This window comes from Vogesella perlucida, assembly GCF_979366545.1.
The window spans coordinates 1-57,671 of sequence record NZ_CEETRO010000008.1 but is presented as its reverse complement, the minus strand read 5'-3'; the positions used below and the strand labels follow the sequence as shown (position 1 = coordinate 57,671).

Sequence of the window (57,671 nt, the reverse complement as noted above, 5' to 3'; positions counted from 1 at the left end):
GCGGCTGGCCGGCATGTCTACCGCACCGCGCATGTCGAAGCTAAACGAGCGCGCCACGTCTTTGACCAGATCCGGGTTGGCCAGGCTGCCCAGCTCGGCCGGGATAGCTAGGTCGCTGATGCGCAGGCTGCCGTCAAAGTTGTAGCGCGCATCCAGGCTGCTGTGCTGCAGGGTGTAGATGGCAGCATCGTCTGCCGTCTTGTTGGCCAGCGGCGACGTGGCGCAGCCGGCCAGCGCCAGGCTGGCGGCTACGGGCAGGCAGATTCGGGTAACAAAAGGCATGACACTCTCCCGGGCAGCAGTGCGGGTCAGGCCGCGCCACCATGACAAAAGAAAGTGCGCATCATAAAGAAGCCACCGCGCCGGCACAAGGCGCGATGGCGGGCATCCTGTACAATGATGGCCATTTCTATTGCCACCCTGCACTGCCATGAACCTGAAACACATCAAAGCCATCGCCTTCGACCTGGACGGCACTCTGGTCGATTCCATTGCCGACCTGGCCGCCAGCGCCAACGCCATGCGCCAGGCACTGGGCCTGCCAGCGCTGGACGCCGAGCGCATCAAAAGCCATGTGGGCGACGGCGTGGCCAGCCTGGTGCACCGCGCCCTGACCGACGACAAAGACGGCCAGGCCGACGAAGCGCTGTGGGCACAAGGCTTCACGCTGTTTATCCAGCACTACCGCGCCAACCTCACCACCCACACCCGCATGTACCCCGGCGTAGCAGAAAGCCTGAACCTGCTGCGCAGCCTGGAGCTGCCGCTGGTGGTGATTACCAACAAATCGCACCGCTTGGCCGTGCCGCTGCTGGCCGAGCTGGGTATCGACACCGCCTTCAGCATGATTCTGGGCGGCGACAGCCTGGCCGAGAAAAAACCGTCGGCGCTGCCGCTGCTGCATGCCGCCGCCGTACTGAACGTGAAACCGCAAGAGATGATCATGGTCGGCGACTCGGAAAACGACATCCTGTGCGCCAACAAAGCCGGCGCGCTGGCCGTGGCGGTAAGCTACGGCTACCGCGATGCGGCCATGCTCGGTGCCGACCTGGTAGTAGACAGCCTGGTCGACCTGTTTGCCCTGCTGAAAAAGTCGGCCGACCCGCACGCCAACGTGCGCATGTAATGCTGCAGCGCCGCGCCGCCTGTACGGCGGCCGGCTTTTGCGACACAATAGCCCTGCATACCGACAACATTCCCCCGCTGCCGACATCATGAAATTCCTGCCCAATCGTGCCAGCTGGCGATGGCAAAGCCCAGCCCGCCGCCGCTCATCCCACGAAACGAACTGACACCATTGGACACCCGCATGACACCGCAAGCTTTCAACGAGCTGGCCCAGGCCGGCTATAACCGCATTCCTGTTACCCTCGAACTGTTCGCCGACCTGGACACCCCGCTGTCGGTGTACCTGAAGCTGGCCAACCAGCCCTACTCCTACCTGCTGGAGTCGGTGGTGGGGGGCGAGCGCTCTGGCCGCTACTCCTTCATCGGCCTGCCAGCCACCACGCGTATCCGCGTGCAAGGCAACAGCGTGCAGGTGGAATACGGTGACAAAGTCATCGAGCGTTACGAAGGCAACCCGCTGACCTTTATCGAAGAATTCAGCCAGCGCTTCAACACCCCGCCTATCGACGGCCTGCCGCGCTTTACCGGCGGCCTGGTAGGCTACTTTGGCTACGACACCGTGCGCTATGTAGAGCGCCGCCTGGCAGCCACGCAAAAGCCCGACCCGGTAGGCACGCCCGACATTTTGCTGATGCTGTCCGAAGAGCTGGCCGTGGTCGACAACCTGTCCGGCAAGCTGTACCTGGTGGTGTATGCCGACCCGGCCGTGCCCAATGCCCTGCCCAAGGCCAATGCCCGCCTGGCACAGCTGCGCGCCCGCCTGCGCGACAACGTGGCCATCCCGCTATCGCTGCCGTCCACTGCCACCACCGCACAGAGCGAATACGGCGAAGAAGCCTTCAAGCGTGACGTCGCCAACGCCAAAAACTACATTCTGGACGGCGACATCATGCAGGTAGTGCTGGCGCAGCGCATGAGCATGCCGTTCAGTGACTCGCCGCTGTCGCTGTACCGCGCGCTGCGCAGCCTGAACCCGTCGCCGTATATGTTCTTCTACCACTTCGACGACTTCCACGTGGTAGGCGCCTCGCCAGAGATCCTGGTACGCCGCGAGAACGACACCGTCACCGTGCGCCCCATCGCCGGCACCCGCCCGCGTGGCAAGACCCGTGAAGAAGACCAGGCACTGGCAGAAGACCTACTGGCCGACCCGAAAGAAATCGCCGAACACGTGATGCTGATGGACCTGGGCCGCAATGATGTTGGCCGCGTGGCCGACACCGGCAGCGTGAAGATCACCGACAATATGGTGATCGAGCGCTACTCGCACGTAATGCACATCGTCTCCAGCGTGGAAGGCACGGTCAAACCGGACGTGTCCAATATCGACATTCTGAAAGCCACCTTCCCGGCCGGCACCCTGTCCGGTGCACCCAAGGTACGCGCCATGGAAATCATCGACGAGTTCGAGCCTACCAAGCGCGGTGTGTACGGTGGTGCCGTCGGCTACCTGGGCTTTACCGGCGACATGGACCTGGCCATTGCCATCCGTACCGCCGTGATCAAGAACGAGGTGCTGTACGTGCAGTCCGGCGCCGGCGTGGTGGCCGATTCGGTACCGCAGTCGGAATGGGAAGAAACCCAGAACAAGGCCCGCGCCGTGGTGCGCGCCGCCCAGCTGGTACAAAGCGGCCTGGACGCCTGACAGCACCGCGCTGCGGCCAACCTTTTCCCAGCCCGCCATTGGCGGGCTTTTTCATGGTTCAGGCCTCGCCCGTTACCGGCAGCTCGCGCTGCGCCAGCCAGTCCTGCAACTGCGGTGGCGCCATGGGCCGGCCATAGAAATAGCCCTGCACCTCGTCGCAGTGCAGCGCGTGCAGCTGGGCCAGCTGGCTGGCGGTTTCCACGCCCTCCGCAATGGTGACAAAGCCCAGCGAGCGCGACAGACTGACAATAGCCTCCACGATGGCAGCGCCGCGCGGGTCGTTGTCCAGGTCCAGGATAAAGCTGCGGTCGATCTTGAGCCGGTCTATCGGGAAACGGCGCAGATAGTTCAGCGATGAATACCCGGTACCGAAATCGTCTATCGACAAACGCACGCCCAGCGCGTGCAAGCGCTCCATCACCAGCAAGGCATCGTCCGGGTTATCCAGCACCACGCTTTCGGTCAGCTCCAGCTCCAGGCAGGCCGGCGCCACTCCGGCGTCGGCCAGGTACTGCGCCGCCTGCTGCACCAGCCCCGGCTGGCGGAACTGCAGGGCAGACAGGTTCACCGCCACCTGCGGCACCGCCACCCCGGCCGCGTGCCATGCGGCCAACTGGCCGATGGCCTCGCGCATTACCCACGCCCCTAGCGGCACAATCAGGCCGCTCTCCTCGGCCAGCGGGATGAACTCGCCAGGCGACACCATGCCCAGCGTGGGGTGCTGCCAGCGCACCAGCGCCTCCACGCCCACCAGCTGGCCATCCAGTGTGCACTGCGGCTGGTAGTGCAATAGCAGCTGCTGGTTGTCCAGCGCACTGCGCAGGTCCGATTCCAGCTTGAGGCGGCTGACGGTGCGCTGCTGCATATGCTGCGCAAAGAAACGGAAGGTATTGCGCCCTTCGTCTTTGGCGCGGTACATGGCCGCATCGGCACAGCGCAGTAGCACTTCCAGCGTGTCGCCATCGGTGGGGGCCATGGCAATGCCAATGGATGGCGTCACCACCATATCGTAGCCGGCAATGGCATAAGGCAGCCCTAGCGTAGCCAGTACGTGTTCGGCCCAATGCGCCGCCTCGGATGCGCTGGTTTCCGGCATCAGTACGATGAATTCGTCCCCACCCAGCCGCGACAGGGTATCGCGCTCGCGCACGGAGCTGGCCAGCCTGCGGCCAACTTCCTGCAATAGCTGGTCGCCCACGCTATGGCCCAGGGTGTCGTTGATGTTCTTGAAACGGTCCAGGTCGATGAACATCAGCGCCAGGCTGCTGCCATGGCTATGCATGGCAGATAGTGCCAGGCCGGCGTGGTCGCTCAGCAGGGCGCGGTTGGCCAGGCCGGTAAGGCTGTCGTAGTAGGCCAGGCGGCGGATATAGGCTTCCGACTGTTTCTGGCTGCTGATGTCGCTGAATACACTGATGTAGTGGCTGATCTGCCCGTCCTCACCACGCACACTGGATATGGACTGCCACTCGGGAAACACCGTGCCATCCTTGCGCCGGTTCCAGATTTCGCCCTGCCAGTAACCGTGCTCGTCGATGTCTTGCCACATGCGCTGGTAAAACGCCCGGTCCTGGCTGCCGGACGACAACACGCTGGGGCGCTGGCCGCGCACCTCTTCCAGACTGTAACCGGTAATGCGCGTGAAGGCGGCGTTGACTTCTACAATACGCTGCTGGCCGTCTGTGATGAGGATGCCGTTATGCGCGGCAGCCATCACGCGCGCCCATAGCTGCAGCGCGCCCTCGTCGCGGCGGCGCTGGGTCACGTCGCGCGACACCATGATGCAGGTTTCGCTACCGTTGGCCGCGACCTTGCGTGCGGCAGACAGCTCGAACCAGTGCGGGCCGTCTGGCAACACCAGCATGATCTGCTTGCCGCTGGATTCGCCGTGACATAAGGCTTCGACAATCACGCTATGAATAATGGCCGCCTGCTCTGGCGGCATGGCCTCGTGCACGTGTTTGCCCAGCAGGTATTCACGTGGCGAGACCAGCTTGTCGCTGGCAGTATGCGACCACACTTGCAAGTAGCGCCCGTCGGCGCTCATTTCAAACAGCAGGTCGGGAATGGCCTGCAGCAATGCCTCTTGTTCCTTGGCCAGGTTGCTGGCGCTGCGTTCGCGCTCGGCCAGCTCGCCCAGCGTGTGCTGCAGCTGCCGCTGCATGGTGTTGAATGCCTCGCACACGGCACGGGTTTCGCTAATCCCCTGCAAGGGCAACACCGGGGCGTGGCCGTGCTGCGCCAGCTGTAGTGCCGCTGCCTGCAGGTTGGCCAGCGGGCGTGCTACGTACAACCACAGCAGCAAATACAGCACCAATAGCAGGCAGCACAGCATGACGCAGGGCAGCACAAAGCTTTGCTGCAGCTTGCTGCGCTCTAGCGCCAGCTGCGGCCCCAGGTCGTAGGCCAGCACCACCATGCCTTTGCGCACGCCGCGCAGCTCTTGCCCTTCCTGGTCGGGCACGGATACCGCCAGGTACAGGTACTGCTTGTCGTAATCGGGGTGCAGGATGGCCAGGCTATGCTGCCAGGCCTGCTGCAACAGGCCGGCAGGCAAGCCTGGCAAGGTGTCGATGCTGCGGCCAACGTCTTGCTGCTGCATGGCGTGGGCAATCAGCCCACGGCTATTGGCCACCACCGCTTGTGCCAGGCGGGCGTCGGTCGCCAGCAGCATCAGCTCTTCGTTCACGCGCAGCGGGCCGGATAGCGACAGTTCCTGCAGCAGGTGGTAGGCGTCTTTCTGCGCTACCAGGCTGACGTCACGGAACGCTTGCTGCCTGCGGCCCTGCTCGGCCACACCGTAGGCGCCCGCCAGCGTGAGCAGCAGGAAAAACAGCACCACCATGGGCAGCAGGCTTTTCAGGGATAAGCGCATTACCGCCCCCCTTCCACAAAATCCGGCACCGCCAGACGGCCTAGCTGTACCGGTTTGGGCAGCAGGCCGGCACGCGACATCACATTGGCCAGGTTACGGGCTTCTTCGTCCAGCCGCCCGCCTAGCCAGCGCAGGTTTTCCTGCCGCCCCGGCAGGCGCAGGCCGGCAAATATCGGCGGCAGCTCGGCGTGTTTTACCCCCATCTGCGCGGCCATATAGGCATAGGCTTCGCTGCGCTGGCGGCTGAATTTGTCCAGCATGGCAAAGTGGCTATCCACCAGCGCCTGCACGGCCTGGCGAGTGGTGAGCAAGGCATCTTCGCGCACGGCCAGCACATCCACGATACGCCCGGGGATATCGGCGCTACTGAACAAAACGTGCGCGCCACCCGCACGCAGGCGGCTGGCCTGCGGCTCCATGGTGACCACGGCATCGATAGCGCCAAAATCAAACGCGGCTTCGTGCTGATCCAGCAACAGCGGCACGGGGATCACCTGGTCACGGCTCAGGCCCGCACGCTGCAGCATGGCATCCAGCATCACCGCCCCCACTGCGCTGGCTTCCACACCGATACGGCGGCCGGCCAGCTGGCCCAGGCTGGTAATACCGCTGCGCGCCAGCACCACGTCGCCGCCGTGCGAGACATCCAGCACGGCAATCACTTTTAGCGGAATACCTTCGGCCAGCGCGCTGATGACTTCATCCAGCGTCAGGCAAGCACCATCCAGCATGCCGGCACTGAGCGCCCGCAGGCTGCTGGTAGACGAACTGATACGCAGCAGACGCACCTGCTTGTGGTTCAGCACATGGCTATCGGCAGCCCAGGAAATAAACAGATAGCCTGGCCAGCCGTTACTGCCGATACGCAGCAGTGGCTCCGGCGTGGTACAGCCAGCCAGTGCCAGTGCGGCAAGGCCGGCTTGCAGCAGCTGGCGGCGGCTAAGGTGGCAGGATCGGGGCAAGTAAATGTTCATACAGCCAAAACAAGTGGGTATTTAGTGAATCATACTTAATAACCACCATGTTTCTATAGGTATTGCAGGAAATGGTGCGCTATATCACCTGCAGGTCACCCCGAGTGTAGCCACTGGCGCATAACGGGCTGTGCCTGGGCCAGTGCCGGGCCGGATAGCAGGGCAATGCCCTGTGCCTGCGCCCGCGCCGCTTCGCTGTCGGTAGCCGGGTATAGCGTGGCCAGCATGGCGTGGGCGTGCAGGCCACCCAGGCTGGCGGCACTATCGAGCTTGAACAGGTTATCCAGCCCGATACCGCGCTGGTGCAGCGCGGTGGGCGCCGTGGTTTTGCACTCCACCAGATAGAGCTGGTTATTGCACAGGATGGCCACGTCGTATTCGTTGGCCACCCCGTCGTGCACTACTTTCACCCCCACGGCCGCATCGCTGATGGGCAGGGCGGGCTGTAGCGCTGCCACCTGCGACAGCAGCCACACTTCCAGCCAGCCGCCGCCAAGAAAAAAACGCACCGATGCGTCGTGGCAACGCACGTGGCCAGCCTGATCGATCTCCACCAAGCCGCAGCTGGCCAGCCAGTGGCGCAGCGCCCGCTCGCCGCGCGGTAGTGGGTGGCGGCTGTACTGGCGGGTGTCCAGGTCATTGCACAGGCGGTTCAGCAGCGATAGCGCCGCCGGGCGCTGCGCGGCCAGTGCGGCCAGGCCGGCTGCCAGTGCCTCCAGCCGCTGCGGGCGCTGGGCCAGGCGGTAATGGATATGCTCGATACGGCTACCGTACAGCGCAAAGTAAGCCGCCAGCGTCAAGCCATCGGCAATATCGCTGCCGGTGCGCAGGCCGGTGTGCTCGCCACCCAGCAGCCAGATCAGGCGGTCGCTATGCGGGGCAATACTCATCAGCGGCAGCTGGCGCTCGCGCGCCAGGTCGTAGGCCAGCGCAGCCTGCACCGGCGACGCGGCACTGATATTGAACGCCACCGCCCCCTGCGCCAGTGCGGCCAACTGCTGGCGCAGCGCCAGCGGCTGGGTATCGGCCGCCAGCGTCACCACACTGGCCGGCAGGTGCAGGCTACGGCACACCCCGGCGATATCGGTAGCCAGCCCCAGCTCGCTACGGTGGCACAGCAGGCTGACCTGGCTCACGCCAAAGCGGCGGTCCAGCGCGGGAGTGATGATGTCGCTTTCTACACGGTTTACAAAAGCCAGCAGGTGCATGGCAAAGCCTCGGCAAGAGATGGCAGCATCTTAGCCACGCCAGAGGGCTGCGGCCAAGCCTGCACTATGCCGCAGGCGGCAAAACGCCGCGCTCAAGCGGCCTGCTGCGCCGCCCGGATAACCGACAGCAGCGCCGCCAGCTCGGCCAGGCCGGCCTGCCACTGCGTATGGCCGGACGCCACATTGATATGGCCGGCATCGCGCAGCCATACCAGCGGCGCCTGCCACAGCGCGGCCATGCGCGCGCTGCGCAGCGGCAGGCTGTACGGGTCGCTGTCGCTGGCCACTACCCGCGCAGCAAAAGGCAGCGCGGCCTGCGGCAGCGGGGCAAACGGCTGCAGCTGGGCGGGCGCGCTGGCGCGCTCCACATCGGCCGGGGCCACCAATAGTGCACCGGCCAGCTTGTTACCGTAGCGGGCGGCGTAGTGCGCCACCGTAGCGCAGCCCAGGCTGTGGGCGATGACCACCACCGGCTGCGTGGCAGCCTCTACCGCTGCGTCCAGCGCGGCCAGCCAGTCGCCCAGCTGCGGCGCGTGCCATTCGTGGTTGGCTACGCGCTGCGCGCCCAGCAGCTGCTGCCAGTGGCTTTGCCAGTGGTCCGAGCCGGAGTTGTTCCAGCCCGGCTGGATGATAAAGTCGAACCCGGAAAAATCGTATGCCATGCCGCTACTCCTGCCAATGTCATTTGCTGTTACCTTAGCAGCGCTTTTATATTTCCAAAAAGACTGATTTATTGTTTTTTTATTTCTCATGGCAATATAAACGCCCAAGGAAAGCGCGCCTGATCTGGTAAAATCGCCGCTGCCTAGGTGCTTGCCCGGCTCGGCCGGCAAGTTAAACGGGAAACAGCCCCAAGCTGTGCTGCCCCCGCAACGGTGTGTTTCATCTGGCTGCCCCGCGCAGCTGCCCGGCCCCTGCGCCACTGTACCTGCCGGTACGGGAAGGCGGGCCAGTGGCGAAACCAGCCCGGATACCGGCCCAGGCCACGCTGTGTGCCGCCAGACACCCTGGCCGCACGCTTTACCATGCTGCGGAGGGCGGCATGCGGCCAGCCCCCTGCCCGCCCGCCCCCGCTGTACACCGGAAACACCGTGCAGCCCATGTCTTCTCTTTCATCACCGCGCCCGGCCCACACTGCGCTACGCCTGCCCCCGGCCAGCCTGCTGGCCCTGCTGCTGGCCATTAGCGTGACGACCTTGCTGCTGGCCTGCGCCAGTGGCAGCGTGGCACTGGGGCCCGGCCAGTTATGGCAGGTACTGCAGGGCCGGGGCGATGCGCTGGCCACCACCCTGCTGCAGCTGCGGCTGGAACGCGCCCTGACCGCCTGGATAACCGGTGCCGCGCTGGCGCTGGCCGGCCTGCTGATGCAATCGCTGCTGCGTAACCCGCTGGCCGACCCCTACGTGATGGGCGTCTCCGGCGGCGCCTCGGTGGGCGCCCTGCTGGCGCTGTGGCTGGGCCTGGCCGTGTGGCAGGTAGACCTGGCCGCTGTTGCCGGCGCGCTGGTGCTGTCCGGTGTGCTGTTCTGGCTGGCGCGGCGCGACTTTGGCCGCAGCAGCGGCACCGTGCTGCTGCTACTGACCGGTGCGCTGCTGTCTACTGCTTGTGGCGCGGTGATTTCGCTGCTACTGACCATTGCGCAAGACAACCAGCTGCGCGGCATGGTGTTCTGGCTGGTGGGCGATATCTCCGGCACGCCGCTAAGGCCGTGGCCGTGGCTGGTGCTGCTACCGGCCATGCTGCTGGCCTGGTGGCAGGCCCCGGCCATCAACCTGCTGGCGCTGCACGGCGACCACGCCGCCACGCTGGGCGTGCCGCTGGCGCGGCTGCGCCGCCTGCTGCTGCTGCTGGCAGCCAGCCTGACTGCCACCGCCGTCAGCCAGGGGGGCAGCATCGGCTTTGTCGGCCTGATGGTGCCGCACGCCTGCCGCCTGGTGTGCGGGCCCAACCTGCGCCTGCTGATCCCCGCCTCCATCCTGGCCGGCGCCAGCCTGCTGGTACTGGCCGATACCCTGGCGCGCACCGTGGTGGCACCCATGCAGCTGCCGGTGGGCATTCTTACCGCGCTACTGGGCGTGCCGGTGCTGTTCTGGCAGCTGTCGCGCACGCGCCGGAGGCTGGCATGATGCTGCACACAGACAAACTCAGCATTCTGCAAGGCCAGCGCCACCTGCTGCACCAGCTGGGCTGGCAAGTGCAGGCCGGCGAAGTATGGTGGCTGGCCGGGCGTAACGGCTGCGGCAAAAGCACGCTGCTGGCCACGCTGGCCGGGCTGCGCCCCCCCGCACAGGGCAGCATCAGCCTGTGCGGCCAACCTTTAGGCACCACCGCACCGCGCCTGCGCGCCCAGCGCCTGGCGCTGCTGCCGCAAGCCAGCCACGACGCCTTCGACTACGCCGTGATCGACGCGGTAGCCGCCGCGCGCTACCCGTGGCCAGACGACGGCCACAACCCCGGCCGCATTGCCGCCGCGCTGAACGCCTTCGACCTGGCACGCTTGGCCGAGCGCCCGCTGCAGGCGCTATCCGGCGGCGAGCGCCAGCGCGTGGCGCTGGCCAGCGTGATGGCGCAAGAAGCCCCGCTGATCCTGCTGGACGAGCCCACCAATTCGCTGGACCTGGCGCACCAGGCCGCGCTGCAAGTACAGATACGCCGCTGGCAGGCCGAGGGCAAAGCCGTTGTTGTGGTGAGCCACGACCTGCAGTTTGCCCCCGCCATCGCCAGCCATGCCCTGCTGCTGGACGGCGCCGGCGGCCACAGCCAGCACCCCCTGGCCCAGCTCAGCGCCACCCACCTGGCAGAGGTACTGGGCTACCCGCTTACCCGCATCACCCATGCAGGCCACCCCTGCTTTTTACCCGGACACAGCACATGAGCCACACCGACGACCAAGGCCGCACCGAACGCCACAACGCCCGCATGGCACGCAAAAAAGAAATCATGGACGCCCGTATCGCCGCTGCCGACCAGCACCGCGGCGTATTTATCGTGAACGCCGGTAACGGCAAAGGCAAAAGCTCCAGCGGCCTGGGCATGGTGATGCGCGCGCTGGGCCACGACATGCAGGTAGGCGTGGTGCAATTCATCAAAGGCGCCATGGAAACCGGCGAAGAGCGCTTTCTGCGCCGCTTCCCCGAGCAGGTGCAGTTCCACGCCATGGGCGAGGGCTATACCTGGAACACGCAAGACCGCGAACGCGACGTGGCCCGCGCCAGCGAAGCCTGGGCCAAGGCACGCGAGATGCTGCAAAACCCGGCCATTGGCCTGGTGCTGCTGGACGAGCTGAACATCGCGCTGAAGTACAAATACCTGGACGTAGAGCAAGTACTGGACGACATCCTGGCGCGCCCGCTACACCAGCACGTAATCGTGACTGGTCGCGGCGTACCGGACGCGGTAGTGGAAGCCGCCGACACCGTCACCGACATGACGCTGGTCAAACACGCCTTTGCTGCCGGCATCGCCGCCCAGCCCGGCGTGGAGTGGTAGGCAAAGAGAACCTGAACCCCGTTGGCCACGAAAACCACGAACCAACACGAAAATAAGCCGTCATGACATTGATAGATACAGACCAAACAGCGACCAGCCGTCGGTTCTGTTCGTACCTTTCATGGTTTTCGTGGCAAAACGTTTTCCGCTATGCCCGACGGCTTGGCTGGATAAATACCAAGACAAAACCCATTAGCCACGAAAGAACACAAAAGCAAAGCTGCCCATTGCCATAGCACGCAGGCCTGAATGGTACCCAAAATGCCCAAGCCAAACGGCAAGCAACAGCAGTTTTTCGTGCCCTTTCGTGGTTTTCGTGGCCAAAAACCAAATAAAGAAAGCCCCATGAGCTGCAAAGCCCTTCTGCTGTCTGCCATCGCCTCCGGCCAGGGCAAGACCACCGTTACCGCCGCGCTAGCGCGCCGCCTGGTGCGCGACGGCTACCGCGTGCGCGTGTTCAAAACCGGGCCGGACTTCATCGACCCGCTGCTGCTGGCTGCCGCCAGCGGTGGCACGGTAGACGTGCTGGACCTGTGGATGTGCACGCCCGCGCAGTGCCAAAGCCTGCTGGCACAAGCCGCCGCCGAAGCCGACTACGTGCTGATAGAAGGCGTGATGGGCCTGTACGACGGCCAGCCGTCCAGCGCCGACCTGGCCAAACAGTTTGGTGTGCCGGTACTGGCGGTGCTGGACTGCAGCGCCATGGTGGGCACCGCGCTGGCCATTGCCCGTGGCCTGCGCGACCACGGCAAGCTGCCGTGGGCCGGCCTGCTGGCCAACCGCGTCGCCAGTCAGGGCCACGCCGACATGATTCGCGCCTGCGCCACGCCAGACCTGCCGGTAGTAGGCTGCCTGCCGCGCCAAGCCGAATCGCTACCCGAGCGCCATCTGGGCCTGCACTTGCCTAGCGACCTGCCAGACCTGGCCGCGCGGCTGGACGCGCTGGCCGACGCGCTGCAGCTGGACCACGCCGTGCTGGCCGCCCTGCCCGACTTCGCACCACAGGCCCCAGCCCCGGTGGCCCTGCCGCCGCTGCTGGCCGGCAAAACCATCGCCGTGGCGCACGACGCGGCCTTTGCCTTTGTCTATGCGGCCAACCTGCGCACGCTGCAGGGCATGGGCGCGCGCATCGCCACCTTCTCGCCGCTGGCTAACGACCCCATTCCGGCCGATGCCGACGCGCTGTGGCTGCCCGGCGGCTACCCCGAGCTGCACGGTGCCACGCTGGCGGGTAACACGCGCTGGCTGGCCAGCGTGCAAGCCTTTACCGCCGCCGGCAAACCGGTATGGGCCGAATGCGGCGGCATGATGGCGCTGGCCGAACAGCTGCACGACACCCAGGGCCAGCCCCACCGCATGGCGGGCATCCTGCCGGGTAGCGTCAGCATGACCGCCAAGCTGGCCGGGCTGGGCAGCCAGGGTTGGCCGCACGCCGCTGGCGAGCTGCGCGGCCACACCTTTCATTACTCGCAGTTCGACACCCCACTGCCTGCCGCCGCCACCTGCCAGCGCAAGGCCGGTGGCAGCCCGGGCGAGGTGGTGTACCGCCATGGCAGCGTGCAGGCCAGCTACTTTCACGCCTACTTTGCCAGCCAGCCCGCCGCCGCTGCCGCGCTATTCCTGCCGGAGGCCGCATGCTAGGCACCAGCCTGCTACTGGCCGCCGGCCTGCTGGCCGACCGCGTGCTGGGCGAGCCCACGCGCTACCACCCGCTGGTGGGCTTTGGCCGCGCGACCAACTGGCTGGAAAAACGGCTGAACGTTGGCCGCAGCCGCCTGCTGCGCGGCGCTTTTGCCTGGGCGCTGCTGGTGCTGCCGCTGCCGCTACTGCTGGCCTGGGTACTGGCGCAGCTGCCCACGCTGGCCGCCACCGTGCTGAGCGTGGCGGTGCTGTACTTTACGCTGGGCCGCCAGAGCCTGATCGACCACACCCGCCCCATTGCCGACGCGCTGCTGCAGGGCAAGCTGGCCGAGGCGCGGGCGCTGACTGCGCGCATTGTCAGCCGAGACCTGAGCCAGGCCGACGACAGCGCCATCACCCGCGCTGCGACCGAATCGCTACTGGAAAACGGCCACGACGCCGTATTCGGCGCGCTGTTCTGGTTTGCCGTAGGCGGCGCACCGGCGGCGCTAGCCTACCGCCTGGCCAACACGCTGGACGCCATGTGGGGCTACCGTAACGACCGCTTCGAACGCTTTGGCAAAACCGCCGCCCGCGCCGACGACGTGCTGGGCTACGCGCCCTCGCGCCTCACCGCGCTGGCCTACGCCTTGGCCGGCAATACGCGGCTGGCGCTGGCCAGCTGGCGCCGCCAGGCACCGCAGTGGGATAGCCCCAACGCCGGGCCGGTGATGGCCGCCGGCGCTGGCGCGCTGGGCGTGCAGCTGGGCGGCGCCGCCGTCTACCACGGCCAGCTGGAAGCGCGGCCCGCGCTAGGCGCAGGCCCGGCCCCGCGCGCTGGCGACATCCGCCGCGCCGCGCAGCTGATGGACCGCGCCATCGTGCTGTGGCTGCTGTTGGCGCTGCCGCTATGAGTACACCTCTGCGCCCTGTGCACGGCGGCAACCTGCTGCAAGCCGTGGCCCGCTTTGGTGGCACGCCCGAACAATGGCTGGATTTGTCGGCCGCGCTGAACCCGCAGCCCTACCCGGCTGCGGCCACCGACCCCGCGCTGTGGTACACGCTGCCGCAGCCGGACGCCGCCCTGCACGCCGCCGCCTGCGCCTACTACGGCGCGGCCAAGCTGTTGCCGGTAGCGGGTAGCCAGGCCGCCATCCAGGCGCTGCCACGGCTGCGGGCCCCCGGCAGTGTAGCAGTGGCGCACCCCAGCTACGCCGAGCACGGCTGGCGCTGGGCACGCGCCGGGCACCAGGTAGCGCGCCACCCGCACGCCAAGCTAGCCGCGCAAGCGGGCCAGGTGGACGTGCTGATCCTGTGCAACCCCGACAACCCCAGCGGCCAACGTTGGCCGCAACACGCGGTGCTGGCCATGACGGCGGCGCAGGCGGCACGCGGCGGCTGGCTGGTGGTGGACGAGGCATTTGCCGACGTGACGCCCGCGCTGTCCGTAACCGCGCACGCCGCCACGCAGCCCGGCCTGGTGGTGCTGCGTAGCCCCGGCAAGTTCTTTGGCCTGGCCGGTTTGCGGCTGGGCTTTGTCGCTGCCGCGGGCGATATCCTGCAGGCGCTGGACGACGAGCTGGGGCCGTGGACCATCCCCGCGCCGGTGGCGCGCATTGCTAGCGCCGCGCTGGCCGACACTGCATGGCAAGCCAATGCGCAGCAGCAGTTGGCCGCGGGCCACACCCGCCTGGCCGTGCTGCTGCAGGCGCACGGGCTACCAGCTGATGGCTGCCATTTGTTTGCCGGCGGTGCCACCGCGCACGCCGCAGCCCTGCAACAACACCTGGCGCGGCACCACATCTGGTGCCGCCTGTTTACCGACCCGCAGCCCCGCTTCCGCCTGGGGCTGCCCGCCAGCGAGGCGCACTGGCAGCGCCTGGCCGCAGCGCTGGCCCGCTTTGCACCGGATACTTTATGAAACCCATCGCCCTTGCCCTGGCCTGCACCCTGGCGCTGCCCGCCATCACCGCCAGCGCCGCACCGATTACCGTTACCGACGACCAGGGCCAAACACTCACCCTGCCCGCCCCAGCCAAACGCGTGATCAGCCTGGCGCCGCACGTGACCGAGCTGATCTACGCCGCCGGTGGCGGCAGCCGGCTGATTGCCGCCGACGCCAACAGCAACTACCCGCCCGCAGCCCAAAACCTGCCGCAGGTGGGCAGCTTTCGCGGTATCGATATCGAACGCGTGATTGCCGCCAAGCCCGATTTGCTGATTGTGTGGCTGCACGGCCCGGCCGAAAAACAGCTGGCGCAGCTGAAGGCGCTGGGCATCCCCATGTATTACAGCGAGCCCAAGCACCTGGCCGACATCCCCGCCAGCCTGCGCAAGCTGGGTACGCTGCTGGGCAGCAGCACCGCTGCCGAGCAAAGCGCCCGCCAGTTTGATACCGAGCTGGCCGCGCTGCGCCGCCAGTACGCCGGCAAGCCCAAGCTGCGCGTGTTTTACCAGGTGTGGCACAAGCCGCTGTACACGCTAAGCGGCCAGCACATCGTCAACGACGCCATCGAGCTGTGCGGCGGCCAGAACATTTTTGCCCAGCTGCCCATCCCCGCCCCGGTGGTGAGCGAAGAATCGGTCATTGCGGCCAACCCGCAGGTAATGCTGGCCGCCGGCATGAAAAAACAAGACGACCTGCAGGCACGCTGGGCCGGCATCAACGCCGTTGCCGCCGTGCAGTACAAGCAGCAATACCAGATCGACAGTGACATCCTGAACCGCCCCACCCCGCGCTTCCTGCAAGGCACCCGCGCCGTGTGCCGCAGCCTGGACGCCGCACGGGCGGTCTACGCGAAAGTAAAACCATGATCCACACCACACCGCATTACCACCGCATTGCCTGCCTGTGTACCGAGGCGGTAGAAACCCTGTACCTGCTAGGCGCCGAGGACCTGATCGCCGGTATTTCCGGCTTTACCGTCTACCCGCCCGAAGCCCGCCAGCAAAAGCCCAAAATCAGCGGCTTTTCCAGCGGCAAGCTGGAAAAAATCATGGCGGTCACGCCCGACCTGGTGGTGGGCTATTCCAGCCTGCAAAGCGATATGCTGAAAGAAGTGGCCGAAGCTGGCGTGGATATCCTGCACTTCAACCACCACAGCGTAGACGGCGTACTGCGCATGGTGCGCGTGCTGGGCAGCCTTACCGGCCGCCGCCACGCCGCCGAGCTGCTATGCGAGCAGCTGGAAGGCCAGATCAGCGCCGCCCGCCTGGAAACCGCCGCGCGCGACGCCGCCGGCCTGCCGCGCCCGCTGGTGTATTTCGAAGAATGGCACGACCCCATCATCAGCGGCATCGGCTGGGTGGGCGAGCTGATTGCGCTGGCCGGCGGGCGCGACGCCTTTGCCGAGCTGGCCGGCCACGCCCGTGCCAAACAGCGCATCGTGGCCGATCCGCAAACCGTGATAGACCGCCAGCCAGACCTGATGGTAGGCAGCTGGTGCGGCAAGCGCTTCCGCCCCGAAACGGTACTGGAACGCGACGGCTGGCAAGGCGTACCAGCGGTGCGCAACGCCGAGCGCGGCCATATCATCGAGATCAAGTCCGCCGACATCCTGGCCCCCGGCCCCACACTGATCAGCCGCGGCCTGCCGCAGCTGCAGGCGCTGATCCGCCAATGGCACGAAGACCGCGCCGGCTAAGCATCTTTGCAGGCATTTTCAGCCACGAAAGCACACCGAAAGCACAGACAAAACCGCCCCGGCACGCCCACCGCTACCGGCACAAGCAACAGCGGCAAGCTTTCACGCTGTTTTCCGTGCCTTCAGTGTGCGTCAGTGGCAAAACCAAGAGAGACACCATGCCCGCCCAACCCTGGCCCTTCCCCACGCTGATGGTGCAAGGCTGCACCTCGGACGCCGGCAAAAGCACGGTGGTGGCCGCGCTGTGCCGCCTGCTGGCCGATGCCGGCTACCGCGTCGCCCCGTTCAAACCGCAAAACATGGCGCTGAACAGCGCAGTAACCGAAGACGGCGGCGAGATCGGCCGCGCCCAGGCGCTGCAAGCCATCGCCGCCCGCGTGGCACCGCATACCGACATGAACCCGGTGCTGCTCAAACCCAGCAGCGACACCGGCGCCCAGGTCATCATCCACGGCAAGGTGCGCGCCGACATGAACGCGCGCGACTACCACCAGTACAAAACCACCGCCATGGCCGCCGTGCTGCAGTCCTACCAGCGACTGCAGGCGCAGTACGACGTAGTGATGGTGGAAGGCGCCGGCAGCCCGGCCGAGGTCAACCTGCGCGAGCGCGACATCGCCAATATGGGCTTTGCCGAGGCGGTGGATTGCCCGGTGATCCTGGTGGCCGACATCGACAAGGGCGGCGTGTTTGCCCACCTGGTGGGCACGCTGGATTGCCTGAGCGATAGCGAACGCGCCCGCGTGGTGGGCTTTGTCATCAACAAGTTCCGCGGCGACATCAGCCTGCTGCAAGACGGGCTGGACTGGCTGGAAGCCAAAACCGGCAAGCCGGTGCTGGCGGTGCTGCCCATGCTGCACGGCCTGATGCTGGACGCCGAGGACGCCGTGCAAAGCCAACAGCAGCGCGGCGACTTCAACATCGTGGTGCCGGTGCTGCCGCGCATCAGCAACCATACCGACTTCGACGCGCTACGCGCCCACCCCGGCGTGAACCTGCACTTTGTCGGCCCCGACGCCCCCAAGCCGCCGGCCGACCTGGTGATCCTGCCCGGCAGCAAGAACACCCGCGCCGACCTGGCCTTCCTGCAGGCACAAGGTTGGCCGCCCTACCTGCAGCGCCACCTGCGCTACGACGGCCGCCTGCTGGGCATCTGCGGCGGCTACCAGATGCTGGGCCGTCACATCCACGACCCGCTGGGCGTAGAAGGCGCCCCCGGCAGCAGCGCCGGCCTGGGCTACCTCGACATCGACACCACGCTGGCCGCCGACAAAACGCTGACACGGCGCGAAGGCCGCTTTGTCAACGCCGACGCGGCGGTAAGCGGCTACGAAATCCACATGGGCGTCAGCCACGGGCCGGACTGCGAACGGCCGGTGTTCCAGCTGAACGACGGCAGCGTGGATGGCGCCGTCAGCCCCGACGGCGCCGTGATGGGCAGCTACCTGCACGGCCTGTTCGACCACCCGCAAGCCGGCAGCGCCCTGCTGCAGTGGGCTGGCATGCGTCATGCAAAGGGGGTAAATTTATCGCTATTGCGTGAAAACAGCCTGGACAGGCTAGCCGCCAGCAGCCAGCAGCTAATGGACGCGCTACAACGGCTGCCACGCTGGCGCGGGGTGTAGCGCGGCCAACCTTGACGGGTAGACGCGTAGCCCGGATAAGGCATAGCCGCATCCGGGGTTGCCAGCCAGCACCCGTGTAAACCGGCCATGTTTTATCCCCACCCCCGGATGCGCCGTTGGCTTATCCGTGCTACGAGCTGGCATGAATAATGCAAATGGGGTAGATTTATCGATATTGCGTGAAAGCAGCCTGGACAGGCTAGCCGCCAGCAGCCAGCCGCTAATGAACGCGCTGCAACGGCTGCCGCGCTGGCGCGGGGTGTAGCGCGGCCAACCTTGACGGGTAGACGCGTAGCCCGGATAAGGCACAGCCGCATCGGTGGCAAGCCAGCACTCATGCAAGTCGGCCATGTTTTACCCCCATCCCCGGATGCGCCGTTGGCTTATCCGGGCTACGAGTTGTTCACCAGCCTGCTTATCCGCACCCGTAACCCAAACCAAGAGATCACGCCATGAAACACTCACTGCTTGTCGCTCTATCCGCCTCCTTAATATTCACTGGTTGTGCTTCTGTGGAGTTAGCTTCTCCGGTTGAATCGCAAAATGCCAAGGCTTTCAAGGCACCACAAAATGGCAATGCAGGCCTTTACGTATACCGCAATAGCTTTGTCGGGAAAGCGGTTAAAAAAGACATATGGGTAGACGGCAAATGTCTTGGCGAAAGTGCCCCCGACACATTCTTTTACACCGAGGTTCTCGGCAACCAGCGCCACAAGATCGAAACAGAGTCAGAATTCTCTCCTAACGCGATTGAGCTAGATTTTGAAGCTGGACAAAACTATTTTGTACGGCAATTCATCAAAATGGGCGCTTTTGTCGCTGGTGCAGATCTCGAGCAAGTTACCGCACCGCAAGGCCAAGCGGATATTGCTACGCTCTCTCTTGCCAAAGCTGGCAATTGCAGCACGCCACGCTAAAAACATAACAACCCACATCTGGACACGACATAGCAGTATCTGGTGTTGCCATTGCAAACTGGAATAATTATCGCCGCTTTGCCCTGCCCCTGTTCCAGATGCTATGAGCCAATTTTAATTTCAGCATGGATAAGGCACAGCCGCATCCGGGGTTGCCTGTCAGCGCACATATAGGTCGGCCATGTTTACCCCAATCCCCGGATGCGCCGTTGGCTTATCCGGGCTACTGGCTGCTTGCGCGGTAAACGTTGGGCTTCGCAAGCTCAGCCCAACCTTGTATCTTGCCTACTGCGGTGATTAGCTATCACCACACTAATCTGGGGCAGCTTGAGCCCAACCTTAAGGCCAGACCTTGCTTCGTAGATCAAGCCCCCGGATTCACCTCATCGCCAAGCACAACACTGAACGGTAGCCAAGGGGTCAACCCTGTATGCACAAGGCAAGTGGGCGATTTGGCTCTTCTTCTCAGGAGTCTTGCCATGCTTTATCTCGGTATCGATGTCGCCAAGGCCAAACTGGATTGCAGCCTGTTACTCGACCCCGCCCGCGCTACACGCTGCCGGCAGACGATGCGGCCAACGCTAGCGAGGTAAGGCAGCTGAACAGCTTTGGCGCTTTCTTTGCAGATGACGAGCAAACGGTGGTACGCAACTACGCCCGCGCCCGCTACGAGGCGGCCAGTTGGCTGGCCAGCACCGGGCGCCACACGCTGTACCAGCGCCTGGCGCGCATGCAGGCGGGCGAGTCGTTTGCCGAGATCAGTGCGCCGTAACAGCCGGTATGACTGCCGTGCCGGAGGTAGCTGACACCTTGGCCCCAGCGGGTGATAGCGGGATGCAGGCATCACACCGCCCGGCATGACATTTGCTTTTTATGGCCATTCACCACGCCAGGAGAAGGCCATGCAGATCAACCCGTTTGCCAGTATGTACAGCAGCCCGGCTAGCAGCAGCCAGCCCCGGCAACAAGCCGCCGCCGGTGCCGGTTTCAGCATGACGGACCAGATAGTGGACATACCGGGGGCCACGCCGCGCAGCGCCTTGCGCTTGGCCGGCGGAGATACCCTGCTGCTGCCGACGCCGGCCAATGCCGCGCTGATGGCGGAACAGGCCGGCACCCTGCTGCGCGAGAAAATGCAAAAGGCCGGCATACCGCTGTCCCCGGACTTTACCGTGCAGCAAAGCGGCCAGCCGCCGGTGCTGAAAGTTGCCGGTGAGCGGCAAGATATTGCCGCTATCGAAGCGATGCTCAACGATGACCCGGCGCTGTCACGTGCCTTGCACAATGCGGCGGCGGTGGCGTCGATGTTGCCGGAGCTAGCCGCGGCATCGGAGGTGAGCGAGGCATTACAGGCGGCCGGCTCGGATGCCGAACGCCGGGCGATCTGGGACTACCATCAGGCCCGCATGGCCACCTTGCGTAGCGATGTGCGGCTGGAAATGCGCCATGGCCAAATGACGGTATGGGTAAACGGCGAGCAACAAATGAAACACCGCGCGTAGCACAGCTAGGCACGTGGCCGTGTCCGGCATGGCTAGCAAAGACCCGGACAACTGGTGCCTTAGCACGAATAAGGCACCGCGGTATCCGGGATTGCCGCTCAAGACCTGGGCGCGGCTTGGGCTGAATGAAATGAAGCCCAACGTTTGCCACGCCCCTGTTGCCGCACGCTCTGAATGTTGTTCGCCGCGCCACGGTAACCGTTTGGCTTCGCCACGTTCAGGCCAAATGCGCCGCACTTGATCATCCCCCCCAATAACAAGGTTGGCCGCATGCCGTGATGGCGTGCGGCCAACCTTGTGTGGTGTATGGTGCTGCCCGGGCTGCAGCCAAACCTGCCCGCCCGTGGCCTCGCGCTTACTGGTCCTTCTGGTTTTTTTCCTGCAGTGCTTCGTTGATGATGCTTTTCAGGCCGCTAAAGTTGCAGGGCTCGGCGTAGGTGAGCAGTGCTTGCTCTACGTCGTAGTAGCTGCCGGCAAACAGCTCGGGCTTGTCCAGATCGCTTCTGAGCTTGCGCTTTTTGACTTGCACGGCTTTTTGCAGCAGGTAGATATCGGGGGCCAGGGCCAGGGTGGTTTCGTAGGCGCTCATGGCGCTTTGGCCAAACGAGAACGACGACGCGGTGGCGCTGATGACCTTGGCACTGACCCCGGTAACGCCTTGCACTGCCGAGGTGAGCCCGGCCAGCAGCTGGACTTCTTTGCCCCAAAAATCACGCGAGGTTTGCTGGCGGCTGGCGGCGTCAAAGAACCGGGCGCAGCTGAGGTCGGCAAAGTTGATTCCGGATTGCCACATTTCCTGCAATGCCTGGTAGCGGGGCACCGCCAGCAGGCCACCCCCTTGCAGCATGGTGAGGGTTTCCGGTTTTGTTTGCTTCTCCAGCCCCTTCAGAATGGCCAGGTTGCGCTTACTGTCATCCAGCAAGACTTGATGCTGTGGCTTTTGGGCTGCTGCTGCACTATTGACATTCGCAGTCTGCTTTTTTTCCAATGCTTCCCAGTACTGCAGGCTTTGCGCAAGGTTTAACGGCACGACGTCACGGTACTGCAGTGCCTTGCCTACGGCCCAGGCAAAACGATAGCCGGCGTGGGTCAAATTGGTTTCGGCAGAAAGGCGGTCCGGCTGTCTGCCAGCCGGGGTGTCGTCGGTGTAAGTCCAGCTGTATTTGGCGTCCACTGCCGGGTTACGCAGGTAGTCTATGCTGGGGTTCAGGCTACTGCAGGCGGTCAGGCCAAGGGTGATGATCATCGGCAATAAGGCAGGTTTCATGACATTGATCTCCCGTTTGTGGAGATGCTGTTGTATACCCTGTGCTTTACCTCTATAAAAATGCCCCCCGCTACTCTGCCAGGTATTTCTGCCGCAACGTGTGCATCCGGCCATCGGCGCTGATCTGGTTCAGCGCGGCTTGCAGGCGTTTTACCTTCTGCAGCGGGGTGTTGCGGTTGAGGGCAAACCAGTATTGGCTACCACCGTCCAGCAACCAGATGGGGCGGACCAGGCGGGGGTTGAGGTTTTGTTGTTTCAGCTGCCAGGCCATGGCCCAGTCCAGCATGGCTACGGTGTCGGTACGGCCTAGCAGGAGTTTTTTCAGGGTAATTTCGTCGGTAGCGCCCAGGTCTAGCCCTCGGCCTGGCTGCAGCCCCAGGCCGGCCAGCTTTTTGGCAGCGGCAGATTCGAACATGGCACCGTGGGTGTAACGCAGCAGGTCTGCTTCGGTCTGGAGACTGATGTCGCGGCGGGCGTTCAGGCGATACAGCTTGATCTGGCGCGGGCTGATGGGGCCTACCCAGTAAAACAGCGGCTCACGCTCCGGGGTGCGGGTAATACTGAAAATGACACTATCCGGGGCTTCGAGCACGGTGCGATAAGCGCGCGCCCAGGGCTGCAGCTCAATGCTGAGGCTCAGGTCGGCATCGTGCGCGACCATGCGCAACAGGTCGGTGGCAAAACCAGAGATCTGGGCGCCGTCCTGGTAGTTGAGCGGCGGCAGCTGCTCGGTGTAGGCAGCCAGATCAGCCGCCCGGGCTGGCAATGTGGCAAAGCAGGCCAGGCAAAGGGCGATGAGGGCAGATTTCATGCTGATTCCGGCAAAAACTGTATCTATAGAAATGTAGTGCACGCGGGCACATTGTCACGCGCTATGGCAGGCCAAGCGGACCAACACTACCGCACACGTTTTGCGTGATAATGACGACTTAACGAATCACTAGGCGCTATCGTGGATTCCAGCACTAACCCACCCTTGCTGCAGCCAGACTTCGCCAGCTACGAGGGCTATTACAGCCAGCGCCTGCTGCCGGGCGCGGCCCAGCTGTCCCATGCCGGCATGGGGGTCATCGGCCTGTTTTTACTGGCCGACCTGTGGCGTCTGGGCTTGGGTACGCGCTTTGCGGGCATGGCACTGGCCAGCGCGCTAGGCTGCGGGCTTATCGTGTGGATGGCGCGCACCATGCAGCACCCTGGCTACGAGTCACGCCGCATCCACTGGGTATTGTGGCTGGGCAATATGGCGATGGTGGTGATGATGGCCGGCAATATTGTGGTATTGGGCCGCTTGTCCTACCTGCCGATGATCGTGATGTATTTCATGATGGGGGTATTGCTGATTGCCCCCTTGGTGTCGCCCCTGGCTTTCATGTGGCCCCACCTCGCCAGCGTGCTGCTTGCTGGCGCCACACTCTGGCTAGCGGGCTACCAGCTGAGCCACTGGCTGCAGTTATTGCTGTTCAGCATGCCCGCCATGGCTTTCATGCTGATCATTCTGAGCGTACAGCGGCGCACGGCCTTGCAGTCCTACCAGATAGCGCGGCAAAACTGGCTGTACGCCACCACCGACCCGCTCAGCCAGCTGCAGAACCGCCGTACCTGGTACGAGGCAGCCGAGGTGGCATTGAAGCGTGCCCAGCAACAAGTGCAGCCACTGGCGCTGCTGATGCTGGATATTGACCACTTCAAAACCATTAACGACCAGTGGGGCCATGTGGCGGGTGACCGGGTGATCGAGCAGGTTGGCCGCACGCTGCAAGCGCATTGCCCTGCGGGCGCACTGGCAGGCCGCCTGGGGGGCGAGGAGTTTGCCGTGCTGCTACCGGATACGCGACACGGCGATGCGCTGCTGACGGCGGAAGCACTACGCGCCAGCCTAGCCGCACAGCAAGTGATCGAGCACGGCCAGCTGGTGCGCATCACCGCCAGCATTGGCGTGGCCAGCCTGACAGCAGGCAGCCTGGACGAGCTGGTGCGCGAGGCAGACCGCCTGCTGTACCAGGCCAAGGCAGCGGGCCGCAACCGGGTGGCTGGTTAGTCACCCCCTGCCTCTTACCCGCCCGGTTTTTGGTTCATCATGCGGCTATCTATCTGGCCAGCAGGTTGGTAAAACCGGCTTGCGCCAGCCGGTCGATCGGATCTTCTTTGGCGCAGGTGTTAAAGCGCCCTGCCAGCACAATGCTGCGCCCTCGCCGCCTGGCTGGACAGGTAGTCGACTGTGCAGACGCGGGGCGGGTTGCCACGGCGCTGGCCACCAGCCATTTCAAGGTCGCCAGCGCAGGCCTATGGCCTGAAAAAGCAGCGCCGGAACGCTTTTTGTCAAACGAATGTATAAATTAAACTTTCGTTTTTATATAAAACACAAGACTTAGATCAAGTAATTGCACCGTAGACCCTTGTCTAGCCACAGCACGCTGCATAGACTGGCGGCTGCCCTGCATCCACCAGACACACTGCATGATCCGCCTGCCCTCCATTATGCCCACCCGGCTGACCCTGCTACTGCTTGGCAGCTTGCTGGCCAGCACGGCTACAGCACAAACACACCGGGCTTGCACCCAGCTGATTGCGTCGGGCAACCCGGAGTACCCGCCTTTTCTGTGGGTCGCCCCTGACGACGAAAAAACCCTGCAAGGCGCCAATGCAGAGCTGATGCAGCTGTTATCGCGGGAAATCGGCATACCCATCGTGATGCGCAACGCCGGGCCATGGGCACGCGTGCAAGAGGCGGCCAAAGCCGGGCGTGTCGACCTGATCGCCGGGGCGTTTTATACCCTGCCACGCCGCCTGTACATGAGCTATATCCAGACGCCGTTTTACCAGACACGCAGCGCGGTATGGACGCGTGAAAACAAAGCGCCGGCGTACGGCAAATGGGCCGACCTGGTTGGCCGCAACGGCATTACCGTGGTGAATAACAGCTTTGGTGAAGAGTTCGACCGCTTTGCCGAGCAACGCCTGACCATGCAAACGGTAGGCAGCGTAGAAAACGCCATGCGCATGCTCAGCATGGGCCGGGCCGACTACCTGATCTACGAAGAAGCACCCGGCCAGGCCTACGCCAACAAGCTGGGCATACGCAATATCCGCGTAGCCAGCACGCCGGTAAGCCGCGAACCCTTGTACCTGACGCTCACGCACCAGTCGCCCTGCTTCACCCCGCAGCTATACGACAAACTGAACAAAGCGCTGAAGAAACTGGTAGACAACAATGTGATGGAACAGCTGGTAAGCAGCAACAGCGAGCGCTGGCAAATACTGCAGCAGGACCAGCTGGAAATCCGCTAGCCGATGGCTGCCCGGCAACACAAAGCCCCGCAAGTCTCCCTGCGGGGCTTTCTGTTAGGTCAATACGGCGGGCTATAAGCGCCGGCGCAGCGCGTCGGCAGCGCGCAAGGCCAGCGCATACACCGATAGCTGCGGGTTGGCACCGATACTGGTGGGAAACACCGAGCCATCGATTACCGTGACATTGTCCAACTGCCAGTGGCGGCCTGTCTGGTCCACCACCCCGTGGCGCTCGTCGGCAGACATCATGGCGCCGCCCATCACGTGCGCACTCACCACGCGGGTACGCAGAATCTGCATGGGCAGCTGGCGGATCATGTCTTGCGCCTGGCGCCAGCTGGTGGCCAGGCCAGCGTCTTCGTGCACCGGCAACACGGCACGGGCACCGGCAGCGAACTGGATCTCGGCCATGCTCAGCAAAGCCCGCCGCGCTGCCTCCCACTCCACCGCGCCTAGCGGGTAGCTCAGCACCGGCGTGCCGTCGCTACGCAAGCCTACGCTGCCACCCACGCTTTGCGGTTGAAACCCGTCGCGCATCAAGGCCAGGGTCACTTGCCAGTGCGGCAGGTTCTGCATCAGCCGCTGGTGCGCCTGGCCATTGCCAGGCAGCGTGGCTGCCATGATCAGCGGGTGCACCGGCGGCACCTCCAGCTTGTAGCCCAGCGGGCCATCTAGGGGCTGAGCATGCAGGAAGTGGTCGCTAAAGATGCTTTGCGGCGCACCGTTAAAGCCCTCTACCGGCTGACGGAATAGCCCGCCAGACATGACCACCGGGTGCAGGAAGGTGCGTTTACCCAGCAGGCGGTACGGGTCGGGCGCATGGCTGCGCAGCAGTACCGCCGGGGTGCCGATGGCACCGGCAGACAGCACCACTTGGCGCGCCCGTACCACGACACGGCGGCCGCTAGGCTGGATACCATCCGGGCCCAGCGCCTGCCCGACAATACCCTCGGCGTGGCTACGGCCTGGTGATAGCAACAACTGCTGCACGCGCACGCGGGTTAGCAGCTGTGCGCCGCTGGCCAGTGCCGCCGGTATGGTGGTAACCAGCATGCTCTGCTTGGCATTGGTGGCACAGCCAGTGCCACAGTAGCCCAGGTTCCAGCAGCCTTTCACATTGCGGCGAATGGGCGAAAACGGTATGCCCAGCTTGCTGCAGCCTTGCGCCAGCAGGGCGTTATTGGCATTGGGGTCGGTTTGCCAGGGGCCGACATTGAGCCGGGCTTCGGCCTGCTCGAACCAGGGCTGCAGTGCGGCATCCTGCATGGCGTCCAGACCATGACGGCTGCGCCACCAGGCCAGGGTATCGGCCGGCGTACGAAAGCAGCTGGTCCAGTTCACCGTGGTACTGCCCCCCACGGTGCGGCCCTGCAAAATGGTGATGCCTTTATCGGCGGTAAGGCGGTTGGCCGACTCCTGATACAGCTGGGGGTAGGCCTCGGATTCGCGCAGCTTAAAGTGACGCGAGCTATATAAACCGCCCTCTTCCACCAGCACCACGTGCAAGCCGGCGCTGCTGAGCTGCTCGGCTACCATGCCGCCACCGGCGCCACTGCCCACGATGACAACGTCGCACTCCAGCTGCAGGTCTGGCCCGCTCTGGCTGGCGTCGGTCACTTTCCAGCCAGCGGCCAGACCGTCTTGCCACAGGTCGGGTAGCTTACTCATTCAACAGTCCTTTCATGCTGGCAGGCAGCTGGTACGACATGCCGGCCCAGCTGGCGGTGTCGCCATACCAGCCTGCGTACAACAAGCCATGCAGGCCTTGATAGGCACTGCGCAGCAGCGTGAGCCGGCTATAGCGCCAGCCATCCAGCGTGGCACGTACTTGCTCGGCACTGGCGTCTTGCCAGGCGGGGCGCAGGCCCAGTGCCATGCGTGCCAGCGGCTGCTGCAGCAGGTCGAACAGCTGGCGCAGCTCGGCCTGGCTGGCCAATGGCAAGCCGGCAATGGCCGCGAGCGTATTGTCTACTACCGATATGGGTGCCGTGGCCGGCAGGCTACCCAGCATGCCGCGCCCCAGCGCGGCGATCAGCTGGCGGTCTGCGGCATCGGCCGCAAAACCGGGGGCCGGATGCGGTGCGGCCAACCTGGCGGCCACGCCCAGCGCTACGGCACCCAGCAGGCCGGTGCGAATGAACTGACGTCGGTTGAATGTCATTTCATGCGCCCCAGCATCAGGTTCAGCAGCCATTGCACCAGCTTGCCATGCGGTGGCTGGGTCAGTACGGCCCCGGCAAAGCGGGACTGGTAAAACACCGGCTTCATCTTGCTGAAGGTAGTAAAGCCTTCGTAGCCATGGTAGTGCCCCATGCCGGACGGCCCTACCCCGCCAAACGGCAGTTGGTCTTGCACCACGTGCATCAGGGTATCGTTTACCGACACGCCACCGGCCACCGTACCCTGCAGTACTGTGCGGATACGGCGGCGGTTGTCGTCGTACAGGTAAAGTGCCAATGGCCTGTCGCGGCCATTGATATAGGCCAGCGCATTGCCCAGCTTGTCGTAAGTCACAATGGGCAGCAGCGGGCCGAAGATTTCCTCGCGCATTACCGTGCTGTGGGCCGGGGCGTTGTCGATAAGGGTCAGCGGCAGCTTGCGCGCCGCCGCCAGCGCCGCGTCGCTACTGCCTGCGGCCAGCACCTCTACCCGTGCGCCCATCTGGGCTGCCTCGTCGCGCCAGCGCAGCAGGCGGTCGTAATGCGTCTGGTTGATGATAGCGGTGTAGTCGGGGTTGGCCGCCGGGTCCGGATAGGCCAGCGCGGCCTGACTGCGTAGCGCGGCCAATAGCGTGTCGCGGTCATCCTGGTGCACCAGTACGTAGTCGGGCGCCACACAGGTCTGGCCGGCGTTGAGCATTTTGCCGGCGATCAGGCTACCCGCTACGCGGCGCATGTCGAAGCCGGGGGCAATCAGCACGGGTGACTTGCCGCCCAATTCCAGCGTGACCGGGGTAAGGTTGGCCGCAGCCGCCTGCATCACGCTGCGGCCAACCCGCGTGGAGCCGGTAAACAGCAGGTGGTCAAACGGCAGCGCGGCAAAAGCCTGCGCCACGGCCACATCGCCATTGACCACTTGTACCACGTCGTCGCCCAGGTACTGGCGACACAGCTTTTGCAACAGGGCCCCGCTATGCGGCGACAGCTCGGACATCTTCACCATGGCGCGGTTGCCCGCCGCCAGCGCCGAGGTCAGCGGCCCCAGCGCCAGGAACACCGGGTAGTTCCACGGCACAATGATGCCCGCCACGCCCAGTGGCTGCGGCAGCACACGGGCGGTGGCCGGCCAGAACCAGAACGACACCCCGCGCCGCTGCGCCCGCATCCAGCCGCCCAGCTTGCGCTGCGCCAGGCGTATGGCCTCCAGCGAGGGAAACAGCTCGGCCAGCCGGGTTTCCACCGCGCTGCGGCAGCCAAAATCTGCCTGCAGCGCATCTATCCAGTCTTGCTGGTGAGCCGTTACCATACTGGCCAGGCCAGCCAGCCAGCGTTGGCGGGTGGCGTAATCGGGTGGCTGCAGCGCAGCCAGCTGCTGCAGGTGGGCCAGCTGGCTGTGCAGGCTATTACCGATAGGGCTGGCGGTATCCATATGCTATGCTCCTCGAACTTGGGCAAACGACCGTTTAGAGCCCAGACTCTATTACGATTTCCATCGCCTGTCACATATATCTTTATCGCCATGTTGCTCGACTTTTTCTACGCCCTGCGCGCTGCCGGCCTGCCGGTTAGCCTGAAAGAACATCTCACCCTGCTGGAAGCGCTGCAGCAAAAGCTGGCGTTTGCCAGCGTGGACGCGTTTTACCACCTGGCGCGCACCGTGCTGGTGAAAGACGAGAAGTACTACGACCGCTTCGACCGCGTGTTTGCCCAGTACGCGCACGGCATTGAAACCAGCCTGGACGACCTGCACACCGCCATTCCGGAAGACTGGCTGCGCAAGCAAATAGAAAAATACCTGAGCGAAGAAGAAAAACAGCAGCTGCAAGCCCTGGGCTGGGACAAGCTGATGGACACGCTGCGCCAGCGGCTGGAAGAACAGAAAGAGCGTCACCAAGGCGGCAACAAATGGATAGGCACCGGCGGCACCAGCCCGTTTGGCGCCTATGGCTACAACCCGGAAGGCATCCGGATCGGGCAGCAGGAATCACGCCACCGCCGCGCGGTAAAAGTGTGGGATCAGCGCGAGTTCCGCAATCTTGACGACAGCGTGGCGCTGGGCACGCGCAATATCAAGGTCGCCCTGCGCCGCCTGCGCGAGTTCGCCCGCGACGGCGCCCCCGAGGTGCTGGACCTGCCCGGCACGATAGCCGCCACCGCGCGCAATGCCGGTCTGCTGGACCTGCAGATGGTGCCCGAGCTGCACAATGCAGTGAAGGTGCTGGTGCTGTTTGACGTGGGCGGCTCCATGGACGACCACATCCGCGTGTGCGAGGAGCTGTTTTCCGCCGTGCGCAGCGAATTCAAGCACCTGGATTACTACTACTTCCACAACTGTGTATACGAGAGCGTGTGGCAGGACAACGCACGCCGCCATACTGCCAAAACCGCCACCTGGGACCTGATCCACACCTACGGCCAGGACTACAAGCTGATCTTTGTGGGCGACGCCAGCATGAGCCCCTACGAGATCATCCTGAAAGGCGGCAGCGTAGAGCACATGAACCCGGAGCCGGGCGAGGTTTGGCTGCGACGCCTGCTGGAACAGTTCAAGCACGCCGTGTGGCTAAACCCCATGCCGCAGGCAGCATGGGAATACACCCAGTCCATCGGCATGGTGGGCGAGCTGATGCAGAACCGCATGTACCCGCTGACGCTGGAGGGGCTGGAGCAGGCCATGCGCCAGCTCAAGCGCAGCAGCTAGCTGTCACCCTGCCCGTCTGCGGCCAACTGTTTCTCGATACGGCGCGCAAACACCGTCATCTCTTTTACCGCCTGCAGGTCACCGCGCGCCTGCGCTACGGCGATACCGTCACGGTAGGCCGCCAGTGCGGCGGTAGCCTTCCCGCCTGCCGCCAGCGCCTTGCCCAGCAGCTTCCACGCCGCCGAAAAATCCCCTTGTCGCGCCAGCGCCTCGCGTGCCTGCTGCGCGGCGGCCGGCCAGTCTTGCGCCTTGGCGTATTCATTGGCTATGCCAAAACGCAGCAGCGCGTTATCGCGCGGGGTATCGCACAGCTTTAACAGGTTTTGCAGCACGGCAGACATGGCAGGCTCCTACAAGGTTGGCCGCACAGCATTACCGCTGGCACCGCCGCTGGCAACCCCGCCAACGACAGGGTTTAGCGCCGGTTAGCACGATTCTTGCCAAGGCACTGTCGCGAAACGTTTTCCAATACCCGGCGGAGGGCGATGCGCTGGGTGGCGCCCGGCGCATGCCAGAAGCCTGCGCGTCAGGCCAGCGCCTGTAACAGCAGAGCTAGCGCCGCCGGCAATGCCTGTACAAACAGTATCTTGCGGCTAGCCGTGGCCGCACCATACACCCCGGCTACCAGTACGCAAGCCAGGAAGAACACCCCTACGCCGGCCGGCGCCCCCGGCAGCAGGCTCCACACCAGCCCTGCCGCCAGAAAGCCGTTATACAGCCCCTGGTTGGCCGCCAGTACGCGGCTGGCCTGGGCAAACTCCGGCGTTAGCCCAAAGGCGCGGTGGCCTGCCGGTTTGGTCCACAGAAACATCTCCAGCACCAGGATATACACGTGGATCGCCGCCACCAGGGCGGTAACGACAAATGCGGCAAGCTGCATGGCAAGCTCCTTATTTGTGTTCGGGTTGCGGCAGGACTTCGAAGTCGGCGCAGCGCGGCAAATCTGCCAGAATGGCGGCCAGCGCAGGCGGCGGCGGTATCAGCTTGCGCTCGCGCAGGTCCATCCACGCCCCGGCCACCTCGTAAATGGCGGCCAGCTTGCCATCGGGCTTGATGAGCTGCTGGCGGATTTTCCAGCGGCTGTTATCCGGGCTGGCGGCGGCCACCTGCACGTCAACCGTGATACGCTCTCCCAAGTGCACCTCGCGGCGGTATTCGGTACTCTCGCGAAACAGTACCGGGCCAAAGCCGTGCGCCATGAAGGCATCCATGCCAAAGCCGGCTGCGGCCAACCACTCCATGCGGGTGTGGGTGCACAGGTCGGCGTAGGCGTTGTGGCGCATGTGTTGGTTGGCGTCGATATCAGACCAGCGCACTTCTACTACTTTGGTAAACGGGTGCATGTCACTCACTCAAAAAAGAACGATCGTGCTATTTTGCACGTAAACAGCACGCAGGCAAACACCCATGAGTAAAAAAGCCCTTACCCGCGAAGCCATTCTGCAACAGGCGGTGCGCAGCGCCAGCCAGATCGGCATCAGCCGCCTGACCATCGGCAGCCTGGCCGGGCAGAGCGGGCTGTCCAAAAGCGGGCTGTTTGCCCACTTTGGCAGCAAGGAAGCGCTGCAGCTGGCCGTGGTGCAGGCGGCACAAGCGCAGTTTGTGGAAGAGGTGGTCAAGCCGGCCTTTACCCAGCCGCGCGGCATGCCACGCCTGCGCGCGCTGTTTCACGCCTGGGTCATGCGCCTGTACGGCGGCAGCATGCCCGGCGGCTGCCCGCTTCTGGCTGCCGCCTACGAGTTTGACGACCAGCCCGGCGCCATACGCGACGCGCTGGTGGCGGGCCAGCGCTGGCAGCGCGAGACCCTGCAGCGCCTGTTGCAAGACGCACAAGACGCCGGCGAGCTGCCGGCAGGCAGTGATGTGCCCCTGCTGGCTTTCATGCTGTTCGGCCTGATACAAAGCGCCCACCACGACCACCAGCTGCTGGACAACCACCACAGCGCCCAGCTGGCATTGCAGGGTTTTGAACAGCTATGCGGTACGGCGCAGGCCCCCGCCACACCAGCAGCACCGGCAACATAGCGGCAAGAAAATGGCCGGCACGTCATACACACGTACCGGCCATGTGGCTTGCCTTTAGTAGCGCTTACTGGCAGATAGACAGCTCCCGCACCGTGCCGTTTTCATCCACTATTTTGTTGTCCGCCCACGACGCCCAGGCAGGCAACCTGCTCGCCACCGTACTCATGCTCAGAAACGCCCCCCTGGCAAGATTGCCCGAACCCACGCGGCCGAGCCTGTCGGTCTCGGTATAGCGGATGACATGCCGCACGGCGGAGGGCACCAGCGCACCGTATGACGGATTCGACGGTGTCGTCGGCCCCACCACGGGCGGCACCACTGGCGGCGTAACCGGCGGGGTGACCGGGGTGGCCTGCCAGGCCAGGTTCATGCCCGATGGCGTGGCGCTGAGCTGATAGTTGGCCGTGGGCACATTCACACTGGCAAACGCGCCGCTACTGGTTTGGTAACGCATCACCTGCACACTGAAATCACTGGCAGGGGCAAAGCCATTCCAGGTCAGTACGTTGGCCGTACCCGCCAGGTTTGCCTGCCCGTTGACCACGATGCGGTCGTACAAGCCTGCCGTTGTGCCACCCAGCTCGAGATCCAGAATCGTGCTGCTATCCAGCGTGAGGTTGCCATTAATGACCAGCTCGCCCGGCGAATAACCCACGGCAAGACGCCCGCCCTGGCTGCTGACACTGCCATTGATGGTGCCGGCACCGCGCAGGGCGCCACCGTTCAGCACCAGGTTGGCCGCATCCACCACGACCGGGCTGCCACTGCTGCCCAACTGCAGGCTGCCACCCGCCTGGGTCAAGCCACCATCAAAATGCGTTGTACCCAACAGGTTCAGTACGCCGGTATTGGTGAAGGCCTGGGTAAATACCGTGCCGCCGCCGATGTTCATCGTACCGGTATTGTTCAGCGCGGCAGCAATGGTGCCGCCGGCAATATCCAGGGTACCCGTATTGCTCAGCACCCCGGTGTTCAGCCAGCTTACCGTGCTGTCCTGCGGGCGATTCAGCTTGCCTGCCGCCTGCAGGCTGATGGTTCCGACACCTTCGTAACTGCCACCGGTCATCAGTACCTCACCCGCTACCGAGAGGCTGCTGTTGTTGATGAAACGGCCGCCTTCCATCACCAGCGAGGTACCGCCACCCAGCAAAGTGGTACCGCTCAAGGTCAAGCTACCGCTACGCAGTACCAGGCTACCACGGTCAAACAACAGCGGAGAGTTGGCCGTATTGGTAAAGAAGAGATCCAGCCCGTCGATGATGCGCTCGCCATCGCCATTGAAAATGAACTGGCCACCATTCTGGAACGCCAGCCCGCCCGGCGTACTGGTGATCTGCCCGCCCTGCCAGTCAAAACTGCCGGTGTCGGTAATCAGGCTTTCCCCATCGGCAATGGCCAGCGTGCCGAGCTGCTGGCGGGTGTTGGTGGCGCGGGACGTGGCATCCACCTGTACGCCACCTGCGTTGTCCAGCTGGCCGATAACGGCACGGGCAAGACTGGCGCTGCCGGCAGCCCGGTTATCCAGCGTAGCGATGCGGCTATCTGCCACGGCAAGCGTGCCCTCGTTACGCAGCTGCTGCACGTCGCTATTCTGGCCCAGGGTGAGGCTGCCGCTATTGATCACACTGCCCGTCAGCGTGGTCGCGTCCAGCGTGGCGGTACCGCGGTTATCCAGCGTCAGGCCCATGACCCGCTCGTAGGAAGACAGCGTGCCCAGATTCACCAGCTTGCCGGTGCCGCCCAGGCGCAAATCGAACAAGCTGACACTCGCGTCGCTCGCCACGGTCACACCGGCCTGGCTGCCATCGACACTCACCTGGGCAGGCTGCTCGCTGGCAAAGCGGCCACTGCCGGTCAGGCGCAGGCCGTCTCGCAAAGACCAGCCCCCCGACTCGAACGCCAGGCGCCCGCCTACTTCCAGCTCGCCAGCCAGCGTGCCACCACCATTGAGCTGCAGGTCACCACTGTGTACCGACAGCAACCCGCTACTGCTGAGGCTGGCCATACTGCGATCGCCCTCGGTGCGCAAGCGCGCGCCCCTGGCTACGTCGAAACGCCCGCCGCTACCGCCTGCGGCCAACGTCAGCCGGCTCCCCGCGAGCAACGCCACATCACCGGCAAAATCGACATCACCATAGCTAGACAACGTGACATCATCGCCCGTTACCGACACCTCACCCAGCCAGCGCTGGCCTGCACCACCGCTGATATTGCCGGTCAGGGTAAAGCTGCCGCCTTCGTGCTGCAGGGTCGACCCCTCGGCGAGCACCAGCTCGCCATTATCGTTACGCAGCGGGCTATCCAGCGCACCCACGGCTTCTGCCAGCCGCGCGTTGTTCAGGTTATCGCCCTGCAGCGACACCACCGCAGCGCCCAGATTGATGTTGGCAAAATCCACCCGTTGCAGGCCCTGGTAAACGTTGGCCGCATCGGCGGTATAGGCCATCCACATGCTGCCGCTGCCGGGCTGGGTCAGCATATAGAAGCGGCTATCGGCACCGCTATAGGCAAAGCCCAGCTTGTTGCCATCAGCCGCCAGCGTTACCCCCTGGCCAGCACCGCCGGTGACACTGCCGCTGACCACCTGTGGCGTGCCGGCAAACTGCCAGGCCAGATACGGCATGCTGCTGCCTTCAATGATGCGCCATGGGCCGGTCGCACCAAAATCCCAGCCAGTAAAACTGGCCTGCTGTTTGATCTGATTACTATCCAGCCCGGCACCACCCGCACTGCTGGCAGTACCCGCAGTGGCCTGCTGCCAGTAGCTGTTGCCGACCGTGCCCAGGTTCTTGCCCAGCAGCCCACCACTATTGCTCGTGCCGTTCACCGCCACATTGGCGTAAACATTCTGTACCAAGCCACTGTACTGGTAGCCCACAGCGCCGCCCACATGGCTGTTGCCGGTAACCACACCCTGAGCGTAGCTATTAACCAAGCTAGCATTGGCACCGTCCTGATAGCCCACCAGGCCACCTACCTGGCTGCGGCCGGAGACACTGCTGGCAGCCAGGCTACCGGAAATAATGGACGTGCCGTTGCTGTGGCCAACCAGCCCCCCCGCATAGTTGCTACGTGCAGTGACACTGCCACTGGCCTGGCTGTCACGAATAATCGCTTTATGGTTGGTATTGCCAGACGAGTTCATGCCCACCAGGCCGCCGACAGTCCCCTCGGCCAATACATCGCCTGTTGCCGAGCTGGTCTCGATCACGCTGTCCGTACGGGTAGCCACGCTGGACCCGACCAAGCCACCTACTTCAGCACCAGTCCCGGTAACCTTACCGCTGGCCGTACTGGCCACAATACGCCCGCCCAGATTACGCCCCACCAAACCGCCCACACCGACCACACCGTTGACCGCGCCACTGGCATGACCGTCCTCGATAACCGCGACATTATCAATTGTCTCGTTGGCACCGACTAAACCACCCACGTAGGCATAGCCGGCAACGGCAGCCGTAGACACCCCACCCGTCACCAGGCCAGTGTTGTAGCCAACCAGACCGCCGGTCTGGAAATCGCCATTCACCTCGCCCTGGCTGCTCGCCGCTACGATGGTGCCGCTATTGGCCCCCACCAGACCTCCCGTACTGCTATTGCTGTAGCGACGGCCCCCGCTCACGATACCGCTTGCCGACACCTGATCCAGCGTGCCGGCATTGCTGCCCGCCAGCATGCCCACATTGTCGTAGCCACTCACGTTGGCCGCAGCCAGATTCAGGTTGCTGACACGGGCACCCGCCAGCACATTGCCGAACAGGCCCCAGTTGGCGGCAATATCGTTGTTGCTGATCGTCAGGTTGCTCAGGGTATGGCCACGGCCATCCAGATCACCGGCAAACCACGCCAGCGAATAACCGGCATCGCCAGACAGATCCAGGTTGGTGTTGAGGTCGAAACGGTATTTGCCATCCGCCCAGGCCAGCAGATTGCGCCAGTCGGCCAGGGTATGAATCTGGTAACGGCCACCGTCATTGCCGAATTCGCTATCGATATCCAGCTGGCGCCCTGCCGCCTGCCAGCGCGCAAACTGCTCGCCATACATCGCACCGCGGGTAAACACTTTCTGCCCGTTTAGCGTGACTGTATCCACGTTGTAAAAGCTGTTGCTGACACTGCCGGCCTCAAGCTTGCCCACCACGCCACCAGCCAATGCCATCACGCCAGCGCGCGTGGTATCTACCGTCACCTGGCCAGTAAAGGCGCTATTGGCCAGGCGGGCATTCTCACCCGCCTGATAACCCACCAAGCCGCCAGCCACATTACCGGCTGCTACCGCACTGCTACTCTGGCTGTCTTCAATCACTGCCCAGAGGGTGTTGAATGCACTATCGTTGCCACCTGCGATACCACCGGCGTTGCTACCTGTCGCCCTCACCGCACCACTGGCACTACTTTGGCTGACCACGGCATCGGCACTGGCCGCATGGTTGATGCCCACCAAGCCACCGGCATAATCCAGTGCCTGAACGCTGCCGCTGGCAGTACTGCCTTCAATGCGCGCCTCGCTGACATTGCCGTGGTTGTACCCCACTAGGCCGCCTGCATACGCCAGCGTGGCAAGCACATTGCCACTGGCCTCACTAGCCAGTACCGCACCACCATTATTCAGGCCAACCAGGCCACCCACATTCGACACGCCGTTCACAGCAGCATCCGACTGGCTGGCCTGTACGGTACCTGCCTCGTTCAGGCCTACCAAGCCACCGGTATTACGATCGTTGGCAGTGACTGTACCGCCTGCGCGGCTGGCATCAATGAAGCCCGAGTTCTCACCCGCCAAGCCAGCGGTATTTACGCTACCGCGCACATCCCCCATGCTGGTCGAGGCATTGATACTGCCGCTATTGGCACCAACCAGGCCACCTGTCGCTTCGGTGCCGAAAACCCGCCCCAGATTGGCAGACGAATCGATGGTGCCGGCATTGGAACCCACCAAACCACCCACCGCCCGAGTACCGCTCACCGCTGCATGGTTGGCCGCATCGAGAATACTGCCGGTGTTGTAACCCACCAGGCCACCCGCAGCCACATCACCACTCACCGTGCCATGGCTTGTCGCAGTGGAAATCGTGCCTTCGTTCATACCCACCAGGCCGCCGACAATATTACCGTCGACAGTCGTCGCCACCTGCCCGCTAGTACCGACCTGGCTCACCGTGCCTTTGTTTACCCCCGCCAGCAGACCAACGGTGCCCACGGCTTCTACACGCGCCCCCTGCAACTGCAGATTGCTCACAGCACCCGCGCTATCAATCACACCAAACAGCCCCCAGGCCTGGTTCAGACTGTGATTCAGGATGGTAAGGTTGCTGATGACGTGACCACCGCCGTCCAGGCTGGCAGTAAACCACGGCAAGGAATAACCCGCATCGCCAGACAGGTCGATGTCGCTGGTCAGCACAAACTGCTTGTCGCTATCGGCCCAGGCCAGCATGTGACGCCAGTCGGCCAGACTCTGCAACTGGTAGCGGCCGGATGCATCACGGGAAAACTCGCTATCGATATCCAGCTGGTGGCCCGCAGCCTGCCAGCGCTCAAACTGCTCGCCATACATGGCGCCACGGGTAAAGACTCGTTCACCGTTAAGAAGGGTACTGTCTACGTTATAAAAGCTATTGCTTATTAAACCACCGGGCTCACTAAAAGCTACCAGACCACCCAACTTTACATCAACATTCGACCCTACAACGACACCGGAAAAGCTAGAGTCGGAAACACTGCCCGTAGCAGTATTTAAACCCACCAATCCTGCAACTTGGGAGTCACCTTGAACCTGAGCAAATGCATCAGATGCAACAATACGACCCATATTAATTCCCACAAGCCCACCTACAGAGCTTGAAGAATTTTCATCTACACCAGAAACAATACCACCCATAAATCTGACATTAATCAGATCACCATAATTTTCATCAACAAAGCCACCAACAGCCTGCAAACCAGCGACACGCCCCGCCACAACCGAAAGGTTTGATATTACTCCCGCATTAGACCCAAAAAAACCACCACCGCGCTGATTGTAAAAGTCTGAACTATTATAAACATAGCCACCAATCGCATGACCAGCACCATCAAGCCGACCAGTAAAATAGTTTATATTAAACCCACTCAATCCAGACACGTCAATATTTGAAGTCAATACAAAATTGCCAGTCGCACTCCCCCACAGATATTTCAAATCATCAGGACTTTCAATGATATAATTACCAACTCCATCAACCCGAAGAAACTGGGAAAGGTCTTTCACACCCCCAAAATCGTCAAGCAAGGCAGAATAGACACCGCCTCGAACTTTCTTGCCATTAACCGTGACTTTATCAGCCGCATAGTAATCCCCTAGACTGTATTCAGCTGGAAAATCAGCGGTCAATAGAATATTCCCAGAAAAGTTACCTGCTATTTTCCCGCCTTCGGCAACATAACCTGCCACACCACCCACATAGTTCCTGCCAATTACCTGGCTGCTCGAACTACCATAATTGCCATAATCTCGCCCACCCCAACCATTCGACAAGTCATAGGGCCCTACATAGCCTGCCACGCCACCAATATAATCACCCGTACCACTGACAAGACCAGAAGATGAAGATCGATTAATACCCGTAATCCGGCCTGCCCTTTCACTTTTTCCGACCAAGCCACCGACATAGCTAGCGCCATACACTTTCGCATCTGACCTGGAATCCCAGAGCCCTGCATGTTCGGAGAAATAGCCGGCTATACCACCTGTATTGTCACCACCGAAGATGTCACCAAAATTATAACCATGCTGAACATAGCTCCTTGACAAACCACCTACCAAGCCTCCCGTATTATATTCCCCAAATATAGAACCGTAATTGTAAACATAATCATAGGCATATCCTTCGCCAACCAAACCGCCGGTATTATGCCCACCGCGCACCTCACCATAATTTGCGCTATTACTTGCATCACCCTTCCCAGCTACGCCACCGGTATTTGCATACCCCGAGACAGTGGCATGATTCACACCACCAGAAACGCCACCGTTACCAACCAAACCACCCACATTTTCCACACCACGCACAACGCCTGAAAATTTTCCATGATCAATGCTGCCAGAACCAACCAGACCACCAACATTATTCACGCCAATAACAGAGCCAGCTCCACTTACATCTTGGAAAGTTCCACTCGCGTACCTACCAGTGCCGCCAATATCAAAAGCCGACCCATTACGTGCAATGGCACCGACATTGTCACCTTGAAGATTAATATTCACTTCATTCAGTTTGAGGCTAGCAACCGTGCCTAAATTTAGCTGCATCAGCGGTTGCAGTTGCCCCGACAGGGTATGACCCAAGCCTTGCAACACACTGCCTTCATCCAGCCCCTGCCGCATCACGAAATCACTGCCAAAACGGAAATCTGCGCCAATAGCAAAGTAACCCTGCGCCAACGCGCCGCCCTCGGCCGCCAGCTTGTTAACCAGCTCATCCTGGTTGCGAATGAGCTGGTATTGGTTGCCGGCGATGCTCAGCGCGGCGTGGCTGCCGGTGAGGTCCAGCCGGCCGGACTCGCCCAGTTGCAGGCTGCCCACCGCGCCGGGGCTGATGGTGACGCCGGCGTGCTGGCCGCTGGCGCTGACTGCGCTGTTGAGCACCACATGGCGCTCGGCTTGCAGGGTAAGCGTGGTATCTGCTGCCCAGCTGACGTTGTCGTTGACCAGCACATCGCCCTGGCCCTGCTGGCTGCCCGCGCGGCTATCCAGCGTGATGTTGTTTTGCGCCAGCTGTGCCGACAGCGCGGCGCCGGTGATGTCGCCACCACTGGCGGCGACGGTAAAGTCGGCGGGGTCGATCAGCCATTGCCCGGTTTTGCCCTGGGCGGCGCGGGTATCCACATTAATGCCGCCGAGGTTCACTGTGTGGCCGGATGTTTCGATAAATCCGCCATCGCCGGCCTGCGTGCCACCACGGGCGCTGAGCGTGCCGTGCACGTTGGCCGCACCGGTGGCCACCAGGCTGATGGTGCCGCCCTGGCCGCTGGCTTGCGCGTCGGCCTGCAGGCTGGCGCCCTGGCCCAGGGTGATGTTGTCGGCACGCAGCACAATACTGCCGCCGTCGCCGGTTTCGGCGCGCAGCGCCTGTACCTGGCCCTGCTGCTGCAGGGTGTGGCCGAACATGGCGGCGGCGCCGTTCTGCACCAGCAGCTGGCCAAGGTTGAGCACGCTGTTGTCGGGGGCGCTGATCTGGTAGCGCAGCGCGGGGGTAGACAGGTCTACCAGCTCTACGGTTTGCCCTGCGGCCAACATCAGGTTGCCGTTGTCGCTACGGATGGTGCCACTGGTGCTGAGGGCGTTGGCGATCAGTGCCACATCGCCTTTAACGACCATATCGCCGCTTTGCGCCAGCTGGCCGCCGGGGCCGTCAAAGCGCAGGCGGTCTGCCAGAAAGTCGGCATTGCTCATCCCCAGGGTGGAGGCGATAAAGCCGGCGGTATCGATACGGGCACCCTGGCCGAAGACGATACCGCTAGGGTTGATGAGAAACACGCGGCCATTGGACTGCAGGCTGCCCAGTATCTGGCTGACATCGCCGCCGGTGACGCGATTCAGGATGGCGCTGGTGCTGCCTGGCAGGTTCATGCGTACCGACTCGCCCTGGCCGATGCTGAATTGCTGCCAGTTGACGATGGTTTTGTGGCTGCTGGCATCCAGCTGCAAGACGTTGGCCGCAGGCTGGCTCAGGCTGGCGGAACCCAGAACGACCTGGGCACCGTTGGGGTTGGCGTGCACAAACGGAAAGGCGGCGGCCAGCGCCAGTACCAGTAGACGGGGCTGAAATTGAACGTGATGCGGCATGGTACGGTTCTCAGAAACGGGCGGTGGCCTGCACATGGGCGCGCCATGTACCAGCCTGGGTTTGCGAGGTGTCTTTCATGGGGCGGGCAAAGTCGGCCGATAGCGCGTAGTGGCTGGCAGGCTGCCAGCGCAGGCCGAAGCCCAGGCCCAACAGGTTCTGCCGGCCGGTTTCCTGCGCCTGTAGCTGCACGCGCCGCGTCTGGCCGCCTTCGGCAAACAGCACAGCCTGCAGGCCGGGGAGGATGGCCGGCGCCCAGGCTTCCAGCGCTAGCTGGTAGCCCTGATCGCCCGACGCCTCGCGCTCTTCATAGCCACGTACGCTTTGCGTACCACCCAGGCCAAATTGTTCGCCCGGCACCAGCGGCTGGTGGCTGTATTGTGCCTGCAGCCTGGTGACGGCTCGCCACTGGGCGGGCAAGCCGAACTGGTAGTTCATGCCTGCGCGCCATACCTGCCAGTCTGCGCTGGCACCGCTACGGTTGGCCGCATGGTGTGCGTCATCGTTGTCGTTGCTACCCGGGATATTGCGCGACCAGTCCAGCGTCAGCTCTGCGCGCTGGCCCGCACCTTGCCACACGCCGAACCAGCCCAGCGTGAGCGGTGTGGTGGTGACATCGGAGCCCAGGTTGTTCTGGCCAAACAGCACCTGGTTGCCGTAGGCCTTGTAGTCCAGCCCGGCCTTGATGCCGTGCTTGAGCTGCCCGGCAGGCAAGAGATGGTGCGATAGCGATAAACCGCCGTAGTCGCCACGGCCGGCCACGTTGAAGATATCGCTCACCGTGCCGGAATCCACACTGGAGTGCCCGGCATACAGGGCCACATCGGTTGCCAGCGAATAGATTGGCCATTTCCAGGATGCACCGTACTGGCTGACATCGCGATGGTGGTCTGGCGAGGTGGTGTATGACAGCGTGAGCTGCTGGTCGGTACCTGCCAAGGCGGCGGTATGAAAACCCGTCGCCAGGCGCCACTTGCCGGTGGCGTCACTGCCGGTATTTTGCAGGCTGGCAAACAGCGTTGCAGGGGTCTGGTCTTCTACCGTGACTTTGACATCGATGGCTTCCTGCACGCGGTTCTCGGACAGGGTGAGCATGGCCTGGTGCGCCGGGTGGTCGTTGAACTGCGCCAGGTTACGCGCCAGCCGGCGGGTATCCGGGGTGATGCCAACTTGCAGCTGCGGAAACGCCGCACGTAACTGCGCCTCGGCAAAATACTGTTGACCGGCAAAGCTGACCGCCCCCACAGGCAGCATCAGCAGCTGCAGCCTGACTTTGTCGGTAATGGTTTGCGGCGGGATGATGACCCGGTAAAAGCCATGCCCTTCTTGCTGCAGCCTGGCCTGCAGTGCAGCAGCGGCCTGCTGCAAGGTAGCGACACTTTGCTGCGGGCCGGTATAGGGCTTGAGCACGGCGTGGATAGCCGCGTCGTCCAGCGGGTGGTGGCCATCCAGCTGATAACCGGACACGTCAAACTGCAAAGGGTTGGCCGCAGCCGTGGCTGCCAGCACCAGCCCGAGTACGGAAAACCAGCGGGAAGGCATCATGATTAGCGGATAGTGCATTGTGCGGGAGGGGTAATGAAGCTGTTACGCAGTTGCGAGCGCACGTGCAGTACAGCCATGAGCGGGTCGAAATGTTCAGGATACGGCGTGGCATCATCGGCCAGTATCGCGGGTACAGCAGGCAACAGCTGCGGGGCGTGGCCTGCCTGGTCAGCAAACGCAGACTCGCCCGGCTGGACGGTGACAACGCTGCCGTCCTGCTCCAGCGTGACCAGGCCGGTGCGTACCCAGGTGTACAAGCCTGGTTTCAGGTCTGACGGCGCGTCGCCAAACTCGCCGGGCACCTGATCCGGGCGCGGTACATCGCCCTCTGGCATGAAAGCCGGCAAAGATGGCAAAAACTGGCGCTGGCCGTCTGCCAGCTGCACTGCCATGATCTGCCCTGCCGCCATGGGCTGGCTGAACTGGCTACCGCGGACATCGATGGCCCCCTGCCACACGTAGGCGTACAGGCGCGCATCCGGGCGCATCGGTAACGGGTCGGGTGACGTCTCGTTGGGCTGGTTATCGGCAGCTGCGGCACACTGCGCCTGGCAATCCACATCGAAGCCAGTGCCCCGCACGCCAATCACGGCGGTGGCCACCTGTACCTTGTAGCCTGCCGGGTTTTGCTTGCCGATAGCACCGGTAGCAACCCGTACAGCACCTTTTACCAGCTGCAGCATGGCACGGCCGGCTTCGCCTTGCTGATAAAGCCAGTCTTTCACCACAAAACGGCTACCCGGCCCCAGGCTAGCCTTGCTGCCATCGGCAAATGCCAATACAGCAACCGCGCCCGGGCTGGTTTGCACCGTATCGCCCACGGCCACCCCACCGCCTTTGGATAACACCCGGCCACCGGCCTGCACCTCGCCGCGCACAAAAATGGCACGAGCAATCACGCCGGCGGCCTCGCTGGCACAATCGCCGCCCTGACACAGGCGAGCGTCGAATGTCGTGCCTCGTATACCCAGCGTGGCGGTACCAGCCTGATACTTCACCGCCGCCGGGTTGGCTTTGCCTATGGCACCGGTCACGCTGCGAAGCCCGCCTTGTACCAGGGTATGCACCACACCAGCTGGCGCATACTGCTTGATAATCAGTGTTGTATCGGGGCGCAGCGTGGTCTTGCCGCCATCCAGGTACTCGATAACCGCAAAGCCTTTGCCCACCGTACTCACCGTGTCGCCCTCGGCCAATGGGCTGCCTTTTGCCAGGATACGCACTGTGCCATTGGCTGTTTTGGCGGTGACCATGCCCTGGGCAAAGAGCAGCTTGGCCACATCGGCTGCGCCAGCGCCCCCGGCCATCAGCAAGCTCCCAACCAGGCTAACCACTGCCGACCATGTTTTTAAAGCCATTTGCTATGTTCAATTCTATTTCGTCGATAGAACTGAATTGAAACACAAGCACTTAGGGTAAGGCTTTTGGCTGAAATATTTTAAATTCTTAATTTAAAAAAACAGGCACATATATTTTATGAAATTACAGCCCAAAAGATACCGTAGGCATTTTTCTACCCGTACATGGTGCCTTCGCCAGACACCACAACCTTCATTCCAAAGGCAAGCACAGGTAACTATTTAATTTAAAGAAAGAAAAATTGCCTCGCCGCCATGCGTCGCGTGCAGGCTCTTTGCCATGTCAGGGGCAAGCATTCAGTTGCAGCTTTACCACAATGGCAATCGCCGTACTAAACCACCTCAAAGCGTGGCTTGCTGCAGGCTGCGGTTGGTATCAACCAGGCGGTGTGCCATCACGGCGGCCACCGCCTTGTGCAGCGTAATGGCCAGGCCAGGTTGATGTTGCTCGATACTGGCCAGCTGTTCAGGCGACAACAGCAGGACGTCGGTACGTTCGTTAGCGTAGACATTGGCTACTGTCCCCGCGCCGGTATACAGGCTGATTTCACCCAGAATGGTGCCACACATGAATTTCCGCAGGCGGAGCTGTTGGCCGTCCGGCAGCTCTACACGCACGCTGACGCTGCCACTCATGACCAATAACAGCCCTACTGCACCGCTGCCTTGCCGGATAACCACGCTGCCAGACTCAAAACAGCGCGCTTGAGCGTAGGGGGCAATGTCTGCCAGAAAAGGAAATAGCGCCTGATCTTGCTGCGCACGAGCCAGTTTTGCCAAGTGGCGGTCTTCCGCAAACTGCACAGCCAGATCCAGGTTGGCGGTAAAGCGTACAGACTCGCTGCGTAGCACCAGCAAGGACCGCAATAACGAGCGATGCACGCCGGAGAATACCAACACCCCACCCTGCGCAGCGACCATGCCAGCGACCTTGCCCAGCATGGAAACCGCCGTGGCATCCACACCCTTTACGTGACGAAAATCGATAATGCACTGCTCTGGCCGCGCAACGCGATAGTCTTCCCGAACGCGCTCGTATAAGCGCTGGGCACTGCCAAAAAACAAAAACCCTTCCAGCACGTAAACAGACAGCCAGTCAGACGCCTGCAAAAGTCGCTTGCCGTCGCCGGAACGCGTAACACGACTGGGAACGGTATGGTTGCTGAACTGCTGTTTGACGAAATCTATCTTGCTGTACTTCACCAGAAAGATCAGCGAAGTAATCACGATACCCGCCATGGCCCCTTCGACAAAACCACCCAGATTGACGACCAACCCTACAAACAAGGTAATGATCAAGTCTAGTGATGACGCTGCCTTGCGCGCTTTCTCCAGCGAATCCACGATGAGGCAAATACCAAAGAACAGCAGCAAAGCGGCCATCACAAAAATCGGCATATAGGCCAGCAGCACATCGGCAAACCAGACACCTGCCAGCAAAATCACCGCTAGGACATACGTAGCAGCTCTTGCCTGGGCACCCGCCACCTGGCGATTGAGCAAGGTATCGCCAATAAAAGACACCGTAGGGAATGCACCAAATACGCCTGCCAGCAGGTTCGCTACACCATAGGTGCGCAGCTCGCGGTTTTCGTCAACATCCTCACCCAGCACCTGCTCCAGCGCCACAATCTGCAGCAGGGCAGTCAATAAGGCGACGGCGGCGACTACCAGCACGGTGGGCGCAGAGCGCCATAACACGTCACCATCCACACCCGCCCACAGCGAGGCAAAAGATAAAGACCATAAAGATGGCGCATGGTCCCCCAGCGGCGTCAGGTAGCCCTGGCTAACAAGCTGGGCATGGTCTATCCCTTGCAAGCTGCTGACCATGAAAAAGAAGATGACCGCCAGCAGGATCAAAGCCGGAAAAGCCAGCGCAGAAGAGACGCGTGGCGGTACCCAGAACAGTGCTGCGGCCAAGCCACCTGCCATGACTATCGCCAGCCAGTGCTCGGCAAAACCTTGCCATACCGGCCAGCTTTGCAAGCTGACCGACTGGCCGGCTACCTGGCCCACACCTGCCAGAAACAGCAACACACCAGAGCCAAACAGAAAACCATTGATCACCGGGTACGGAATGAATCGTACGATCTGGCCCAGGCGATAACGCCCCACCAGCCAGAACATCAGGCCACAGCCCAGACAAGCGGCTACCAGATGCGCCATCACCATACCGGCTTGTGCGGCAGGATCCGCCAGTACCGGCAAACTGCCGACCAGACCTGACAGAATGATGACAGAAGACTCGTCAGGCCCCACTACCACGCCTTGCTGCTGAGAACGCCGCGCCACGACAAGGGTGGCCAGCATATTGCCGATCAGGATGCAGGCCATCCCCAAAACCGCATAGGGGGCGGCATTGCCGCGAAACAGCAAAGTCGCGTAGGCGGAGATAATAGATACGCCGATCGTCCCCAGCAGCACCCCGCTCAAAGCCGGCCCCAGCCAGGTCTTTATCGTCCCCTGATACATGCTTTTCTCCCTGTTTTTTATTTACACACTTCTTGATCGTCGTACTTACAAAGCCAGCTGCATGCCTGGCTGGGCGTAATGCAAACGTGGCCCTAGTGCCAAACGGCCATCCACATCGGCCATGATCTCTCGCTCGCAACCCGGTTTGAGATGCGTCAGTACTACTTGCAGGCCAGGGTGGTCAATGGCTTGCACCAGTTGCGCCAGGCCATCGGGCGACACATGGCCGGACAAGCCGGCAATGCCAGACATGGCCGCCGGAAATGCACACTCCATCACCAGCCAGCGCAGCGGGCCCAGTGCCGCGACCGCCGTTATGTAATCGTCTGTAATGGTGGTATCACCACTGAGCAGCGTACGGCCCGCCGGGCTGTCAATGACATAACCGACAGCGGGGACGCTATGCACCGCCTGGAACGGGCGCAAATGCAATGCGCCAAACTCATAAGCGGGGTTGAGCTCGTGGTAACGCAACGTTGGTGAGCCTTGGCGTGGTAGACGACTGAAGTCCGGCCAGAGCACGTCATTGAATAGATGTGCCTTTAGCGCAGCCAGCGTGGCGGGCAAGGCATGAATGGCAAAAGGCTGTTCGCGCAGGCCGAATACCGCATCAGCCATAAAGGCCAAGGCACAGATATGATCCAGGTGGCTATGGGTAAGAAACACATGGTCAACGGCCAACAGCTTGTCGCTGCCTAGCCGCGACAGGCCCGTACCCGCGTCAATCAGGATGCGCTCACCCAAGAGAAAGCTGCTGGTGGATTTACCACCGGCCACGCCACCATCACACCCCAGCACGGTGAGTACGCTTGGGCATCCAGGCTGTGCATCATCGTCATGCATCATGATTGATTGCTATTTTTCTGTCTGTTCGAATACGCCATCCCACCGATCGGGCGGTACGGCCAGGTAATGCTCAATACGCTGCTGGTAAACCTTGTACAGGCCATCATCAGGATAGCGGGCCAGCAAGGGCGCCAGCCTGGTAGCGGCCCCGGCAAAATCGGCAGCGCGATAAGCTTGCAATACTGCCTGCCAAGGCGCTTGCCACGATGGCGGTCCGTCTTCTTCAGCCATGGGTTGCCATACCGTGACAACCTGTTGCTTGCCCTTCGCCCGGATCCGGTCCACCTCGCGCCAGATCAGGTCCGGACATGCTTGGCGCGTCCCCTCACCACACAAGATCGGCACATCATATTGCTTGGTCAGCCCCTCCAGCCTGGCAGCCAGGTTCACGGCATCGCCCATTACCGTATAGGCGCGGCGAAAATCCGAGCCCATATTGCCCACCGTCATGTCGCCGCTATTTATACCAATACCGATGCGCAATGCCGGCCAGCCACGCTCGGCAAAAGCCGCATTCAGCCCCGCCATCCCCTTTTGCATCGCCAATGCAGACACTATGGCATGACGAGCATGCTGCTCATCCGCCATGGGCGCACCCCAGAAAGCCATGATCGCGTCGCCTATGTATTTGTCTATCGTGCCGCGGGTATGCTGGATATGCGTAGTCTGGGCAGATAGATAGCGATTCATCAGGCTGGCCAGCTCTGCCGCCGGCAGGCCCTCGGACACGCGGGTAAAGTCGCGCACATCCGAAAACAGTACTGACAGGTGACGATGCTCACCCTTCATTTGCTGCAGGAAAGCAGCGGGCGCATCCGACATTTTGCTCACCAGCTCTGGCGGTACATAGCTACCAAAAGCCGAAGCCAGCTCACGACGCCGACGTGCTTCGCTGATATAGCCCCAGCTGATATTGAGCAAATACAGACTGGCTAGCAGCAGCACTTCGGCAGCCACCGGCAATGCCAGCTGGGCCCGTTGCCAGGCGTACACACTACCGCCCACCACCAGCGCAATGCACAGCACCGTCAGCCACATCCCCAATACAGGCGACATGCGCGGCAAACGCCACGCCAGCAGACACCCCAGTACAAAGACAGCGATGGCCTCGGCACCTCGGTTATCCGGCGCATGGTAAAGCTTGCCCTGCAGCACGGCATTCAGCGCGTTTGCATGAATCTCCACCCCGGGGTACACGGCATCCAATGGTGTGGCTCGCAAATCCATCAAGCCTGGTGCCGTTGCCCCAACCAGCACAGCCTTGCCAGCCAGCGCGCTCAAAGGCAAAGTGCGCTGCAAGACATCCACGGCAGACACGTAGCGGAATGTGGCGCGCGGCCCCGCGTAGGGAATAAGCATGGCGCCTTGCGCATCCAGTGGCATGAACACACTGCCAACCGACACACCACGCATCAGCCCGTTGGCGTCGAATTCGGGTAACAAAGGCACATTACCTTGCAGGCGGCGCAACATGGCAACGGACAAGGTCTCGTATAGCTGCCCCTGGTTTTCTACCAGAACAGGCATGCGCCGGTTAACGCCATCACTATCCGGCAACGCGTTAAAGTGCCCCCCTGCCCCTGCCGCCCGCTGCAACAGATTCACGTTGGCCGCATAACCGTCAGCAGGCAATGGTCTTGTCGCGCCGGCCAACTCAGCATCAAATACCGGCTCTGGCAACGTACCGCTATGACGCGCCGCGCCGGCCGTATCAAAGTAGTAACCCAGTACCACCGGTGCCTTTGCCAGCGCACGGGCAAAGACAGCATCCTCATCCGCCACCGCCAACAATGCGGCCAACTCTGGCGCCAGTGCTGGATATCGCTTTGCCAACTGCTGCATACCGGGTAAAACCGGGTTGACAGCCCGCTCGGCAAACACCACATCAAAACCGATAACCGACACACGATAATGACCGGACAGGGTCTCCACCAAACTTGCCAACGTACTACGGGGCCAAGGCCAATGCCCCAGCTGCGCCAGGCTGCGCTCGTCAATATCGATAATAACGACCGACGGCTGCATCGCCGGCCTGGCCGGAAGACTCACCGCCAAGCGGGCATCGTGCCACCAGCGGTCCAACTGCGCGACGAAGCCTACAGACACCCAACCTGTGATGACAGCACAGCAGAAAAGCGTCAGCAGAACGCCACAGATTTGACGTAACCGCGTCCTGGCAAGCCTGAGCAAGGCCATCAGATAGGGTTTGAAGAACATGCTGGTGGTTCGCAAAGGGCGTTAACCAAGCCACGCCCGGATGTGCATTGATAAGAAATCCTGGGTAAAGAGAATAAACTGCTTCTTATCAAAAATGCCATAAATATCTTCCAATGAATGGAAAATCCAATATGGCTTCTCATAACCACCGCAAGGCCACAGTACTTGGGCTATGGCAATAAAAAATTAGGGGGCTTGGTCACGGTGTCGTTACCGACACCTGCACCAAACCCCCTGCTACCAAATCAGTAGTCTACTGATTTAATCAAGCTTTAACGGTATCAGCCACGTCCTGATAGTCTTTGATCTGGTCAAAGTTCATGAAGCGTGAAGTGGATCTAGCCACGTCTACGACCATCCACGCAAAATTTACAAACCACTGTTTTTAAACAAGTAAATCTCTAGCGTCGTCTACGGGCATCTTGGGGCATCCAGACAAATTGGGGGTATCGTTGGGGGTACCGAATCGTTATTATCGTGATTCACTACAAAAACATTAGCGATATTGCCATGCCGCTCACCGATGCCAAAGTCCGTAACGCCAAGCCCGAAGACAAGGATTACAAGCTCGCCGACATGGGCGGATTGTACCTGCTGGTGAAGAAGAACGGCGCCAAACTCTGGCGCCTGAAATACCGCCTGGCCGGCAAGGAAAAGCTATACGCCATTGGCCAGTACCCGCAGGTTTCACTGTCAGCCGCCCGTGAAGCTCGCGACAACGCCAAGCTGCTGATTGCCGAAGGCCGCTCGCCGGTGACGGTACGACAAACCGAAAAGCTGGAGGTCATCGAACAGGGAATGTCCACCTTCGAAGCCGTCGCACGCGAGTTCTACGAAAAAGTACGGCTACAAGGCAAAGAGACCACGGCATTCCAGTCCATCCGCCTGCTTGAACTATACGGCTTCCCCAAGTTCGGGCCCCTGCCCTTGGCCAGCATCAAGCCAATCGTGATCCTCAATATCATGAAGCAACTGGAAGCACGCGGCATCGCCAACACCGCCTCGCGCTTTCGGCACGTGTGCGGCCAAGTATTCCGCTACGGCGTAGCTACCCTGCGCTGCGACATTGACCCCACAGCCTCCATCAAGCGCGCCATCGTCGCGCCACCCGTCAAACACCATCAGGCCGCCGAAGACCCGCCAGCGCTATGGCGCAAGATCCTCACCTATCGCGGGACTGGCACCACCCGCATAGCACTGCAACTGCTGATGCTGCTGGCCGTACGCACCAACGAACTGCGGCGCATGGAAAAGAGCGAGCTCGATCTGGACAAGAAACTGTGGACCATCCCTGCAGCCAAGATGAAAAAGCGCCGCACCCACACTGTTCCCCTGCCCGACCAGGCCGTAGCGCTCATCCAAACCGCCATCGACTGGAGCGGTGATAGCCAGTACGTTTTCCCCAACCAGCGCACGCCTGGCGAAGCCATGTCTGAAGCCACTCTGCGCAAGGTAATGATTGCCCTGGAAGCCCCCACTAGCCCGCACGGCCTGCGCGCCACCTTCTCTACCCACCTACACGGCCAGGGCTACCCGTCACACCTGATTGAAATGCAGCTGGCGCACGCAGAAGAAAACAAAATGAAAGCCACCTACAACCACGCCCAGTATCTGGACGAGCGTAGGCGGCTAATGGAACGCTGGGCTGATTTTGTGACGGGAGAAGGCTGAGCGCCTAGTTTAGAATCTCAGGAGCACGAGGCATCCACGAAAACGGTGGCGATTCATGGCCATTGACTCAAAATCGAGCACACCCCCCTACGTAGACCTTTGCTCTAGCGAGCTATGCGCCACACTCCTGCCACAGCTGCTGAACAGTGGCCTTCAGTAGCAGTGACTCCTGCCAACGGTCCGTAATGTCTAACCCATCTACTCCTGTCATGGCATACGGTGCAGGTCCCAGCTCACAAGTGAACGATAAAGTCTCACTTGGCGCCGCCCGGGCGCGCCAACTCTTCATGCCGTAGGACCACCATTCCTGAAATTGCAGTAGCCACGGCTGGTGCTGGGCAAAGTGCAAAGGCACCTGCACCTGATGGCCATTAGACACTCGTCCGTGAAAACCCCAACTGTGGTCCAGAATGGTGTGCATCTGCCGCTGGTCTTCGGCAGTAATTGGCAGGGGCAACTCTCGCGCCACCACGTAGTGTGAAAGATCGGCAAGTAATTTGAGGTTGGGCAGCTGCTCCAGCACATCCAGTGTGAATAGCAAGTCATTGGTCAGTCGATAACGATGGGTCTCCACTAGCACTGGAAAATCGACTTGCTCCGCTAGTTTTTGCCAACCTTCCAGCACCTTGATTGCCTCGCGCAGCGTGCGAGGCCGCAGATCGGGCTGAATGGTAATGTGGTGGCAGCCGAACTCACTGCCCAATTCCAGCGCCGGCTGGAGGCCATCGATGTCCGTTGGGAATACCTGGCCTTCAACCTGCAGGCCTAGCTCACGTGCAATAGAGGCTAGCCGCTGCACATGCGCACGCTGATAGTAATGGTCGGTAAAGCCATCGAAACCAGCGGCGGCCAGCTGCTGCAGGTTGTCCTCCACGCTAGCGGTGTGGCCGTGGGGATGAATGCGCTCCATCGCCCACATAGATTGAAAAATCAGCAACTGCTTAGACATTGGCTACTCCTTTTAGCAGGGATTTCAGACTGCTGCCTGGATCGGCTAGCGTGTCGGCAGGCAGCTGCTTACCACTGCGGATAAGCAACTCTGCCAGCTTGATGTCGCGGGCAATCGCATTGCCAGCACCCCAGCCGCAGGCACCCTGCAGCCGCTGCGCCGCATCCAGATAAAACAGCAGCAGGCCTTCATCAGGCATTACTCGGGCCACACAGTTGGCCGCAGCTTTGATCTGTCCGACTAATTGCAAGCTATATTCGAACTGGTCAGACCAGAACCATGGCAAAGCGTCATAGACGTCTACGACACCCAGCATACTGCGCGCGACGTAACGGCCTTGCTCCTCAGCATTGCGCCAGGTTTCCAGCCTCTGATGCTGGCCACTAATGCGGCAGGGAAACTCACAAGCATCGCCCACTGCGTAGATATGAGTGTCGCTGGTACGAAGTCGGGCATCGACGCGGATGCCGTTGCCCACAATAAGTCCGGCGGCGGCCGCCAGCTCCGTATTGGGTTGAATGCCGATACCCACCAGCACCGTGTCACAGAGCAGCAGCTCACCATCAGCTAACTCCACCGCGCTGACACTGCCTTCGCCTCGAAAGGCTTTGATTTGGCAACCAAGACGCACTTCCACCCCGCGCGCCCTATGCAGTGCCAGCAGCCTGGCTGAGATCAACGGCGGCAACGCCCGAGCAGCCAACCTGTCACCAGATTCAAGCACTGTTACCGAGCAGCCCAGCTGACGCGCACTGGCGGCCACCTCTAGGCCAATGAAGCCTCCGCCAACCACCACCAGCCGTTTACCTGCGTGAAGGCGTGACCGCAAGGCGGCCGCATCATCTAGCGTGCGCAGCAACTGCACGCCGGCAAGATCGGTACCCGGTAAGCTAACCTGGCACACACGCCCGCCGGTGGCCAACAGCAACTGCTGGTAATCCAACTCTCGGCCATCGTGTAGGCAGATATGCCGCGATTGCGGGTGGATGGAGGTGACACGCACACCAGTCAGCCTTTCGACCGCCAACGACTGGTACTGCTCAGCACTGCCGATATGGCAATCATCGGCAGGCTGACTATCCAGCAATAACTGCTTGGACAACGCTGGACGCTCGTATGGCAGATGCAGCTCCTCACCGATCAACAGTAGCGGGCCAGCGTAGCCCGCTTCGCGCAGGGCCAACGCAGCGCGGCCGCCGGCATGACCGGCGCCGACGATAATAATGGGGGCGACGTAGTGCATCACTAGGCTCCGTTCAGGCATCTACTAGCTCGATCCACACCCGGCCGGCATCCAGCTTGACCGGATAGGTCTGAAGATTTACGCATACCGGTGCACCCAGCGCCTTACCACTGCGGTAGTCGAAACGGCCATTGTGCTTTGGACATTCGATAATGTGGTCCATCACCAAACCGTCAGCCAGATGCACCTTCTCATGGGTGCAAGTGCCTGCTGTGGCGTAGAACTGGTCATCCGGCGCGCGGTAGATGGCATAGGTGCGGCCAGCGTGGTCGAAGCGCAGTACATCTTCCTGCTCGATGTCATTGATCTCACAGGCATTGATCCATTGGCTCATGGTGGGTCTCCTCAGTGTGTGCATCGCCGGCGGGTTCCGGCGCTTTTGTCTGGGCTCAGGCGTAGCTGCGAACGGTTTCAGGGTTGGCCGCAACGTTGTGGCTTGCGGGCATTGGTGGCAGCTGGCGCGGAATGCTGTAGTCAGGGTCGTAACGCTGGCGCCACAGCGCCGGGATGATCTCGCGGTAGGCGTGCAGCAGCCCCAGGTTGGCTGGCGGGCACTGGTCCCGTATCAAGGCATGCAGCTTGGGCAAGTTATAAAATGGCACCATCGGAAACATGTGATGCTCCACGTGGTAGTTCATCTTCATGTACAGGAAGGCGAATAGCGGGTTGAAGATCACGGTGCGGGTGTTCAGGCGGTGGTCCAGCACGTTCTCAGCCAAGCCTGCATGCTGAGTAATGTTGAACACCTGGGTCAGAGGCGAACCGTAAAAGCGCGGCAGCACCACGAACATGGCTGGCAGAATGCTGTCGCTGTATACGCAAGCAGCAATAGTGGCGATATAGATCAGGGTGTGTACTTGGCTGGAACGGATCATGCGCCCAATCTCCGACGCTGGCACGAAGCTGCGTGTGGCGCTGCTGACGCTACCAAAGGCGTGGCGGATAGTGCGCAGGAACTCGATACTGCCGGACTTCAGGAAGAAGAAGTCGGCAAACAACCCAGCCAGACGGATCGGGCGTGGAAACGCAATTTCGCGGTCGTTGCCGACGATGATGGTGTCCGTGTGGTGGCGGGCATGGCTCCAGCGCCAGAACACGGTTTCATGCAGCGCCAGGAAAGAAGTGAGCTGGAAGAAGAATGTGTTCAGCCAGCCGGTACGGAATGGCGTGCCATGTGACAGCTCATGCGAGCCGTGCTCGCCTGCCGAGTACAGCAGGCCGTACAAAAGGAAGGCCGGTACAGCCCACGGTGTGCCCCAGGTGTGATATGCAAGCACGCCACTGCCGATCAATAGCAGCAACCACCCACCCAGGTATTTCAGCGCCTGCCAATCATCACGCTGCATAAGCTGTTTCATCTGTTTGCGGTCCACCGTGCAGGCAAACCATTGCGCCGACACCAACCCTCTGGCAGCAGCCTCTTTGCCACACGGGCCTTCGAGACTGTAGTCTCGCGCTAGCTTTTTTTCTATCATAATCTATCATCTCAATGTGTGTAGTGTATTGATAATCCTGTTAGCGATTACTTGACGAAATCAGCCTTAATCAGGATTAATATCAGTATAATCAGTGAATATTGGCATGCAATACAGTCATCACTTTTAGCATCATGCAATATCATAATTGCCATTTTTAAAATGATAGAATCTATCAAGGCGAAGTAAAATGGGACCAACAATGAAAGATGTGGCCCGTGAGGCCGGAGTGGGTGTGGCAACAGTAGACCGAGTGATCAACAAGCGGGCTAGCGTCAACCAAGAAACTGCTGAACGGGTGCTGGCTGCCGCCGACAAACTAGGTTTTCGGCGCGCGGGCTTGATACGTAACCGGCTGGATGAACGGACCGCCGGCTACCGCTTGGGATTCATCTTGCAAAAGAACAGCACCTATTTCTACAGCGAGTTAGGGAGCATCCTCGAGGAAGCAACTCGAACTCAGATGCAACCAGCCGGCAAAGCATTGGTGGTTTTCCTGGACGAGCTGACACCCGAACACGTGGTAACCAAGCTGTACGAGCTGAGCAAGAAGGTCGATGCCATCGCACTAGTGGCTGCTGACCACCCGCTAGTCAGCCAAGCCATAGACAACATCACTGCTTGTGGCATCCCGGTGTTTGCGCTGATCTCTGACCTGACTGCCGACAGCTGCAGTGGTTACGTTGGAATCGACCACCGAAAGGTTGGCCGTACGGCGGCATGGGCAATTGCCGAACTGGCACCGGCACCGGGTAAGGTAGGCGTGATTGTGGGCAGCCACCGCTACTTGTGCCAGGAACAGAGCGAGATGAGTTTCCGCTCCTATTTCCGCGAGTTCGCGCCGAAATTCCAGCTCCTGGAAACACTGATCAGCCTAGAAGACATTCATCTTGCTCAAGTGGCGACGCTGGAATTGCTGAAACAGCATCCAGACCTCACCGGACTTTACATTGCCGGCGGTGGGATTGAGGGGGTACTGCAGGCGCTAAAGAACAGCAACCCGCCACCAGGACTGGTAACGGTGTGCCTGGACCTGACCACGGTGACGCGACAAGCCCTCATCGAGCAGCGCATCAACATGGTGCTGTCGCACCCGCAGGAATGGTTGGCCAGCCGGTTGGTAGAGGTCATGTTGACAGCCATCCAGCACAAGGCGCAGCACGGTTCACTACAGAGTACGCTACCGTTCATCACCTATACACTTGGTAACGTATAAATAGGCTATGAGGCACTGATAAATTAGTACCCGCGTCCAGACTTCTCACGCAGGCAATTTACTCACCGCATATGCCGTACATAACACCATGAATCCGCTATCCGTCCGGTAATTCACCTGATACCTGGCCGCCACATTTGAAAGCGCACCATTCATGCTTAGGTCGTCATGAGAAGCGGGCGAAGGGAATAAAACAACCAAAGACACAAAAAAGCACGGGTCATTTGAAGCCAACCACCTACGCCAAATCACTCGCAGAGAAATCAGGTAAATTAACCTTGGACGCTGAAATATAGCGCTTCTGAGATTGGGGAAACATCGCCACGCCTTAAGAGGCGCAAGTCAGACCAAACACCTCTTCGCATGAGAAGCAATAGGCACAAACAGGGTAAGACAACCCTGCACAGCCTATACAGGCTGTGGTGCCAGACGCTGGGTGCCAGATGACGCTTCCTGCAGACGCCGTTTCAAGTAACGCGCCGCATCCGAAATATAGATGAGCGAAAAGCGGTCCAATACCCCCATCGCGCATATCACTCCTTGCTGCAAGGCTGAAAACAGATCTTCATCCAGATAACCGTCATCGATGTAGCCTGGTTTCGGTGGCAGAATGCGCTCACGGCACTCACGCAAACGGCGAGGTGGATCGCGAAAATTCACTCGCCCGCAATACCATGCCAGCTCGATAAACCAGGCTAGTTCGAAAATATCGCTAGCAGTGGCACGCCCGAGTCTGGCTTCCTCCAGCCGCACCAACTGCTGAAGATAAAACAAGTCTCTTGGTGAAAACAACGGAGCCATGGCGCTTAACTACGGCTCGTCACGGCCTGGGCGTAGATGGCAGCAAAGCCATCCACACTCAAGGACGCCCCACCCACAAGGGCTCCATCCACGTCTTTTAGACGCAGGATTTCGCCGGCGTTACGCGCTGTGACGCTTCCACCGTAGAGAATACGGCAGGCCTGCTCTCGGTCACCGTATTCACGTAGCAGGCTACGAATGAAACCGTGCATCTCAGCAATGTCGCGCACAGCTGCTGCCTTGCCGCTGCCGATCGCCCAGACCGGCTCATAGGCCACCACCACACTGGCCAAGCGGTCCATCCCCTGCAAACCGCTTAGCTGCCGTTGCAGCACTTCCAGCGTGCGAAGCTGCTCACGCTCGATGCCGGTTTCGCCTACACATAGCACCGGTATCAGCCCACCGGCCAGACAGGCCTTTACCTTGGCCAGACAAACAGCATCGCTTTCACCATGAGCGCTACGCCGCTCCGAATGCCCCACCAACACGTACCGGCAACCTAACTCATACAGCATCGGCACCGCACACTCACCGGTATGAGCACCCGCCACATGAGCGCTGACGTCCTGCGCCGCCAGTGCCAACTGTCGTCCGGCCAACAACCCAGCTGCTTCTGACAAGTACACAGCGGGTGGCGCCACCACCAGATCCACATTAGGCACGGTCAAGCCAGCCAGTGCCGGCAGCATGCTTCTGCACTGGGCCAAGCTGCCATTCATTTTCCAATTACCAATGACCAGCTTCTTACGCATGTCGACTCCTGCCGGCATCACGGCGCTGGCCGTGATGCCATATATAAAAAGAGACCGCCCGAAAGCGGTCGAGAGAGAAACCCATCGCCTGGGCCACATCGTGCCAAGGTTGGCCGCAGCTTAGTGCGACACCGCCTTCAGCATGTCTTCCACTACCTTTTTGGCGTCGCCGAACACCATCATGGTTTTGTCCATGTAGAACAGCTCGTTATCCAGACCGGCGTAGCCCAC

47 protein-coding genes and 1 riboswitch (1 of these 48 running past the window's edge) are annotated in these 57,671 nt (G+C 61.7%); of the genes, 21 read left to right on the top strand and 26 right to left on the bottom strand.

Going from position 1 to position 57,671, the window contains the following annotated elements; genetic code table 11:
- Positions 1-282: the 5' portion of a hypothetical protein gene (locus tag ACZ9XP_RS12485; RefSeq protein WP_147687730.1), read on the bottom strand. It extends 846 nt beyond the left edge of the window; the window shows 282 of its 1,128 coding nt (coding positions 1-282); its start codon is at positions 280-282; its stop codon lies off the left edge, out of view.
- Positions 283-430: 148 nt separating this feature from the next.
- Between ACZ9XP_RS12485 and ACZ9XP_RS12480 the strand changes: the two genes are divergently transcribed.
- Together ACZ9XP_RS12480 and trpE are read left to right on the top strand one after the other, a co-directional pair.
- A complete protein-coding gene (locus ACZ9XP_RS12480; protein WP_147687728.1) occupies positions 431-1,126 on the top strand; it encodes a phosphoglycolate phosphatase in 696 nt (231 codons plus the stop codon).
- 183 nt (positions 1,127-1,309) lie between these two features.
- A complete protein-coding gene (trpE, locus tag ACZ9XP_RS12475; RefSeq protein ID WP_147687726.1) occupies positions 1,310-2,773 on the top strand; it encodes an anthranilate synthase component I in 1,464 nt (487 codons plus the stop codon).
- Positions 2,774-2,831: 58 nt separating this feature from the next.
- Here trpE and ACZ9XP_RS12470 read toward each other — a convergent pair whose 3' ends face one another.
- From ACZ9XP_RS12470 to ACZ9XP_RS12455, 4 genes are all read right to left on the bottom strand, one after another.
- Entirely contained in the window at positions 2,832-5,648 is a 2,817-nt protein-coding gene (locus ACZ9XP_RS12470) for a GGDEF and EAL domain-containing protein (RefSeq protein WP_147687724.1), read from the bottom strand.
- A complete protein-coding gene (locus ACZ9XP_RS12465) occupies positions 5,648-6,622 on the bottom strand; it encodes an ABC transporter substrate-binding protein (RefSeq protein WP_147687722.1) in 975 nt (324 codons plus the stop codon). Before ACZ9XP_RS12465 ends, ACZ9XP_RS12470 begins: the two co-directional genes overlap by 1 nt.
- A gap of 95 nt (positions 6,623-6,717) precedes the next feature.
- Positions 6,718-7,830 carry a Card1-like endonuclease domain-containing protein gene (locus ACZ9XP_RS12460; RefSeq protein ID WP_147687720.1) on the bottom strand — a complete coding sequence of 371 codons (1,113 nt, stop codon included), beginning with the start codon at positions 7,828-7,830 and terminating at the stop codon, positions 6,718-6,720.
- 92 nt (positions 7,831-7,922) lie between these two features.
- Positions 7,923-8,492 carry an alpha/beta hydrolase gene (locus ACZ9XP_RS12455; RefSeq protein ID WP_147687718.1) on the bottom strand — a complete coding sequence of 190 codons (570 nt, stop codon included), beginning with the start codon at positions 8,490-8,492 and terminating at the stop codon, positions 7,923-7,925.
- A 128-nt stretch (positions 8,493-8,620) separates the two neighbouring features.
- Positions 8,621-8,826, top strand: a riboswitch (cobalamin riboswitch).
- Between the two features lie 104 nt (positions 8,827-8,930).
- Between ACZ9XP_RS12455 and ACZ9XP_RS12450 the strand changes: the two genes are divergently transcribed.
- From ACZ9XP_RS12450 to ACZ9XP_RS12390, 13 genes are all read left to right on the top strand, one after another.
- Positions 8,931-9,956, top strand: a complete 1,026-nt coding sequence (locus tag ACZ9XP_RS12450) for a FecCD family ABC transporter permease (protein WP_465188543.1) — start codon at positions 8,931-8,933, stop codon at positions 9,954-9,956.
- Positions 9,953-10,705 (top strand): ABC transporter ATP-binding protein, encoded by a 753-nt coding sequence (locus ACZ9XP_RS12445; protein WP_465188542.1) that lies wholly within the window; start codon positions 9,953-9,955, stop codon positions 10,703-10,705. The genes ACZ9XP_RS12450 and ACZ9XP_RS12445 overlap by 4 nt, the downstream gene beginning before the upstream one ends.
- Positions 10,702-11,319 (top strand): cob(I)yrinic acid a,c-diamide adenosyltransferase, encoded by a 618-nt coding sequence (gene cobO, locus ACZ9XP_RS12440; protein ID WP_147687712.1) that lies wholly within the window; start codon positions 10,702-10,704, stop codon positions 11,317-11,319. The genes ACZ9XP_RS12445 and cobO overlap by 4 nt, the downstream gene beginning before the upstream one ends.
- 345 nt (positions 11,320-11,664) lie before the next feature.
- A complete protein-coding gene (locus ACZ9XP_RS12435; RefSeq protein ID WP_465188541.1) occupies positions 11,665-12,960 on the top strand; it encodes a cobyrinate a,c-diamide synthase in 1,296 nt (431 codons plus the stop codon).
- Entirely contained in the window at positions 12,954-13,853 is a 900-nt protein-coding gene (cbiB, locus tag ACZ9XP_RS12430; protein ID WP_147687708.1) for an adenosylcobinamide-phosphate synthase CbiB, read from the top strand. The genes ACZ9XP_RS12435 and cbiB overlap by 7 nt, the downstream gene beginning before the upstream one ends.
- On the top strand, positions 13,850-14,860 hold the full coding sequence (cobD, locus tag ACZ9XP_RS12425; protein WP_147687706.1) for a threonine-phosphate decarboxylase CobD: 1,011 nt from the start codon (positions 13,850-13,852) through the stop codon (positions 14,858-14,860). The genes cbiB and cobD overlap by 4 nt, the downstream gene beginning before the upstream one ends.
- Positions 14,857-15,753 (top strand): cobalamin-binding protein, encoded by an 897-nt coding sequence (locus ACZ9XP_RS12420; protein WP_465188540.1) that lies wholly within the window; start codon positions 14,857-14,859, stop codon positions 15,751-15,753. The genes cobD and ACZ9XP_RS12420 overlap by 4 nt, the downstream gene beginning before the upstream one ends.
- On the top strand, positions 15,750-16,583 hold the full coding sequence (locus tag ACZ9XP_RS12415) for an ABC transporter substrate-binding protein (protein WP_465188539.1): 834 nt from the start codon (positions 15,750-15,752) through the stop codon (positions 16,581-16,583). Before ACZ9XP_RS12420 ends, ACZ9XP_RS12415 begins: the two co-directional genes overlap by 4 nt.
- 158 nt (positions 16,584-16,741) lie before the next feature.
- Entirely contained in the window at positions 16,742-18,208 is a 1,467-nt protein-coding gene (locus ACZ9XP_RS12410) for a cobyric acid synthase (protein WP_465188538.1), read from the top strand.
- Positions 18,209-18,350: 142 nt separating this feature from the next.
- The gene (locus ACZ9XP_RS12405; RefSeq protein WP_465188537.1) at positions 18,351-18,473 is read left to right on the top strand and encodes a hypothetical protein; all 123 of its coding nucleotides are present in this window, start codon (positions 18,351-18,353) and stop codon (positions 18,471-18,473) included.
- Between the two features lie 187 nt (positions 18,474-18,660).
- Positions 18,661-19,125: a DUF2846 domain-containing protein gene (locus tag ACZ9XP_RS12400; protein ID WP_465188536.1), complete on the top strand. Its 465-nt coding sequence runs from the start codon at positions 18,661-18,663 to the stop codon at positions 19,123-19,125.
- 520 nt (positions 19,126-19,645) lie between these two features.
- Positions 19,646-19,897: a hypothetical protein gene (locus ACZ9XP_RS12395; protein ID WP_465188535.1), complete on the top strand. Its 252-nt coding sequence runs from the start codon at positions 19,646-19,648 to the stop codon at positions 19,895-19,897.
- Positions 19,898-20,027: 130 nt separating this feature from the next.
- Positions 20,028-20,627 (top strand): hypothetical protein, encoded by a 600-nt coding sequence (locus ACZ9XP_RS12390; RefSeq protein ID WP_465188534.1) that lies wholly within the window; start codon positions 20,028-20,030, stop codon positions 20,625-20,627.
- A 355-nt stretch (positions 20,628-20,982) separates the two neighbouring features.
- Here the strand turns inward: ACZ9XP_RS12390 and ACZ9XP_RS12385 are convergent, their stop codons facing one another.
- On the bottom strand, positions 20,983-21,894 hold the full coding sequence (locus ACZ9XP_RS12385; protein ID WP_465188533.1) for a hypothetical protein: 912 nt from the start codon (positions 21,892-21,894) through the stop codon (positions 20,983-20,985).
- Between the two features lie 70 nt (positions 21,895-21,964).
- Positions 21,965-22,705 (bottom strand): substrate-binding periplasmic protein, encoded by a 741-nt coding sequence (locus ACZ9XP_RS12380; protein WP_465188532.1) that lies wholly within the window; start codon positions 22,703-22,705, stop codon positions 21,965-21,967.
- Positions 22,706-22,846: 141 nt separating this feature from the next.
- On the opposite strand from ACZ9XP_RS12380, the gene ACZ9XP_RS12375 reads away from it, so the two are divergent.
- Positions 22,847-23,932 carry a GGDEF domain-containing protein gene (locus ACZ9XP_RS12375; protein WP_465188531.1) on the top strand — a complete coding sequence of 362 codons (1,086 nt, stop codon included), beginning with the start codon at positions 22,847-22,849 and terminating at the stop codon, positions 23,930-23,932.
- Between the two features lie 419 nt (positions 23,933-24,351).
- On the top strand, positions 24,352-25,182 hold the full coding sequence (locus ACZ9XP_RS12370; RefSeq protein WP_465188530.1) for a substrate-binding periplasmic protein: 831 nt from the start codon (positions 24,352-24,354) through the stop codon (positions 25,180-25,182).
- 72 nt (positions 25,183-25,254) lie between these two features.
- On the opposite strand, the gene ACZ9XP_RS12365 is transcribed toward ACZ9XP_RS12370, so the two are convergent.
- Genes ACZ9XP_RS12365 through ACZ9XP_RS12355 form a run of 3 tightly spaced genes read right to left on the bottom strand, consistent with a single transcriptional unit; the run spans position 25,255 to position 28,770 of the window.
- Positions 25,255-26,850 carry a GMC family oxidoreductase N-terminal domain-containing protein gene (locus ACZ9XP_RS12365; protein ID WP_465188529.1) on the bottom strand — a complete coding sequence of 532 codons (1,596 nt, stop codon included), beginning with the start codon at positions 26,848-26,850 and terminating at the stop codon, positions 25,255-25,257.
- On the bottom strand, positions 26,843-27,343 hold the full coding sequence (locus ACZ9XP_RS12360) for a hypothetical protein (protein WP_465188528.1): 501 nt from the start codon (positions 27,341-27,343) through the stop codon (positions 26,843-26,845). Before ACZ9XP_RS12360 ends, ACZ9XP_RS12365 begins: the two co-directional genes overlap by 8 nt.
- On the bottom strand, positions 27,340-28,770 hold the full coding sequence (locus tag ACZ9XP_RS12355; protein WP_465188527.1) for a coniferyl aldehyde dehydrogenase: 1,431 nt from the start codon (positions 28,768-28,770) through the stop codon (positions 27,340-27,342). The genes ACZ9XP_RS12360 and ACZ9XP_RS12355 overlap by 4 nt, the downstream gene beginning before the upstream one ends.
- A gap of 90 nt (positions 28,771-28,860) precedes the next feature.
- Here ACZ9XP_RS12355 and ACZ9XP_RS12350 point away from each other — a divergent pair, with 90 nt between their 5' ends.
- Positions 28,861-30,042: a vWA domain-containing protein gene (locus ACZ9XP_RS12350; protein WP_465188526.1), complete on the top strand. Its 1,182-nt coding sequence runs from the start codon at positions 28,861-28,863 to the stop codon at positions 30,040-30,042.
- On the opposite strand, the gene ACZ9XP_RS12345 is transcribed toward ACZ9XP_RS12350, so the two are convergent.
- The 3 genes from ACZ9XP_RS12345 to ACZ9XP_RS12335 all read right to left on the bottom strand — a co-directional run bounded on the left by ACZ9XP_RS12345 (position 30,039) and on the right by ACZ9XP_RS12335 (position 31,385).
- Positions 30,039-30,383, bottom strand: coding sequence for a hypothetical protein (locus ACZ9XP_RS12345; protein ID WP_465188525.1), 345 nt, complete (start codon positions 30,381-30,383; stop codon positions 30,039-30,041). The genes ACZ9XP_RS12350 and ACZ9XP_RS12345 overlap by 4 nt on opposite strands.
- A gap of 185 nt (positions 30,384-30,568) precedes the next feature.
- Positions 30,569-30,922, bottom strand: a complete 354-nt coding sequence (locus ACZ9XP_RS12340; protein ID WP_465188524.1) for a DUF1304 domain-containing protein — start codon at positions 30,920-30,922, stop codon at positions 30,569-30,571.
- A gap of 10 nt (positions 30,923-30,932) precedes the next feature.
- Positions 30,933-31,385, bottom strand: a complete 453-nt coding sequence (locus ACZ9XP_RS12335; RefSeq protein WP_147686968.1) for an acyl-CoA thioesterase — start codon at positions 31,383-31,385, stop codon at positions 30,933-30,935.
- Between the two features lie 64 nt (positions 31,386-31,449).
- Between ACZ9XP_RS12335 and ACZ9XP_RS12330 the strand changes: the two genes are divergently transcribed.
- Positions 31,450-32,067: a TetR/AcrR family transcriptional regulator gene (locus tag ACZ9XP_RS12330; protein ID WP_465188523.1), complete on the top strand. Its 618-nt coding sequence runs from the start codon at positions 31,450-31,452 to the stop codon at positions 32,065-32,067.
- Positions 32,068-32,131: 64 nt separating this feature from the next.
- Here ACZ9XP_RS12330 and ACZ9XP_RS12325 read toward each other — a convergent pair whose 3' ends face one another.
- The 6 genes from ACZ9XP_RS12325 to ACZ9XP_RS12300 form a co-directional block, all read right to left on the bottom strand.
- A complete protein-coding gene (locus tag ACZ9XP_RS12325) occupies positions 32,132-40,894 on the bottom strand; it encodes a two-partner secretion domain-containing protein (protein WP_465188522.1) in 8,763 nt (2,920 codons plus the stop codon).
- Between the two features lie 10 nt (positions 40,895-40,904).
- Positions 40,905-42,437: a ShlB/FhaC/HecB family hemolysin secretion/activation protein gene (locus tag ACZ9XP_RS12320; protein ID WP_170253708.1), complete on the bottom strand. Its 1,533-nt coding sequence runs from the start codon at positions 42,435-42,437 to the stop codon at positions 40,905-40,907.
- 2 nt (positions 42,438-42,439) lie between these two features.
- Positions 42,440-43,744, bottom strand: a complete 1,305-nt coding sequence (locus tag ACZ9XP_RS12315) for a FecR family protein (protein ID WP_465188521.1) — start codon at positions 43,742-43,744, stop codon at positions 42,440-42,442.
- A 393-nt stretch (positions 43,745-44,137) separates the two neighbouring features.
- Positions 44,138-46,270 (bottom strand): SulP family inorganic anion transporter, encoded by a 2,133-nt coding sequence (locus ACZ9XP_RS12310; RefSeq protein WP_465188520.1) that lies wholly within the window; start codon positions 46,268-46,270, stop codon positions 44,138-44,140.
- 45 nt (positions 46,271-46,315) lie between these two features.
- Positions 46,316-47,116, bottom strand: coding sequence for a 3',5'-cyclic-nucleotide phosphodiesterase (locus tag ACZ9XP_RS12305; RefSeq protein WP_465188519.1), 801 nt, complete (start codon positions 47,114-47,116; stop codon positions 46,316-46,318).
- Between the two features lie 9 nt (positions 47,117-47,125).
- Positions 47,126-49,312, bottom strand: coding sequence for a CHASE2 domain-containing protein (locus ACZ9XP_RS12300; protein WP_465188570.1), 2,187 nt, complete (start codon positions 49,310-49,312; stop codon positions 47,126-47,128).
- A 498-nt stretch (positions 49,313-49,810) separates the two neighbouring features.
- On the opposite strand from ACZ9XP_RS12300, the gene ACZ9XP_RS12295 reads away from it, so the two are divergent.
- Positions 49,811-51,004 carry a tyrosine-type recombinase/integrase gene (locus ACZ9XP_RS12295; RefSeq protein WP_465188518.1) on the top strand — a complete coding sequence of 398 codons (1,194 nt, stop codon included), beginning with the start codon at positions 49,811-49,813 and terminating at the stop codon, positions 51,002-51,004.
- 112 nt (positions 51,005-51,116) lie between these two features.
- On the opposite strand, the gene ACZ9XP_RS12290 is transcribed toward ACZ9XP_RS12295, so the two are convergent.
- From ACZ9XP_RS12290 to ACZ9XP_RS12275, 4 genes are read right to left on the bottom strand one after another with little or no spacing between them, the layout of a single operon-like run.
- Positions 51,117-51,953, bottom strand: coding sequence for a sugar phosphate isomerase/epimerase family protein (locus ACZ9XP_RS12290; protein ID WP_147686949.1), 837 nt, complete (start codon positions 51,951-51,953; stop codon positions 51,117-51,119).
- Complete coding sequence (locus ACZ9XP_RS12285; RefSeq protein WP_465188517.1) at positions 51,946-53,196, bottom strand: NAD(P)/FAD-dependent oxidoreductase; 1,251 nt, start codon at positions 53,194-53,196, stop codon at positions 51,946-51,948. The genes ACZ9XP_RS12290 and ACZ9XP_RS12285 overlap by 8 nt, the downstream gene beginning before the upstream one ends.
- 13 nt (positions 53,197-53,209) lie before the next feature.
- Positions 53,210-53,530: a MocE family 2Fe-2S type ferredoxin gene (locus ACZ9XP_RS12280; RefSeq protein WP_147686945.1), complete on the bottom strand. Its 321-nt coding sequence runs from the start codon at positions 53,528-53,530 to the stop codon at positions 53,210-53,212.
- A gap of 55 nt (positions 53,531-53,585) precedes the next feature.
- Positions 53,586-54,554, bottom strand: a complete 969-nt coding sequence (locus ACZ9XP_RS12275) for a fatty acid desaturase (RefSeq protein ID WP_240803461.1) — start codon at positions 54,552-54,554, stop codon at positions 53,586-53,588.
- A 319-nt stretch (positions 54,555-54,873) separates the two neighbouring features.
- Between ACZ9XP_RS12275 and ACZ9XP_RS12270 the strand changes: the two genes are divergently transcribed.
- Complete coding sequence (locus tag ACZ9XP_RS12270) at positions 54,874-55,887, top strand: LacI family DNA-binding transcriptional regulator (protein ID WP_206211365.1); 1,014 nt, start codon at positions 54,874-54,876, stop codon at positions 55,885-55,887.
- A gap of 408 nt (positions 55,888-56,295) precedes the next feature.
- On the opposite strand, the gene ACZ9XP_RS12265 is transcribed toward ACZ9XP_RS12270, so the two are convergent.
- The 3 genes from ACZ9XP_RS12265 to ACZ9XP_RS12255 all read right to left on the bottom strand — a co-directional run bounded on the left by ACZ9XP_RS12265 (position 56,296) and on the right by ACZ9XP_RS12255 (position 57,671).
- Positions 56,296-56,688 carry a hypothetical protein gene (locus ACZ9XP_RS12265; protein ID WP_465188516.1) on the bottom strand — a complete coding sequence of 131 codons (393 nt, stop codon included), beginning with the start codon at positions 56,686-56,688 and terminating at the stop codon, positions 56,296-56,298.
- A 5-nt stretch (positions 56,689-56,693) separates the two neighbouring features.
- Positions 56,694-57,440, bottom strand: a complete 747-nt coding sequence (gene tpiA / locus ACZ9XP_RS12260; RefSeq protein WP_147686936.1) for a triose-phosphate isomerase — start codon at positions 57,438-57,440, stop codon at positions 56,694-56,696.
- A 120-nt stretch (positions 57,441-57,560) separates the two neighbouring features.
- Positions 57,561-57,671 (bottom strand): NAD(P)(+) transhydrogenase (Re/Si-specific) subunit beta, encoded by a 111-nt coding sequence (locus ACZ9XP_RS12255; protein WP_465188569.1) that lies wholly within the window; start codon positions 57,669-57,671, stop codon positions 57,561-57,563.

What these genes read in the sequence shown, in the direction of transcription:
- ACZ9XP_RS12480 (WP_147687728.1), top strand. Translation starts at nt 431, where the DNA reads ATGAACCTGAAACACATCAAAGCCATCGCCTTCGACCTGGACGGCACT.
- trpE (WP_147687726.1), top strand. Translation starts at nt 1,310, where the DNA reads ATGACACCGCAAGCTTTCAACGAGCTGGCCCAGGCCGGCTATAACCGC.
- ACZ9XP_RS12470 (WP_147687724.1), bottom strand. Translation starts at nt 5,648, where the DNA reads ATGCGCTTATCCCTGAAAAGCCTGCTGCCCATGGTGGTGCTGTTTTTC.
- ACZ9XP_RS12465 (WP_147687722.1), bottom strand. Translation starts at nt 6,622, where the DNA reads ATGAACATTTACTTGCCCCGATCCTGCCACCTTAGCCGCCGCCAGCTG.
- ACZ9XP_RS12460 (WP_147687720.1), bottom strand. Translation starts at nt 7,830, where the DNA reads ATGCACCTGCTGGCTTTTGTAAACCGTGTAGAAAGCGACATCATCACT.
- ACZ9XP_RS12455 (WP_147687718.1), bottom strand. Translation starts at nt 8,492, where the DNA reads ATGGCATACGATTTTTCCGGGTTCGACTTTATCATCCAGCCGGGCTGG.
- ACZ9XP_RS12450 (WP_465188543.1), top strand. Translation starts at nt 8,931, where the DNA reads ATGTCTTCTCTTTCATCACCGCGCCCGGCCCACACTGCGCTACGCCTG.
- ACZ9XP_RS12445 (WP_465188542.1), top strand. Translation starts at nt 9,953, where the DNA reads ATGATGCTGCACACAGACAAACTCAGCATTCTGCAAGGCCAGCGCCAC.
- cobO (WP_147687712.1), top strand. Translation starts at nt 10,702, where the DNA reads ATGAGCCACACCGACGACCAAGGCCGCACCGAACGCCACAACGCCCGC.
- ACZ9XP_RS12435 (WP_465188541.1), top strand. Translation starts at nt 11,665, where the DNA reads ATGAGCTGCAAAGCCCTTCTGCTGTCTGCCATCGCCTCCGGCCAGGGC.
- cbiB (WP_147687708.1), top strand. Translation starts at nt 12,954, where the DNA reads ATGCTAGGCACCAGCCTGCTACTGGCCGCCGGCCTGCTGGCCGACCGC.
- cobD (WP_147687706.1), top strand. Translation starts at nt 13,850, where the DNA reads ATGAGTACACCTCTGCGCCCTGTGCACGGCGGCAACCTGCTGCAAGCC.
- ACZ9XP_RS12420 (WP_465188540.1), top strand. Translation starts at nt 14,857, where the DNA reads ATGAAACCCATCGCCCTTGCCCTGGCCTGCACCCTGGCGCTGCCCGCC.
- ACZ9XP_RS12415 (WP_465188539.1), top strand. Translation starts at nt 15,750, where the DNA reads ATGATCCACACCACACCGCATTACCACCGCATTGCCTGCCTGTGTACC.
- ACZ9XP_RS12410 (WP_465188538.1), top strand. Translation starts at nt 16,742, where the DNA reads ATGCCCGCCCAACCCTGGCCCTTCCCCACGCTGATGGTGCAAGGCTGC.
- ACZ9XP_RS12405 (WP_465188537.1), top strand. Translation starts at nt 18,351, where the DNA reads ATGAATAATGCAAATGGGGTAGATTTATCGATATTGCGTGAAAGCAGC.
- ACZ9XP_RS12400 (WP_465188536.1), top strand. Translation starts at nt 18,661, where the DNA reads ATGAAACACTCACTGCTTGTCGCTCTATCCGCCTCCTTAATATTCACT.
- ACZ9XP_RS12390 (WP_465188534.1), top strand. Translation starts at nt 20,028, where the DNA reads ATGCAGATCAACCCGTTTGCCAGTATGTACAGCAGCCCGGCTAGCAGC.
- ACZ9XP_RS12385 (WP_465188533.1), bottom strand. Translation starts at nt 21,894, where the DNA reads ATGAAACCTGCCTTATTGCCGATGATCATCACCCTTGGCCTGACCGCC.
- ACZ9XP_RS12380 (WP_465188532.1), bottom strand. Translation starts at nt 22,705, where the DNA reads ATGAAATCTGCCCTCATCGCCCTTTGCCTGGCCTGCTTTGCCACATTG.
- ACZ9XP_RS12370 (WP_465188530.1), top strand. Translation starts at nt 24,352, where the DNA reads ATGATCCGCCTGCCCTCCATTATGCCCACCCGGCTGACCCTGCTACTG.
- ACZ9XP_RS12365 (WP_465188529.1), bottom strand. Translation starts at nt 26,850, where the DNA reads ATGAGTAAGCTACCCGACCTGTGGCAAGACGGTCTGGCCGCTGGCTGG.
- ACZ9XP_RS12360 (WP_465188528.1), bottom strand. Translation starts at nt 27,343, where the DNA reads ATGACATTCAACCGACGTCAGTTCATTCGCACCGGCCTGCTGGGTGCC.
- ACZ9XP_RS12355 (WP_465188527.1), bottom strand. Translation starts at nt 28,770, where the DNA reads ATGGATACCGCCAGCCCTATCGGTAATAGCCTGCACAGCCAGCTGGCC.
- ACZ9XP_RS12350 (WP_465188526.1), top strand. Translation starts at nt 28,861, where the DNA reads ATGTTGCTCGACTTTTTCTACGCCCTGCGCGCTGCCGGCCTGCCGGTT.
- ACZ9XP_RS12345 (WP_465188525.1), bottom strand. Translation starts at nt 30,383, where the DNA reads ATGTCTGCCGTGCTGCAAAACCTGTTAAAGCTGTGCGATACCCCGCGC.
- ACZ9XP_RS12340 (WP_465188524.1), bottom strand. Translation starts at nt 30,922, where the DNA reads ATGCAGCTTGCCGCATTTGTCGTTACCGCCCTGGTGGCGGCGATCCAC.
- ACZ9XP_RS12335 (WP_147686968.1), bottom strand. Translation starts at nt 31,385, where the DNA reads ATGCACCCGTTTACCAAAGTAGTAGAAGTGCGCTGGTCTGATATCGAC.
- ACZ9XP_RS12330 (WP_465188523.1), top strand. Translation starts at nt 31,450, where the DNA reads ATGAGTAAAAAAGCCCTTACCCGCGAAGCCATTCTGCAACAGGCGGTG.
- ACZ9XP_RS12325 (WP_465188522.1), bottom strand. Translation starts at nt 40,894, where the DNA reads ATGCCGCATCACGTTCAATTTCAGCCCCGTCTACTGGTACTGGCGCTG.
- ACZ9XP_RS12320 (WP_170253708.1), bottom strand. Translation starts at nt 42,437, where the DNA reads ATGATGCCTTCCCGCTGGTTTTCCGTACTCGGGCTGGTGCTGGCAGCC.
- ACZ9XP_RS12315 (WP_465188521.1), bottom strand. Translation starts at nt 43,744, where the DNA reads ATGGCCGGGGGCGCTGGCGCAGCCGATGTGGCCAAGCTGCTCTTTGCC.
- ACZ9XP_RS12310 (WP_465188520.1), bottom strand. Translation starts at nt 46,270, where the DNA reads ATGTATCAGGGGACGATAAAGACCTGGCTGGGGCCGGCTTTGAGCGGG.
- ACZ9XP_RS12305 (WP_465188519.1), bottom strand. Translation starts at nt 47,116, where the DNA reads ATGATGCATGACGATGATGCACAGCCTGGATGCCCAAGCGTACTCACC.
- ACZ9XP_RS12300 (WP_465188570.1), bottom strand. Translation starts at nt 49,312, where the DNA reads ATGGCCTTGCTCAGGCTTGCCAGGACGCGGTTACGTCAAATCTGTGGC.
- ACZ9XP_RS12290 (WP_147686949.1), bottom strand. Translation starts at nt 51,953, where the DNA reads ATGTCTAAGCAGTTGCTGATTTTTCAATCTATGTGGGCGATGGAGCGC.
- ACZ9XP_RS12285 (WP_465188517.1), bottom strand. Translation starts at nt 53,196, where the DNA reads ATGCACTACGTCGCCCCCATTATTATCGTCGGCGCCGGTCATGCCGGC.
- ACZ9XP_RS12280 (WP_147686945.1), bottom strand. Translation starts at nt 53,530, where the DNA reads ATGAGCCAATGGATCAATGCCTGTGAGATCAATGACATCGAGCAGGAA.
- ACZ9XP_RS12275 (WP_240803461.1), bottom strand. Translation starts at nt 54,554, where the DNA reads ATGAAACAGCTTATGCAGCGTGATGATTGGCAGGCGCTGAAATACCTG.
- ACZ9XP_RS12270 (WP_206211365.1), top strand. Translation starts at nt 54,874, where the DNA reads ATGAAAGATGTGGCCCGTGAGGCCGGAGTGGGTGTGGCAACAGTAGAC.
- ACZ9XP_RS12265 (WP_465188516.1), bottom strand. Translation starts at nt 56,688, where the DNA reads ATGGCTCCGTTGTTTTCACCAAGAGACTTGTTTTATCTTCAGCAGTTG.
- tpiA (WP_147686936.1), bottom strand. Translation starts at nt 57,440, where the DNA reads ATGCGTAAGAAGCTGGTCATTGGTAATTGGAAAATGAATGGCAGCTTG.